Annotated in this window: 55 protein-coding genes and 1 pseudogene (2 of these 56 cut by a window edge); 33 read left to right on the top strand and 23 right to left on the bottom strand. The window is 71.9% G+C overall.

What is annotated here, in order from left to right:
- Nucleotides 1-71, bottom strand: partial view of a M13 family metallopeptidase gene (locus ACH4D5_RS20900; RefSeq protein WP_398304435.1) — the start only. 1897 nt of this gene lie to the left of the window's left edge; only the first 71 of its 1968 coding nucleotides appear in the window; the start codon lies at nt 69-71; its stop codon lies off the left edge, out of view.
- Nucleotides 72-213: 142 nt separating this feature from the next.
- Here ACH4D5_RS20900 and ACH4D5_RS20895 point away from each other — a divergent pair, with 142 nt between their 5' ends.
- Complete coding sequence (locus ACH4D5_RS20895; protein WP_398304432.1) at nt 214-1365, top strand: hypothetical protein; 1152 nt, start codon at nt 214-216, stop codon at nt 1363-1365.
- Nucleotides 1366-1395: 30 nt separating this feature from the next.
- Here ACH4D5_RS20895 and ACH4D5_RS20890 read toward each other — a convergent pair whose 3' ends face one another.
- Nucleotides 1396-1782, bottom strand: a complete 387-nt coding sequence (locus ACH4D5_RS20890; RefSeq protein WP_398304430.1) for a PPOX class F420-dependent oxidoreductase — start codon at nt 1780-1782, stop codon at nt 1396-1398.
- Nucleotides 1783-1838: 56 nt separating this feature from the next.
- On the opposite strand from ACH4D5_RS20890, the gene ACH4D5_RS20885 reads away from it, so the two are divergent.
- Entirely contained in the window at nt 1839-2453 is a 615-nt protein-coding gene (locus ACH4D5_RS20885) for a CGNR zinc finger domain-containing protein (protein WP_398304427.1), read from the top strand.
- Nucleotides 2454-2491: 38 nt separating this feature from the next.
- Nucleotides 2492-3262 (top strand): MerR family DNA-binding transcriptional regulator, encoded by a 771-nt coding sequence (locus tag ACH4D5_RS20880; RefSeq protein WP_398304889.1) that lies wholly within the window; start codon nt 2492-2494, stop codon nt 3260-3262.
- Here ACH4D5_RS20880 and ACH4D5_RS20875 read toward each other — a convergent pair.
- The 3 genes from ACH4D5_RS20875 to ACH4D5_RS20865 are packed head-to-tail and all read right to left on the bottom strand — an operon-like array spanning nt 3205 to nt 5117.
- Nucleotides 3205-3840: a M15 family metallopeptidase gene (locus ACH4D5_RS20875; RefSeq protein ID WP_398304886.1), complete on the bottom strand. Its 636-nt coding sequence runs from the start codon at nt 3838-3840 to the stop codon at nt 3205-3207. The two genes, ACH4D5_RS20880 and ACH4D5_RS20875, sit on opposite strands and share 58 nt — an antisense overlap.
- A 44-nt stretch (nt 3841-3884) precedes the next feature.
- Nucleotides 3885-4214, bottom strand: a complete 330-nt coding sequence (locus ACH4D5_RS20870; protein WP_398304424.1) for a DUF952 domain-containing protein — start codon at nt 4212-4214, stop codon at nt 3885-3887.
- A gap of 39 nt (nt 4215-4253) precedes the next feature.
- A complete protein-coding gene (locus tag ACH4D5_RS20865) occupies nt 4254-5117 on the bottom strand; it encodes an ABC transporter substrate-binding protein (RefSeq protein ID WP_398304421.1) in 864 nt (287 codons plus the stop codon).
- A gap of 271 nt (nt 5118-5388) precedes the next feature.
- On the opposite strand from ACH4D5_RS20865, the gene ACH4D5_RS20860 reads away from it, so the two are divergent.
- Together ACH4D5_RS20860 and ACH4D5_RS20855 are read left to right on the top strand one after the other, a co-directional pair.
- Complete coding sequence (locus ACH4D5_RS20860) at nt 5389-5994, top strand: NADPH-dependent FMN reductase (protein WP_398304884.1); 606 nt, start codon at nt 5389-5391, stop codon at nt 5992-5994.
- A 55-nt stretch (nt 5995-6049) separates the two neighbouring features.
- Entirely contained in the window at nt 6050-6982 is a 933-nt protein-coding gene (locus ACH4D5_RS20855; RefSeq protein WP_398304419.1) for an NADP-dependent oxidoreductase, read from the top strand.
- 85 nt (nt 6983-7067) lie between these two features.
- Here the strand turns inward: ACH4D5_RS20855 and ACH4D5_RS20850 are convergent, their stop codons facing one another.
- From ACH4D5_RS20850 to ACH4D5_RS20835, 4 genes are all read right to left on the bottom strand, one after another.
- Nucleotides 7068-8240 carry a serine hydrolase domain-containing protein gene (locus ACH4D5_RS20850; RefSeq protein WP_398304416.1) on the bottom strand — a complete coding sequence of 391 codons (1173 nt, stop codon included), beginning with the start codon at nt 8238-8240 and terminating at the stop codon, nt 7068-7070.
- Between the two features lie 205 nt (nt 8241-8445).
- Nucleotides 8446-9276, bottom strand: coding sequence for an alpha/beta hydrolase (locus tag ACH4D5_RS20845; protein ID WP_398304413.1), 831 nt, complete (start codon nt 9274-9276; stop codon nt 8446-8448).
- An 8-nt stretch (nt 9277-9284) separates the two neighbouring features.
- Entirely contained in the window at nt 9285-10097 is an 813-nt protein-coding gene (locus tag ACH4D5_RS20840) for a maleylpyruvate isomerase family mycothiol-dependent enzyme (protein WP_398304411.1), read from the bottom strand.
- Nucleotides 10098-10260: 163 nt separating this feature from the next.
- Nucleotides 10261-12030, bottom strand: coding sequence for an ABC transporter ATP-binding protein (locus tag ACH4D5_RS20835; RefSeq protein WP_398304881.1), 1770 nt, complete (start codon nt 12028-12030; stop codon nt 10261-10263).
- Between the two features lie 309 nt (nt 12031-12339).
- Between ACH4D5_RS20835 and ACH4D5_RS20830 the strand changes: the two genes are divergently transcribed.
- Nucleotides 12340-14292, top strand: coding sequence for an ATP-binding protein (locus ACH4D5_RS20830; RefSeq protein WP_398304408.1), 1953 nt, complete (start codon nt 12340-12342; stop codon nt 14290-14292).
- Between the two features lie 46 nt (nt 14293-14338).
- Here the strand turns inward: ACH4D5_RS20830 and ACH4D5_RS20825 are convergent, their stop codons facing one another.
- Nucleotides 14339-15337 (bottom strand): GlxA family transcriptional regulator, encoded by a 999-nt coding sequence (locus ACH4D5_RS20825; protein ID WP_398304405.1) that lies wholly within the window; start codon nt 15335-15337, stop codon nt 14339-14341.
- Between the two features lie 241 nt (nt 15338-15578).
- Here ACH4D5_RS20825 and ACH4D5_RS20820 point away from each other — a divergent pair, with 241 nt between their 5' ends.
- The 3 genes from ACH4D5_RS20820 (at nt 15579) to ACH4D5_RS20810 (ending at nt 18293) form a co-directional block, all read left to right on the top strand.
- The gene (locus tag ACH4D5_RS20820) at nt 15579-16163 is read left to right on the top strand and encodes an isochorismatase family protein (protein WP_398304402.1); all 585 of its coding nucleotides are present in this window, start codon (nt 15579-15581) and stop codon (nt 16161-16163) included.
- 218 nt (nt 16164-16381) lie between these two features.
- On the top strand, nt 16382-16936 hold the full coding sequence (locus tag ACH4D5_RS20815) for a cysteine hydrolase family protein (RefSeq protein ID WP_398304879.1): 555 nt from the start codon (nt 16382-16384) through the stop codon (nt 16934-16936).
- A gap of 223 nt (nt 16937-17159) precedes the next feature.
- The gene (locus ACH4D5_RS20810; RefSeq protein WP_398304400.1) at nt 17160-18293 is read left to right on the top strand and encodes a hypothetical protein; all 1134 of its coding nucleotides are present in this window, start codon (nt 17160-17162) and stop codon (nt 18291-18293) included.
- Nucleotides 18294-18356: 63 nt separating this feature from the next.
- Here the strand turns inward: ACH4D5_RS20810 and murJ are convergent, their stop codons facing one another.
- Together murJ and ACH4D5_RS20800 are read right to left on the bottom strand one after the other, a co-directional pair.
- Entirely contained in the window at nt 18357-19949 is a 1593-nt protein-coding gene (gene murJ / locus ACH4D5_RS20805; protein ID WP_398304397.1) for a murein biosynthesis integral membrane protein MurJ, read from the bottom strand.
- Between the two features lie 137 nt (nt 19950-20086).
- Entirely contained in the window at nt 20087-21280 is a 1194-nt protein-coding gene (locus ACH4D5_RS20800) for an MFS transporter (RefSeq protein ID WP_398304394.1), read from the bottom strand.
- A 73-nt stretch (nt 21281-21353) separates the two neighbouring features.
- On the opposite strand from ACH4D5_RS20800, the gene ACH4D5_RS20795 reads away from it, so the two are divergent.
- Nucleotides 21354-22112, top strand: a complete 759-nt coding sequence (locus ACH4D5_RS20795) for a DeoR/GlpR family DNA-binding transcription regulator (protein ID WP_398304391.1) — start codon at nt 21354-21356, stop codon at nt 22110-22112.
- A 4-nt stretch (nt 22113-22116) separates the two neighbouring features.
- Entirely contained in the window at nt 22117-22791 is a 675-nt protein-coding gene (locus ACH4D5_RS20790) for an HAD family hydrolase (RefSeq protein ID WP_398304388.1), read from the top strand.
- Here ACH4D5_RS20790 and ACH4D5_RS20785 read toward each other — a convergent pair.
- Nucleotides 22781-23389, bottom strand: coding sequence for a TetR/AcrR family transcriptional regulator (locus ACH4D5_RS20785; protein ID WP_398304385.1), 609 nt, complete (start codon nt 23387-23389; stop codon nt 22781-22783). The two genes, ACH4D5_RS20790 and ACH4D5_RS20785, sit on opposite strands and share 11 nt — an antisense overlap.
- Nucleotides 23390-23497: 108 nt before the next feature.
- On the opposite strand from ACH4D5_RS20785, the gene ACH4D5_RS20780 reads away from it, so the two are divergent.
- From ACH4D5_RS20780 to ACH4D5_RS20770, 3 genes are all read left to right on the top strand, one after another.
- Nucleotides 23498-24997 (top strand): cytochrome P450, encoded by a 1500-nt coding sequence (locus ACH4D5_RS20780; protein WP_398304382.1) that lies wholly within the window; start codon nt 23498-23500, stop codon nt 24995-24997.
- 86 nt (nt 24998-25083) lie between these two features.
- A complete protein-coding gene (locus tag ACH4D5_RS20775) occupies nt 25084-25392 on the top strand; it encodes a hypothetical protein (protein ID WP_398304380.1) in 309 nt (102 codons plus the stop codon).
- Nucleotides 25389-26414: a glutathione S-transferase family protein gene (locus tag ACH4D5_RS20770; protein ID WP_398304377.1), complete on the top strand. Its 1026-nt coding sequence runs from the start codon at nt 25389-25391 to the stop codon at nt 26412-26414. Before ACH4D5_RS20775 ends, ACH4D5_RS20770 begins: the two co-directional genes overlap by 4 nt.
- Before the next feature lie 136 nt (nt 26415-26550).
- Here the strand turns inward: ACH4D5_RS20770 and ACH4D5_RS20765 are convergent, their stop codons facing one another.
- Nucleotides 26551-27780 carry a glycosyltransferase gene (locus tag ACH4D5_RS20765; RefSeq protein ID WP_398304374.1) on the bottom strand — a complete coding sequence of 410 codons (1230 nt, stop codon included), beginning with the start codon at nt 27778-27780 and terminating at the stop codon, nt 26551-26553.
- Nucleotides 27781-27980: 200 nt separating this feature from the next.
- Nucleotides 27981-28736 (bottom strand): annotated as a pseudogene (locus tag ACH4D5_RS20760) (MerR family transcriptional regulator); the annotation flags it as partial.
- 196 nt (nt 28737-28932) lie between these two features.
- Here ACH4D5_RS20760 and rpmF point away from each other — a divergent pair.
- Together rpmF and ACH4D5_RS20750 are read left to right on the top strand one after the other, a co-directional pair.
- Nucleotides 28933-29103 carry a 50S ribosomal protein L32 gene (gene rpmF, locus ACH4D5_RS20755; RefSeq protein WP_398304371.1) on the top strand — a complete coding sequence of 57 codons (171 nt, stop codon included), beginning with the start codon at nt 28933-28935 and terminating at the stop codon, nt 29101-29103.
- A gap of 5 nt (nt 29104-29108) precedes the next feature.
- A complete protein-coding gene (locus ACH4D5_RS20750) occupies nt 29109-30314 on the top strand; it encodes a GTP-binding protein (protein ID WP_398304368.1) in 1206 nt (401 codons plus the stop codon).
- Nucleotides 30315-30326: 12 nt separating this feature from the next.
- Here the strand turns inward: ACH4D5_RS20750 and ACH4D5_RS20745 are convergent, their stop codons facing one another.
- Both ACH4D5_RS20745 and ACH4D5_RS20740 read right to left on the bottom strand, forming a co-directional pair.
- A complete protein-coding gene (locus tag ACH4D5_RS20745; protein ID WP_398304365.1) occupies nt 30327-30560 on the bottom strand; it encodes a hypothetical protein in 234 nt (77 codons plus the stop codon).
- 5 nt (nt 30561-30565) lie between these two features.
- The gene (locus ACH4D5_RS20740; RefSeq protein ID WP_398304876.1) at nt 30566-31210 is read right to left on the bottom strand and encodes a TNT domain-containing protein; all 645 of its coding nucleotides are present in this window, start codon (nt 31208-31210) and stop codon (nt 30566-30568) included.
- Between the two features lie 250 nt (nt 31211-31460).
- Here ACH4D5_RS20740 and ACH4D5_RS20735 point away from each other — a divergent pair, with 250 nt between their 5' ends.
- Nucleotides 31461-32699, top strand: a complete 1239-nt coding sequence (locus ACH4D5_RS20735; RefSeq protein ID WP_398304363.1) for a lactonase family protein — start codon at nt 31461-31463, stop codon at nt 32697-32699.
- Nucleotides 32700-32744: 45 nt separating this feature from the next.
- The gene (locus tag ACH4D5_RS20730) at nt 32745-34127 is read left to right on the top strand and encodes a HEAT repeat domain-containing protein (RefSeq protein WP_398304361.1); all 1383 of its coding nucleotides are present in this window, start codon (nt 32745-32747) and stop codon (nt 34125-34127) included.
- A 67-nt stretch (nt 34128-34194) separates the two neighbouring features.
- Here the strand turns inward: ACH4D5_RS20730 and ACH4D5_RS20725 are convergent, their stop codons facing one another.
- Entirely contained in the window at nt 34195-34788 is a 594-nt protein-coding gene (locus tag ACH4D5_RS20725; protein ID WP_398304873.1) for a cysteine hydrolase family protein, read from the bottom strand.
- Nucleotides 34789-34863: 75 nt separating this feature from the next.
- Here ACH4D5_RS20725 and ACH4D5_RS20720 point away from each other — a divergent pair, with 75 nt between their 5' ends.
- On the top strand, nt 34864-35160 hold the full coding sequence (locus ACH4D5_RS20720; protein WP_398304358.1) for a hypothetical protein: 297 nt from the start codon (nt 34864-34866) through the stop codon (nt 35158-35160).
- Here the strand turns inward: ACH4D5_RS20720 and ACH4D5_RS20715 are convergent.
- The 3 genes from ACH4D5_RS20715 to ACH4D5_RS20705 all read right to left on the bottom strand — a co-directional run bounded on the left by ACH4D5_RS20715 (nt 35116) and on the right by ACH4D5_RS20705 (nt 37726).
- Entirely contained in the window at nt 35116-35841 is a 726-nt protein-coding gene (locus tag ACH4D5_RS20715) for a DUF2470 domain-containing protein (RefSeq protein WP_398304355.1), read from the bottom strand. The genes ACH4D5_RS20720 and ACH4D5_RS20715 overlap by 45 nt on opposite strands.
- A gap of 143 nt (nt 35842-35984) precedes the next feature.
- Nucleotides 35985-36641 carry an MBL fold metallo-hydrolase gene (locus ACH4D5_RS20710; RefSeq protein WP_398304352.1) on the bottom strand — a complete coding sequence of 219 codons (657 nt, stop codon included), beginning with the start codon at nt 36639-36641 and terminating at the stop codon, nt 35985-35987.
- Nucleotides 36641-37726, bottom strand: coding sequence for an S-(hydroxymethyl)mycothiol dehydrogenase (locus ACH4D5_RS20705; RefSeq protein WP_398304350.1), 1086 nt, complete (start codon nt 37724-37726; stop codon nt 36641-36643). Before ACH4D5_RS20705 ends, ACH4D5_RS20710 begins: the two co-directional genes overlap by 1 nt.
- 119 nt (nt 37727-37845) lie before the next feature.
- Between ACH4D5_RS20705 and ACH4D5_RS20700 the strand changes: the two genes are divergently transcribed.
- The 4 genes from ACH4D5_RS20700 (at nt 37846) to ACH4D5_RS20685 (ending at nt 41675) form a co-directional block, all read left to right on the top strand.
- A complete protein-coding gene (locus ACH4D5_RS20700; RefSeq protein ID WP_398304348.1) occupies nt 37846-38622 on the top strand; it encodes an ABC transporter permease in 777 nt (258 codons plus the stop codon).
- A 67-nt stretch (nt 38623-38689) separates the two neighbouring features.
- Nucleotides 38690-39181, top strand: coding sequence for a glutathione peroxidase (locus ACH4D5_RS20695; RefSeq protein ID WP_398304345.1), 492 nt, complete (start codon nt 38690-38692; stop codon nt 39179-39181).
- A 162-nt stretch (nt 39182-39343) separates the two neighbouring features.
- Nucleotides 39344-40567 carry a D-alanyl-D-alanine carboxypeptidase family protein gene (locus ACH4D5_RS20690; RefSeq protein ID WP_398304343.1) on the top strand — a complete coding sequence of 408 codons (1224 nt, stop codon included), beginning with the start codon at nt 39344-39346 and terminating at the stop codon, nt 40565-40567.
- Between the two features lie 94 nt (nt 40568-40661).
- Nucleotides 40662-41675, top strand: coding sequence for a Gfo/Idh/MocA family protein (locus ACH4D5_RS20685; protein ID WP_398304340.1), 1014 nt, complete (start codon nt 40662-40664; stop codon nt 41673-41675).
- Nucleotides 41676-41690: 15 nt separating this feature from the next.
- Here ACH4D5_RS20685 and ACH4D5_RS20680 read toward each other — a convergent pair whose 3' ends face one another.
- Nucleotides 41691-42104 (bottom strand): SsgA family sporulation/cell division regulator, encoded by a 414-nt coding sequence (locus tag ACH4D5_RS20680; RefSeq protein ID WP_398304337.1) that lies wholly within the window; start codon nt 42102-42104, stop codon nt 41691-41693.
- Nucleotides 42105-42482: 378 nt separating this feature from the next.
- Here ACH4D5_RS20680 and ACH4D5_RS20675 point away from each other — a divergent pair, with 378 nt between their 5' ends.
- From ACH4D5_RS20675 to ACH4D5_RS20650, 6 genes are all read left to right on the top strand, one after another.
- Complete coding sequence (locus ACH4D5_RS20675; RefSeq protein ID WP_398304335.1) at nt 42483-43706, top strand: hypothetical protein; 1224 nt, start codon at nt 42483-42485, stop codon at nt 43704-43706.
- A 118-nt stretch (nt 43707-43824) separates the two neighbouring features.
- Nucleotides 43825-44409, top strand: a complete 585-nt coding sequence (locus ACH4D5_RS20670; protein WP_398304333.1) for a phosphoribosyltransferase family protein — start codon at nt 43825-43827, stop codon at nt 44407-44409.
- Between the two features lie 459 nt (nt 44410-44868).
- Nucleotides 44869-45396 carry a cupin domain-containing protein gene (locus ACH4D5_RS20665; RefSeq protein ID WP_398304330.1) on the top strand — a complete coding sequence of 176 codons (528 nt, stop codon included), beginning with the start codon at nt 44869-44871 and terminating at the stop codon, nt 45394-45396.
- Nucleotides 45397-45467: 71 nt separating this feature from the next.
- The gene (locus tag ACH4D5_RS20660) at nt 45468-47012 is read left to right on the top strand and encodes an ATP-dependent DNA ligase (protein WP_398304871.1); all 1545 of its coding nucleotides are present in this window, start codon (nt 45468-45470) and stop codon (nt 47010-47012) included.
- A 69-nt stretch (nt 47013-47081) separates the two neighbouring features.
- Nucleotides 47082-47567: a cation:proton antiporter regulatory subunit gene (locus ACH4D5_RS20655; protein ID WP_398304328.1), complete on the top strand. Its 486-nt coding sequence runs from the start codon at nt 47082-47084 to the stop codon at nt 47565-47567.
- Between the two features lie 4 nt (nt 47568-47571).
- A complete protein-coding gene (locus ACH4D5_RS20650) occupies nt 47572-48828 on the top strand; it encodes a cation:proton antiporter (RefSeq protein WP_398304325.1) in 1257 nt (418 codons plus the stop codon).
- A 48-nt stretch (nt 48829-48876) separates the two neighbouring features.
- On the opposite strand, the gene ACH4D5_RS20645 is transcribed toward ACH4D5_RS20650, so the two are convergent.
- On the bottom strand, nt 48877-49722 hold the full coding sequence (locus ACH4D5_RS20645; RefSeq protein ID WP_398304868.1) for an alpha/beta fold hydrolase: 846 nt from the start codon (nt 49720-49722) through the stop codon (nt 48877-48879).
- A gap of 235 nt (nt 49723-49957) precedes the next feature.
- On the opposite strand from ACH4D5_RS20645, the gene ACH4D5_RS20640 reads away from it, so the two are divergent.
- The 4 genes from ACH4D5_RS20640 to ACH4D5_RS20625 form a co-directional block, all read left to right on the top strand.
- Nucleotides 49958-50677, top strand: a complete 720-nt coding sequence (locus ACH4D5_RS20640) for a hypothetical protein (RefSeq protein WP_398304322.1) — start codon at nt 49958-49960, stop codon at nt 50675-50677.
- 121 nt (nt 50678-50798) lie between these two features.
- On the top strand, nt 50799-51392 hold the full coding sequence (locus ACH4D5_RS20635; RefSeq protein ID WP_398304319.1) for a sigma-70 family RNA polymerase sigma factor: 594 nt from the start codon (nt 50799-50801) through the stop codon (nt 51390-51392).
- A 185-nt stretch (nt 51393-51577) separates the two neighbouring features.
- On the top strand, nt 51578-53137 hold the full coding sequence (locus ACH4D5_RS20630; protein WP_398304316.1) for an MFS transporter: 1560 nt from the start codon (nt 51578-51580) through the stop codon (nt 53135-53137).
- A gap of 12 nt (nt 53138-53149) precedes the next feature.
- On the top strand, nt 53150-54084 hold the 5' portion of the coding sequence (locus ACH4D5_RS20625) for an MFS transporter (RefSeq protein ID WP_398304313.1). 610 nt of this gene lie beyond the right edge of the window; the window shows 935 of its 1545 coding nt (coding positions 1-935); it begins with the start codon at nt 53150-53152; the stop codon falls past the right edge of the window.

Genomic DNA, 54084 nt, shown 5'->3' with positions numbered 1-54084 from the left:
TGACCGAAGAGGTCGTCCTGCGGCCGGATCTCGGGGTTCATGCCCGGGCGGGCGTCATCCAGAATGCTCATCCAGGCAGCCTATGCGAGCCGCCGACCGGCCCCGGGCCGTCCGCCGCCGACCGACACGTCAACTCGCGTGCAAAACGTCTCAATAGGAGCGATAAAGTATCGCGTCAACCTCTGTACGCCTGTGACACCCAGGAGCACATCCGTGAGCGTAGCCATCGTCCCGTCCCAGGAAGCCGCTCCCGCCGGAGACGCCGTTCCCGCCGCGGAAGCCGTCGACGCGGCGGCCCTGGTGGCCGAGGACGCCCGTGACTTCGGGGCCTACGCCCGCACCGGCGGCTGGGCCTTCGGCCTCAAGGTCGCCCGCAGCGTGCGGCCGGGCGGGCAGAGCGCCGGCGAGACGCCGAAGGTGTCCGCCAAGGAGTTCGCCGAGCTGGCGGGCTGCTCGGCCGACCGCGTCATGCGCTACTACAAGGCCTGGGACAAGGCCGCCGACGACGGGATGGTGCCGCACTTCGAGGCGCTCTCCCCCGGCATGGAGGTCGAACTGCCGGACGCCGACGTCTGGTTGTCGTACTACACCTCCCGCTCCAGCGCTTTGACGCAGCGCGGTGAGGCGATCACGGAGGCCGCCGAGGCCGAGGGCATCCGCCCCACCAAGGCCCTGGAGGTCGCGGAGAACCCGACCGCGCTGCGCGCCGCGATCCTCGCCGACCCCGGCACCGCGGAGGCGGCACGGAAGGCCCTGATGGACCGCCTCGGCGAGGATCCGGCGCTGCGCACGGAGCTGGTCCGCGACATCGTCCGCGCCGACGACCTGAAGAAGGCCGTGGCGGCCGAGTCCAAGGCCGGCGACCGGGTCGACTACGTCCGCCAGATCGTCGAGAAGGGCCAGGTCAAGACGCCCGCCGGGCAGATGATCGACGCGCCCGCCGAGCTGCGCGAGGAGGCCGAGCGCCACCTCTCCCTCATCGACGAGCTGGACGACGGCGAGGAGTCCGGCGAGTGGGCGCGCGAGGCGTACGACACGGTGCGGGACATGGTGGCGCAGACCGTCCAGAGCGACCCAGAGCTGCGGGTGCAGGAGCGGCGCGCGAAGTTCTACAGCAGCCTGCAGAAGGCCACGAAGGTCTTCGAGGAGCTGACGTTCGACGATGTCGACGCGGCCGAGGAGATCCGCGACATCTACGAGGACGACATGGTCAAGCGCCTCGAAGACCTTCAGCAGGCCATCGGCGCGTGCATCGCGGCCCTCCGGACGGCGACGGCCACGCCGCCCGCTCAGGAGCCGACGCCGTCGCCCGCCACCCAGGCTGACCAGGTCGAGAGCCTGCCGGACGAGTGGGACGCGTCCTGACCCGGCCTTCCGCAGCCGGCGCGCGTGCCGTCAGTGCGTGAGCGTGATCCGGATTCCGACCGTCCCCTTGAGGCCGCGGCGGATCCTGCTGCCGAGGAGCGTGAGGAAGCCGGTCACCCCGTACTTGTGAAGGATGCGGGTGCGGTACGCGGCGGTGACGTCCGGCGGGCAGATCTCGGCGGTGGCGGGCACCTGCTCGCCCGTCGGGTTGCCCCGCCGGTCGCAAGGGCCGACCATGACGTCCGCGCACCTGCGGATCCGCTTCACCTTCCAGGAGTCCACGGGCGTCCAGATGCCGAGGGCGTCGCCGTCCCCGACGACCCACACGGGGGTGGGCACCAGGGTGCCGTCCTTGCGGGCGCTGCTGACCAGCAGGTACTTTCCGGCGCTGAGCCGCGCAGCCAGGGTGTCGACCATGCCGAGAGTCTAGGGCTCCAGGGGGAGGATCTTCCGTAACCTCCTATTCTGGTTACATGGCCCAGTCCCCCGGCATCCCGATGCGCTCCCACAGCGGATCCACCTATCGCTTCGACCCTGGGGCGCTCTGCCTGGAGCTGCTCACCACCGGGGGCCCGGGCGAGTTCCGGCGGTACGAGGTGCTGCACGCGCCCGGCGACCTCACCGCCTGGGCCGAACGCTCACGGCTGACGCCCACGCCCTCCCTGGAGGTGTCCGACGCCGAGGTGGCGGCGGCCCGGCGGCTGCGCGACGCGCTGTTCCGCGTGACCACCGCCCGGGCCCTGCACAATCTTGCAGAGGCGGCCGATCCCGCCGATGTCGCCGACGTCGGCACGATCAATGAAGCGGCGGCCCACGCCCCGCTCGTCCCCGCGATCGGGCCCGGCGGTGAGCGCGGCTGGGCCGGGACCGCCGACGGCACCCGGCTGCTCGCCACCGTCGCGCGCGACGCCGTGGAGCTCCTCACGGGACCGTTCGCCCACCGCATACGCATGTGCTCGCCCGGGAACTGCTCTCTGATCTACGTCGACACCTCACGCCCCGGTCGGCGCCGCTGGTGCTCGATGGAACACTGCGGCAACCGCAACAAGGTACGGACGCTCCGCGCGCGCCGTTCCGAGGACCACTGACGAGCACATCGATGAGCCGACAGAACGCGGGAGAGGGCATGGGAGCGGGAGTGGAGCGGGCCGACGGAGCTCCTGCGCTCCGCCCTGTCGATCTCGCCCGCGCGGCCGGTGTCTCCCCGCAGCAGATCCGCAACTACGCCGACGCGGGCATCCTGCCGCCCGCGCCCCGCTCCCCCACCGGATACCGCAGGTTCCACGCCGGGCACCGGCAGGCCCTGCTCGCCTATCGGGCCCTGGCCCGCGGGCACGGTCCGGGCGCGGCGCGGGAGGTGATGCGGGCCGTGCACGCCGGGGACGTGCCGGAGGCGCTGGCCCTGGTCGACGCCGGGCACGCCCTGCTGCACGAACAGCGGAACGCGCTGCGGACGACAGGGGAAGCACTGGAGGCGGTCGCGGAGGGCGGGCCCGCCGCCCCCGCGCTGCCGCGGGCGCCGCTGCGCATCGGGGAGGTGGCCGCCCACCTCGGCGTGCGCACCTCGGCGCTGCGGGTCTGGGAGGCCGCCGGGCTCCTGACGCCGTCACGCGATCCGGTGACGCACTACCGCTCCTACCTCCCCGCCGACGTACGCGACGCACGCATCGTCCACATGCTGCGGCAGAGCCACTACCTCCTGCCGCAGATCGGCCCCGTCCTCGACGACCTGCGCCGCAGCGGCGGCGTCGGTGCGCTGCGCACGGCCCTCGCGGAGCGCGGGGCCGCGCTGGACCTGCGGGCGCGGGCGATGCTGGAGGGCGCGGCCCACCTGCACCGCTATCTCACGGACGGCCCGTACAGCGCGGCCGGCTCCCCCGAGGCCAGCGCCCAGTAGCGGTCCCCATATGACCAGTGCCACCACTCGGTGGGGTAGTTGACGAGGCCCGCGCCCGTGAGGGCGGCCCCGAGGATCGTGCGGTGGGCGCGCGCCTCGGCGCTGATGTTGTCCGCGCCGGTGTAGCAGGCGCCCGCGCTCTCCTCGGGGTCGGCGTTCATCCGGGTGCCCAGGTCGAGCTCGCGCCCTTCGGCGTCGGCGAGCGTCAGGTCGACGGCCGCGCCCGCGCTGTGCGGGGCGATGTCGGGCGGGGAGACGTAGCGGCTGGTCGCCGCGTGTATCTCGGCGGCCGGCCACCGCGGGTGGAGGGCGCGCAGCTGCTCGGCGTACTCCTCGAAGTAGTCGCGTTGCAGCGACGGCGGCCGGTAGCCCTCCACGAACAGCAGCCGCAGCCCGCTCGGCAGCAGCTCCTCGGCCCGCTGGAGGCGCCGCAGGACGCCTTCGCGCAGCAGCGCGAAATCGTCCCCGTCCCCCGCCTGTTCCCGCACGTCGACCAGGAGGCCCGTGCCTTCCCGCACGTCGACGAGCCGCTCGCCGCACTCGTACACGGGGACGGCGGCGACCCGCGGGTCCGACATGAGGACGATCTCGCCCGCCTCGTCCGCGACGGTGTGCGGGGCGGTCATGAGACGGGCCACGGGGAGACCTCGGTCACCGCGTCCACGGGCAACGGCCCGTAGATGTGCGGGAATTCGACGCCTCCGGGCTCGGGGGCCTCGAAGCGCACCGGCACGGTGAGGCGTTCGCTGTCGATGGTGAGGACGACCAGCTCGTCGGGGCCTTCGTAGCCCCCGTAGAGGAAGTCGGCCACGCCTCGCAGCTGCTCCGGCAGTGAGCAGTGGATGAACCCCTCCTCGCTCAGCGTCTTTCCGCGGGTCGACATCTCGTAGGTCCCGGCTCTCCGGGCGGCGTCCCACAGGGCGCGCTCGGTGATGTGCAGCAGTTTCGTCATGGATCAACGGTACGTGGGGCCTCGCGACGGAGTGCGGAGTCAGGGTCGGGCGGCCTCAAGGGCTTCGGCGACCGCGGTGTGGAAGCGGGCGTGCTGCCGTGCGCTGGGCGGGAGTTCGGGGTTCCAGGGCAGGGTGGGGATGCCCGGCCCCAGGGCGTCGCCGAGCGCGGCCGCGTTGCCGCGTACGTCGGTGAGGACGAGGTCGGGCTCCAGTGCGGCCGCCTCGGTCCAGGTCGTCGTGGACCAGTTGGCGCCCTGCCCCTGCGCCGGGTCCACGAGGCCGACGCCGAGCCCGGCGAGTGCGGCCAGGTCGGGCCAGGCGTACGGCCTCGCCAGGTGGACGGAGTCAGGGCCCGCCGGGGAGAGCGCGAGCACCCGGAGCCGTACGGGCCGGGTAGCCGCTGCGGTCAACCTCTCCTCGGCGGCGGCGAGTTCGGCGTCCGCTTCGGGGTGCGGAGCGGCGCCCAGGCTGCGGGCGAGTGCGGTGAGGCGGTCCCTGATCCCGGCGAGGCTGCGGCCGCTGCCCACGTCGAGCACGACGAGCGGGACCTGCTCCTCCAGGTGCTTGGCGGCCTCCGGGTCGAGGCCGTAGACCTGACCGCCGCCGTAGGTCAGCGCCACGACCAGGTCGGGCCGTGCCGCGAGGAGCGCGTCCAGGTCCAGTGCGGAGCCCGCGCCGAAGTAGGGCAGGTCGCCGAGGGGGAGGCTGCCCGCCTTGGCCGGGTCGGGCAGGGCCGGGTCGTCGTGGGCGGAGCCGAAGACACCGGCGGGCCGTATGCCGTGGTCGTGCAGCGCCGCGCCGGTCGGCACGTAGGCGACCGGGCGGGTGGGGCGGCTCGCGGTCCTCACCAGGTGGCCCCGGTCGTCGGTGAACTCCCAGTCCCGGTCCGTGCGTTGTGCCATGATGTCCGGCCCCTCCCGTCGTCCCGTGCCGTGGCTTGTTCCCGCCGTGGCCGTCCCGGTGCTACCTGCCCGGGCGCACGCCGGAGTACACGGACCGGCTGGGTCTCCGCCGGTCGACCTAGTCCCTGCGCCCTGCCGATCCCCGTCGCACGACAGATGTGGTGACGGGGTGCGCGTTCGTAGCTTCGTCGGTGTCGGAAACAAGCACCGGACGAGCACCGGACATGCACCGGACCAGGAGGCGGACATGAGCGACACCCAGGGGACCACCATGAACGAGCGGGGCGACGCGGGACTCGGCACGGGCGCCGACGAGCGCCTGAAAGTGGCCGTCATCGTCGCGAGCACCCGGGAGGGCCGCTTCGCGCCCACCATCACCGACTGGTTCACCGGACAGGCCGCACACCGGCCCGACCTCGACATCGATGTGATCGACCTGGCCGAGGCGCGTCTCCCCGAAGGCCTTTCCAAGCGTCCCGGCCCGGAGGTCACCGGAATCACGCGGCGCATCGACGCGGCCGACGCGTTCGTCGTCATCACCCCGGAGTACAACCACAGCTACCCCGCCTCGCTGAAGACCGCGATCGACTGGCATTACGAGGAGTGGCGCGCCAAGCCAGTGGGCTTCGTCAGTTACGGCGGGCTTTCGGGCGGTCTGCGCGCCGTCGAGCATCTGCGGCAGGTCTTCGCGGAGCTGCACGCGGTGACGGTGCGCGACACGGTCAGCTTCCACGGCGTGTGGGGCTGCTTCGACGAGTCCGGCGCACCGGTCGACCCGACCGGCCCGGAGACGGCGGCCAAGACGATGCTCGACCAGCTCAGCTGGTGGGGCCGCACTCTGCGTGACGGCAAGACCGCCCGCCCCTACGCCGCCTGAGGCTTTCCCGTCGAAGCAGCCTCGAAGCATGATCGATGGAAAGCATGGTCGAAGCATGGGAGTTGTCATGAGGATGGTCGCGGCAGCGCTCACCGCCTACGGTCCGCCGGAGGTCCTGCGGCCGACGGAGCTACGCGTCCCGGAGCCGGGCCCCGGTCAGGTGCGGATCCGGATCAGGGCGGCCGGGGTGCAGCCGTTCGACCTCGGGGTCCGGGAGGGCTGGGTGGCACCGGGCGCCGGACCGGGGTTCCCGGTCGTCCCCGGCAACGAGTTCGCGGGCGTCGTGGACCGGCTCGGCGCGGACGTCGGCGACTTCGCGCCCGGTGACGAGGTGCTCGGATACTCCCTCCTCGGCGCGTACGCGCAGTACACGACGGTGCCCGCGGAACAGCTGGTGCACAAGCCGACCGCGATGCCGTGGACGGTCGCGGGCGGCTTCTCCGGCAACGGCCAGGGCGCCCATCTGGCCCTCTCCCGGCTGCGCGTGGGCCCCGGGGACACCGTCCTGATCGGTGCGGCGGCCGGTGCTCTCGGCACGTTCTCCGTGCAGCTGGCGCGGGCCTGGGGTGCCACCACCGTCATCGGGACCGCCAGTGACCGCAACCACGACCACCTGCGGGCGCTCGGGGCGATCCCGGTGACGTACGGCGAGGGGCTCGTCGACCGGATCCGGGCCGTCGCGCCCGGCGGGGTCGACGCGGCGCTGGACGCGGCGGGCCCGGAGGGGCTGCGGGCGGCCCTGGCCGTGACCAAAGACCGCGATCGCGTCGTCACCATGGTGGCCATGGAGGAAGCGGCGCGGCTCGGGCTGCCCGACTGGGGCGGCAACCGCTCCGCGGCTCGGCTGGCCGAGCTCACCGCGCTGTACGAGAAGGGGGCGCTGGACGTGCATCTGCGCGCGACGTTCCCGCTGGAGCGGGCGGCGGACGCGCACCGCCTCGTGGCCACCGGGCACGGCCGCGGCAAAGTGGTCCTCACCGTCGGCTGAAGGGACGGCCGACCGGGCCCCCGGCACCGCCGCGGCGCCTCGACCGCAGCACCACTTCGCCGTCCGAGGGCACGGGACCCGGCGCCTACTTCTTCTCACACAGGGCGTCGTCGACGAGTTTGTCGGTGCGGTCGTCCCGGTCCTCCGCGGCCACGTTGGTCGAGCGCATCACCATGACGCCCCTCTTGCCCTTGTCGACGAAGCCGTTGGCGTTCAGGTGGCCGAGGGTCGTCCCGCCGTGGCCCCAGTAGCCGCCTCCGCAGCTCAGCTGGGTCCACAGGATGCCGAGCCCCGCCCTCTCCACCCTCGTCCCGCCGTCCTCCCGAGGGGCCGGCACCGTCTTGAGCATCTGTGCCAGCTGCCGCGGCTGGAGCAGTTTGCCGCCGAGGAGGCTCTGCCAGAAGCGGGCGAGGTCGTTCGGTGTGGTGACGAGATCGCCTGCCGCACCACCCCAGGTCATGCTCAGCTCGGTGCTGTCGACAAGGCGGCCCTTGGGCTTGAACTGCTGGTACGCCTCGGCGTGCGGCTGGGGAAGACCGGTCCGCCTGCCCGCGGAGAAGGTGTGCTCGAGGCCGAGGGGCTTGATGATCCGGGCGCGTACCTCCTCGCTCCAGGGCCGGCCCGTCACCTTCTCGATGATCATGCCAGCCAGTATGTAGCCGGTGTTGGAGTAGCTCCAGCCCTTGCCGGGCTCGAAGAGGGGCGGGTTCCGCAGGGCCAGGTCGACCAGATCGCGCGGCTGGTAGTGGTCGAAGCGGTGCTCCTGGAACTCCTTCTCGTCGGTGAGGGGCAGGCTGTCGTCGTAGTCGGGGAGCCCACTGGTGTGCTGCAGCAGTTGCCGGACGGTGATCCGCTCGCCGTCGTTGCCGTTGGCATCGACCACTCCGGGCAGCCACCGGTGGACGGTGTCGTCGAGCCGCATGCGGCCTTCACCGACCAGTTGCAGCACGACGGTCGACACGAACGTCTTGGTGTTGCTGCCCATCCGGAAGTAGCCCTGCTGCGGCATGCGCCGGTCGGTGCCGAGTTCGGCGGTGCCACTGCGCACGGAGCGCCGCCTCTCTCCGTTCACCAAGGTGGCCTGGGCGCCCACCACTCCGTCCTTGCGGACGATGTCGTCCAGGTCCCGCTGCAGGTCCGCCCGGCCGTGGCCGGAGGAGCCGGGGGCTGTCTCGGCCCAGGCGGTGGAGACCGGTATCGCCAGCGTCGCCGTGACGGCTATCGCGGTTATGGTTCCCAGGGTACGCAGCTGCGTCATGGTGGATCCCTCACCTCGTCGGAAGACGTGCGGTGCACTCAACCCCCATGCCCCACACGGGAGTTGCGGTGACACCGGGCGACCGGGCCATGCGCCCCGCCCCAAGATCATTGACCCACGGGAGGGCGACTGCCGACCATGGAGGAGTCCCCCTGAAGGGGGGTGCGGAGAACCCCACCCCCCTTGTCGATTCCTCAGGCCCGCGTCACACGAGTGCCGCGAGTTCTCCCAGGACGCGGGCCGCCGGCGCGGGGTCGATCAGCCACTTCAGGTGGCTGCCTTCGAGGGTGCGGACGTCGTACGGGTTCTCGGGGGTCAGTGTGTCGCCCTCCCGGATCAGGCGGTCCTGCAGGGCGAGCGGCATGCTCGCGTCGTCGGCGAGACGCACGTACGTCTTGGGGATGCGGCCCCAGGTCGCGGCTTGTGCGCGGTCGGCCGAGGTGCCGACGTCCAGGTTCTCGTCGGGCTGGAACGTGTTGAGGAAGGCCAGGAACTCCTCGTCCGTGCCGTCGGCGAGGAAGGCCGCCTTGAACGCCGCGAGGGCAGCGGGGTCCGCGGTGCGGAAGTTGACGCGCAGCAGGCCGAGTTCGGCCGGGTCCCCCGCCATCGCCAGAGCCAGCGCAGCGGCGTCGACCGTGGCCATCTCCGGCTCGGCGTAGTAGGCGCCGACGTCCAGGGCGACCGGGCACCAGGACGCGACGTAGACGATGCGGTCGATCAGGTCCGGGCGCGCGTTGGCCGCGGCGGTGGCCGTGACGCCGCCGCGGCTGTGCGAGACGAGGATCACCGGCCCGTTCCGCTTGGCCCGCTCCAGTGTCCCGATCAAGTGGGTCACGTTGTCGGCCAGCGTGACGCCCTTGATCGAGCCGGGCACGGCGGCGAGCCCTTCGAGATCCTGCGGTGCCTGGTAGGCGCGCGAGTAGGTCGCCCTGAAGCCGTGGCCGGGAAGGTCGACGGCAACGGAACGGTGTCCGAGGAGGCCGAGTTCGGCCTGGAGCGGCGCGAAGGAGAAGGAGTTCGCGAAGGCGCCGCGCACCGCGCACGTCACCTGCGCAGCCAGTGACCCGAACCGCTGACCCAGTCACCCAACAGGGCTTCGTCGCCGAAGACTTCGATGCCGTCGGCAGGAGTCGGTGTGCGGCGTCGGTACAGGAGGAGCAGGAGGTCCGTGAGCGGGCCGCGTACAGCAGTGGTCGCCTTCTCGTGGGCGCGGCTCCAGGTGACCGGCGCCTCGGTGAGGTCGATCAGCCACTCCCCCGTCCCCTCCGGGGCGTCCGTGGCGTGGAAGTGGACCGTGCGGTCGGGACCCAGCAGGGCGTGCAGCGCGGCCTCCGACTCGTAGGCCTGGGGCAGTGTGCTGAACTCCATCCACTCGTCGAGGCCGTCGAGCGCGACGTCCGCGTCGAGGGCGTACGTTCCGCCGACCGCCGCGGTCGCGTCGAAGCGGTGGATCACCGTTTCGTACGTCATGCGGCGAGCCCAGAAGAGCGGGGTGCCGCCCGGTGCCACGGTCCACACCTCGACCTCCGGTCCCGCCTCCCGCAGTGTGTCCGCGAACCGGGCGGCGCCCTCCGCGAGCCAGGCGGACAGTGCCGGGACGTCGTCATCCGCCTCCGGCGTGACGAGGTTGACCTGCTCGTCCGGGACGGGGCCGGTGGCCCGGGTCCGGACCACCGTCTCGGCCCAGCGGTGCGTGCCGCCCACGTGCCGCAGCAGGTGGGCGAGGGTCCAGCCGGGGCATCCCGGCACGGGCGCGGTGGCGTCCGCGCCGGCGATCGCTGAGGTCAACAGGGCTGTCTGGTCGACGATTCGGTCGGCGTAGCGGTCGTGAACCGCGCGAAGGCTCGGACGCGTCATGTCGACACGGTAGACCACGGGTTGCAGGGTGCTGGGCACGAACCAGGGACTGACGAAGACGGCCGGGAGGCGCCCCCTCGCGCCCGACGGTGAGGGTGGTGTCCGGTCGGGTGTCATGCCGGACCATGGCGGGTGTCACGCCGAATGCTGTTCCTGTCGGGTGTCACGCCGAGCTCGCCAGGAACTGGGTCGCCGCCAGTTCGCCGTACAGTGGGTCGGCCGCCACCAGCTCGGCGTGCGTGCCCACCGCTCGTACCCTCCCCGCGTCCATCACCACGATCCGGTCGGCCAGCGTCACCGTCGACAGGCGGTGCGCCACGACCAGGACCGTGACCTCGCGGGACACCTCGGCCACCACGTCCCGCAGCGCGAGTTCGTTGACCGCGTCGAGCTGTGAGGTCGCCTCGTCGAGCAGCAACAGACGAGGTTTCCTGAGCAGGGCCCTGGCGATCGCCACCCGCTGCCGCTCGCCGCCGGACAGCTTGGAGCCCCGGTGGCCGACCACGGCGTCCAAGCCCTCGGGCAGGCGCTCGACGACGGCGTCGAGCCGGGCGCGCACCAGCACGTCCCGCACGTCGGAGTCGGTGGCGTCGGGCGCGGCGAAGAGGAGGTTCTCGCGCAGGGTGCCCGCGAGGACGGGGGCGTCCTGCTCCACGTACCCGATGGTGCCCCGCAGTTCGGCCAGCGGCCACTCCCGCACGTCCCTGCCGTCGACCAGGATCCGGCCGCCCGTCGCCTCGTAGAACCGCTCGATCAGCCCGAACACGGTCGTCTTGCCCGCGCCCGAAGGACCGACGAACGCCGTCATGCCCGGGTCCGGCACGTCGAAGCTCACGCCGTGGTGGACGTACGGGAGGTCGTCGCGGTAGCGGAAGGTCACGTCGTCGAAGGCCACGGACGCGGGGCCGTCCGACATGTGGCTGCCGGGGTGCTGCTCCGGCTGCTCCGTCAGTTCCGTCAGCTCTGTCGGTTCCGTCTGCTCCGTCTCCAGGCGTTCCGCCTGCACGATCCGTGCGATCGCCGCCGAACCGACCTGGTACTGCGACGCCGCCTCGACCAGGCGCGACACCGGGTCGATCAGGTAGAAGAGGAAGAGCAGGAACGCCACCAGTGTCGAGACGGTGATCTCACCCGACGCGACCCGCGCGCCGCCGATCCCGAGCACCGCGAGGAACGACACCTGCACGGCGAGACCGACCGAACTCCACGCCACCGACTGCCACTTCGCGGACCGCACCCCGTGGCGCCACGCCTCCTGCGCGGCCGCCTCCACCGCAGCCGCCTCACGCTGCTCTGCGCCGGAGGCCTTCACTGTCCGGAAGGCGCCGAACGCCCGCTCCAGAGCGGTCGAGATCGTGCCCACCGCCTCCTGGGCACGCTGTGTCGCCCGGGCGATCTTCGGCATGACCAGGGCCACCGCGCCGCCGATCAGCACGATCACGCCGAGCGTGACGCCGAGCAGCACCTGGTCCATCAGCCCCATCATCACGATCGTCGCGAGGAAGGTGAGGCCACCGGAGGCGGCAGAGACCACCGACTGTGTCGTCACGACCCGCAGCAGTGTCGTGTCCGAGGTGACGCGCGACATCAGGTCCCCCGGCTGGGTGCGCTCCACCTCCGCGAGACGCAGCCGCAACAGCCGCCCGATCAACGTGCGCCGGGCCGCCAGCACGACCGACTCGGCGGTGCGCTCAAGGACGTACGCTCCGACGGACTCGATCGCGGTGCCGAGCACCACCAGCGCGGTCAGGAGCAGCAGGACACCGGCGATGGACTCGTCCCCGCCGAGCCGGTCCACGAGCGACTTGGCCGCCAGCGGCTGCGCGAGCCCGGTGGCCGAGCCGATCAGTGTCAGGAAGGCGCCCAGGGCGACGGCGCCCCGGTGCGGGCGAAAGTGCCGGTAGAGGGCGCGCCAGGTCTCCTTGGCAGGCAGCCGCTCAGGCTTTTCGGCGCCCTTCCTCTTGTCGGCGTTCTTTGTGCTGGTGGTGGGTGTTGGGGTGGGGGCTGCGTCGGTCACGTCTGGCAGGACGCAGCACGGCGTGATCCACCTGACAGCAATGTCACAGGGCGTTCATGGGGTGCGCAAGGACCCCGTACAGGAATGCGATGAGTCGCTGACCCGCATGATTCGGCCCGGCACTTCACTACCCCGGACGCCGAAGGGAAGTTAGCGGGTCAGCGGAGTTCGGTGCAGTGACGATTCTGCACGTACGCGAGTCTGCACGTACGCGAGCGGGAGTGGATGGGTGTGCGAGTGCGGGGTCAGGGAGAGGGCGCCGGGCGGCCGGAGCGGTCCGGTCGAGGAGCCGGGGGCCTGATCGGGCGGTCCGCGGAGCTGGCCGCGCTCCGCAGGATGCTCGCCCAGAGCAGGCTGGTCACCGTGGTGGGCGGCGCCGGCGTCGGCAAGAGCCTCCTCGCCGAGCACGCGGCCGCGGCGGTGGGGAGTTCGATGGCGGACGGCGTGGTGCGGGTGCGGTGGTGGGACGGCGCCCCCCCGCGTCGCCGTACGGTCGCGCAGACGGTGACCGCGGCGATGGACGGCGGGTCGGCGGACGCGTCGGCACCTGTGGCGGAGCTCGTGGCGCGGCTGCGCCCCCTGCGGATGCTGCTGGTGCTCGACGACTTCGACCCGGTACGGGGCGAGTGCGTACGCCTCGTACGGGAGCTCCTCGACGCGGCCCCCGAGCTGCGGGTCCTGGCCACCGGGCGCCATCCGCTGGGCCTCGGCCAGGAGGCGGTGCTGCGGCTCGGACCACTGGAGGCCGCCGATACGGACACGGTCGGGCCCGCCGTGACGCTCTTCCTGGAACGGTTGCACGCCGCCCGGCGCCGCGCCAGTTCCCCGAGCAGGGGTCGCACCCCCGTCCCCGAGGACCGGACCGCCGACGAGTTGCGGCTCGCCCGTGACATCTGCCGGCTGGTGGAGGGCGTGCCATTGGCCGTCGAGTTGGCCGCGGCCCAGGCGGCTCGGCATCCCTTGGCGCGGCTCGCGGGGATGCTGGAGTCCACGCAGGGCTGGCTCGGCGTGGCGGACGCGCCGCTGCGCAGGCACCGGTCGCTGCGCGCCGCGGTGGGCGCCGGGTACGAGCTGTGCGGGACGGTGGAGCGGACCGTGTGGGCCCGGCTCAGCGTGTTCCCTGGCGGCTTCGACGAGGACGCTGCGGTCTACGTGTGCTCGGGCGGCGGGCTCGAGCCCGAGGACGTGCCGGCCGCGCTGGCCCGCCTGGTTCTCGCCTCGGTCCTTGAACCGGTCCGCGATCCCGGTGGCGTTCTCACGCCGCGCTACCGGATGCCCGCAGCGGCCCGCGGTTTCGGCGCCGAGCGGCTGCGGTCGGCGGGCGAGACGGCCGCGGCCGTCAGCCGCCACCTCCACTGGTACGGGCAGATCGCCTCCACCGCCCACCACTTGTGGAGCACCGGAACGCACAAACGGGCCGTCGTACTCGTCCGGGACGAGGAGGCCAACCTGCGTGCCGCGCTCGACCGGGAGCCGAGCGGCGGCGACGAGGCGTCGACGAGCCTCGCGCTCGCCGTCGACCTGTGGTTCTGGTGGGCGGTCTGCGGGCACGCCGAGGAGGGGCGTGTCGTGCTGTGCCGGCTGCTGCCGATGGCCCGGTCGGACACCCGGGTGTGCGGGCAGGCGCTCTGGCTGTCCGGCTGGCTCGCCGCGTGCACCGGCTCTCCGGAGGCCGCCGAACTGCTCGGCCAGGCATGGCGCGTGGCCGTGCTCGCGGGCGACGACGCCACTGTGGGACGGGTCTCGCACGTCCTTGGCGCGCTCGCCCTGGAGGCCGGCAGGACCGAGGAGGCCATCGACCGGCTGCGGGAGGCCGCTGAAACGATTCCCGTGCACGCCGAGCACGGCCCGCCCGCGACGGTCAGCTGGGCGCTGCTGGCCGTGGCGCAGGCCGGCGGCAGACCCGCCGACGCGTGGCGCAGTGTCCGTCGCGCCTCGACGGGTCCGGAGCCGCGTCATGATCTGTGGACGCGTTCCATGACGCAGTACGCGCAGGCTTTCGTCGACCACTCGCGGGGGCGCCGCAGCCGGGCCTGGCGCCGGGCCCGCAAGGCACTCGCCGGAGCCGTCGGTGTGGTCGGAGCGGCCGAGGTCCCGGCCGTCGCCGCCATGGCGGGGCCGCCCGGCGCCGAACTCATCCATCGGCTGATCGCGGACATCGAGGCGGGCGGGCGGTAGCGGGCCTTGCGGACGCGTTCGCCGTCCCACGGGACGAAACGCCCGGTCAGGGCACCTGAGGCACCCGGAACCTGCGCCGGTACTCCGTCGGCGTCGTGTTCAGTCGGCGGCGGAAGGCACGGACGAGGGTGTCGGTCGTGCCGAAGCCGCACAGGGACGCGATGCGGTCCAGTGTGGCGTCGGAGGACTCCAGCTCGTGGCGGGCCTTCTCGACGCGCACCGATTCGATGTACGCGTGCGGGGTCATGCCCAGTTCGTTCTTGAACAGGCGGGTCAGGTGACGGTCGCTGACATGGGCGAAGGCGGCGAGGTCCACGACGGTGAGCGGCTCGGCGATGTGCCCCAGGATGTGGTGGCGCAGGTCCTCGATGCGCCGGGTGGTGGAGACCTGCTCCAGCGGGACGCTGAACTGGCTCTGGCCGCTGGAGCGCTTGAGGTACATCACCAGTTGGCGGGCCACCCGCAGGGCGACGGCCTCGCCGAGGTCGTCGGCGATCAGGGCGAGGGAGAGGTCGAGACAGGCGCTGATCCCCGCGCCGGTCCACACGTTGCCCTCGCGGATGAAGATCGGGTCGGCGTCGACCTCCACCTCCGGGTGGTCGGAGGCCAGTTGGGGCGCGGTCGACCAGTGCGTGGTGGCCCGCTTGCCGTCGAGCAGCCCTGCGGCGGCGAGCAGATGCGCCCCGACACAGACGGAGGTGATCCGGCGCGTCCGCGCGGCGAGCACCTTCACCCAGTCGACCAGGGCGGGGTCGACGAGAGGGTGGACGCGCCCGTCGTCGTCGACGTCCACGGCCCCCGGCACGATGAGGGTGTTGATGCTGCGCTCGGCGGCCTCCGCGAAGGTGAGGTCGGGCAGGACGCGCACACCGGCGCCGGTGGTGACCGGGTCCATGGTCTCGGCGGCGAGGACCACGTCGTAGGCGGCCGCGTCCGAGGTCTCCCGGCGGGCCAGCGCGAACACCTCCGGTGGCCCGGTGATGTCGAGCAGGTCCACATCCTCGAAGATCACGATCACGATGAGCCGTTTCGCGGTTTCCGCCACGCTTCTCTTCCCCCTGGTGTTGCTGCCGCTGTGCCACCCAGCCGTGGGGCTGGGCCAATCAACCGTGGGCTGGGCCAACCAACCGTAAGGCCGCGCCACCAACCCTAGGTCGGTATCTGCATGTTAGACGTCATTGTCGACACCGCCGCTGGCTCATAGCGTTGTGGACACAGCCACCCGGACCGACAAAGGGCCGAGGTCGGGCTGTGTTTCTCCTACGCGATGCAAAGGCGGTACACCCATGTCCAGGACCACGCTGCGCGAGCTGAACGGCTTCGTCCAGGCGCCCGCGAAGCTGGCCGAGTCGACGCTCATCCTGATCGACTTCCAGAACACCTACACCCAGGGCGTGATGGAGCTCGACGGCTGGGAGCAGTCCCTCGACGCCGCCGCGCAGCTGCTGGCCCGGGCCCGCGCTGCCGGCACGAAGGTCGTGCACGTCATCAACGACGGCGGGGAGGGAACCCCGTACGACATCCGGGCGGAGATCGGCCAGATCCACCCCAAGGTCGCCCCTGTCGAGGGTGAGCCGGTCGTCGTCAAGCAGGTCCCGAACGCGTTCGTCGGCACCGACCTGGCGAGTCACCTCAAGGAGGGCCAGGACGTCGTCATCGCGGGGTGGATGACCCACATGTGTGTCGCCTTCACGGCACAGGGCGCGTTCCTGAACGGCAACCGCCCCACGGTCGCCGCCGACGCCACCGCCACCCGCTCGCTGCCCGTCGCCGGCACCGACGTCCCCGCCGACCAGGTGCACCAGGGCGCCCTCGCCACCATCGCCGACCTGTACGGGGTCGTCACCGCCTCCCAGAAGGAGATCGTCTGATGAAGCCGCTGCACTCGAAGCCGCTGCATTCGAAGCCGCTGCATTCGAAGCCGCTGCGTTCGCTCGTCGTCCTGGGTGCCGCCGCCCTGCTCGCGGCCACCGTGACCGCGTGCGGTGGAGAGACCGATGCCGCCGCCCGCACCGACCAGAACGACAAGAAGCCGTCGCCGTCCGCCGAGCAGAACGTCGCGAAGGACACCACGACGCTTCGCACGATCATGAAGCTCGACGAGACGCCCGCGAAGCTGTCCAACGCCGCGCTGGTCCTCGTCGACTACCAGAACGTCTACACCGGCGGCCCGATGGAGCTCACCGGCTGGCGCGATTCGGTGGACAACACCAAGGCGCTGCTGGAGCGGGCCCGCAAGGCCGGCACCCCGGTCATCCACATCGTGGAAAAGGGCTACGACCTCAAGTCGAAGGCCGGACAGATCATTCCGGCTCTCAAGCCGGCCAAGGGCGAGGCCGTCGTCGAGAAGGCCGTCCCCAACGGCTTCCACGACACGAACCTCAACGCGGAGCTCAAGAAGACCGGCCGCAAGAACGTCATCATCGCCGGCTTCATGACCCACATGTGCACCCTCTTCACCACCGAGGGAGCCGTCTACAACGGCTACAACCCGACCGTGGTGGGTGACGCCTCCGCGACCCGGCCGCTGCCGGTCAAGGGCAACCCCAACGGCATCCCCGCCAAGCAGGTGCACGAGTCCGCGCTCGCCACGATCCAGGACCGCTTCGGCGTCGTGGTCCCCCAGCAGAGCGACATCAAGTAGCCGTCCCGGCCACTGTCTTCGGCGGGGAAGGAACTCCGGTTCCTTCCCCGCCGACGGGCGCGGCATCCCGCGCCCTCCTCCAAAGCCCCACACCCCACACCCCTCATCCCCACCCCACCCCTCACCTCCCATCCCCCCAACCCGAAGGTCCCCCCATGAATTCGATCCCCACATCGAAAAGCCACCAGAAACAGATCAGCACAACGCAATGGAGAAAACGAAGATGGCTACCCGCAGAGGGTTCATAGGCGGCGCTACCGGTGTCGGTACGGCGGCCCTGCTCGGCTACTCGGCATCCCCGAGCTCCGCGGCCACCGCGGCGGACAGCACCGTCACAGAGGCCGTGAGCCAGACGACGGCGCGAGCCTCGATGCTCGCCGTCAACGCCGGAATGCGCGACAACTACGCCGTTCTGAAGAAAGAGTTGATCAAACACCTCTCCCCGGTGGTCGTCGTGCAGAACGACGCCAAGGGGGGCCGGTTCACCCTGGTGACCAAGGACGGACAGCAGTCCGCCAATCCCGTGTCGGAGACGTTCGAGCTGGCGAAGTCCATCGCTCACGTCCCGCTCGGCATCTTCTCCGTGATCGCCTCCTATCTGGCGAACAAGGTGCCGAACCTGCCGAACGCCAACCGCATCGACGCCCACGACCTCGTCATGGTGGCGTTCAACAGCAACACGTCCACGGCGTGGATCGAGCCGCTGCAGGCGTACGCCGCCAAGCTCGCCACGGCCCGCCGCCAGCTCGCCTCCGCCGGTCTGCCCGCGGCCCTGACCACCTCGTGCGGCAACATCCTCGACGGTGCCCAGAAGTTCATCAGCGCCTCGGTCTCGGCCAAGAAGTTCGACATGGCGTCCTTCGTGACCTTCTCCGGCAGCGTCTACCCCGACATCCGCACCAACATGGAGCACGCCTCGCAGGCCCAGATCAAGGGCGTGCAGGACATCATGAAGACCTGGCGTGCCAAGGTCGGTGAAGAGGCGTGGGCCGACCTTTACTGCGTGGTCCTTTCGCAGTGGACGACGAGCGTCCTCAACCAGAACACCATCATCATCAAGGACTGCATGAACGCGGCCAAGGTCGCCACCCACCTGATCGACCTGCCCGGCCTGGAGCCGCCGGCGGACCCGGTCTTCACCGCGCTCGACAACCTCGCGCGGATCGTGCAGGACAACATCGCCGCCGAGATGGTCTTCCCCAAGGACACGAAGGTCGCCGACGCCCTGAAGGGCCAGCAGGACCTGCTGTCCGACGAAATCCTCATCCAGCTCGGCAGCAACACGACGACTCCGATGGCCGCGCCCAACTACAACTCGGTCGCCTCGGGCTCAGGGGTGTGCCCGGTCCCGCACTAGCCCGCGAAACCCCACCGGCTCCGGGCGCACGCACCCGGAGCCGGTGGTTCGGTCGGTCGCCGGTCACCGGCGCAGCATGCGCAGCTCCCCTATCCTCAGCAGCCGGGCGAGCGCGAGGTAACCCGCCACCATCGTCACACCGCCGGCCGCCAGACCGAGAGCCGTCGCCGCCGTGCCGGTGAGCGAGGTCTCGCCACCCGCGCGGGCAGCCGCCCAGCCGAGGGCTCCGGCCAGGCCGGAGGCCAGGGTCAACTTGCCGTAGGTGCGGACCAGGCGGCGGCCGTCGAGGTATCCCCCGAGACGGCGGCGCAGCAGCCGCGCGGTGAGCAGCAAGCCCACGGCGTACGAGAGCGTGTAGGCGGCGGCCATGCCGGTGACGGCCCAGCGCGCGGGCAGCAGCAGGTGGCAGGCGGTGGCCAGGGCTATGTTCACGCTCGCCACCCAGACCGCCATCCAGAACGGCGTGCGGGTGTCCTCGTAGGCGTAGAAGCCGCGGAGCAGGAGGTACTGCGCGGAGAAGGGGATGAGGCCCAGGCCGAACGCCTGGAGCATATGGCCGAGCGGTTCGGTGGCCGCGGCGTCGGAGGCGCCGTGGGCGAAGAGCAGTTCGGCGGTCTGCGGCCCGAAGGCGAGGAAGAAGAACCCGGCCGGCACGATCACCGTCCCGGTGACGCGCAGCGCGCGGGACAGCTCACCGCGCAGGTCGGCGGTGCGGCCCTCCGCCGCGGCCTTGCTCATCCGGGGCAGCAGCGCGGTCACCAGGGAGACGGTGACGATGGACTGGGGCAGGAGCCAGATGGTCTGTGCGTACGAGTACGCCGTGTAGCCGGCGCCGGCGTGCGGCAGGCGCTGGTCGGCGGCGTTGGCGTAGTTCGTGACGACGGTCAGCGCGACCTGGTTGGCGAGGACGAGCAGCAGCGTCCAGCGGGCGGCCCTGACGCTCCTGCCTAGGCCGGTGCCGCGCCAGTCGAAGCGTGGCCGCAGGCGCAGGCCGGCGGCGCGCACGAACGGCACGAGTGCGAGGGCCTGCAGGGCGATGCCGCAGGTGGTGCCGATCCCGAGGAGCCTGACCTGGTCGGCGGTGATCCCTTGGACGCTGTCGGGCACGGTCATCAGGCCCAGATAGGCGCCGAACATGGCGACGAGCACCATGTTGTTCAGAACCGGGGTCCACATCATCGCCCCGAACTTCTCGCGGGCGTTCAGGACTTGGCCGAGTATGCCGAAGAGCCCGTAGAAGAAGATCTGCGGCAGCAGGAAGCGCGCGAAGACCACGGTGAGCTGGAAGGCCTCGTGGTTGGCCGGCGTGTCCCGCATGTAGAGCGCGACGATCTGCGGGGCCGCCCACACCGCGAGGGCCGTGCCGACACCGAGGACGCAGACGACCAGCGTGATGAGGCGCTGCTCGAAGGCCGTCCCGCCGTCGGAGTCGTTCGCCCTCGCGCGCACCAGCTGGGGCACCAGGACGGCATTCAGCGCGCCGCCGATCAGCAGGGTGTAGAGGCTGGTGGGGACGGTGTTGGCGGTGTTGTACGTGGTGGCGAGGAGGCCGGTGCCGAGGGCCGCGCCCTGGAGGACCTGCCGGATCAGGCCCGTGGCGCGGGAGACCACGGTCCCGAAGGCCATGAGAAGCGAGGAGCGTGCGAGGGTCACCATGTCGGCGGCACCTCATATCCGAATTCCATGCGCTTGATCGTCGCACGCGCCTCTGACAGCGGACTTCGGGCCCGCAGAAGCATGCGTGGGCCGGGGACCCGCCCGTCCACCGCCAAGTCCCGCCGCGCGCTCCCGCATCACTTCAGGACGGGTTTCGCCGCTTCCTGATCCTGGCGCTGGTCCCGCAGGACGCCCGCCGTGCAGGCCGCGATCGCACAGAAGGCCACCGGCAGGAAGAACGTGAGGTTGAGCGGCATGAGGTGGGTCAGCGGGCCGATGACCGCGGGGCCCGCGAGCATGCCGAGGTAGCCGAGGCCCGCGACGCGGGACACATTGGCCCCCGCCGCGTCGCGATCCGCGTGGCCCGCGGCGCTGAAGAGCTGCGGGATGCACCCGGAGAGCCCGGCGCCGAACACGGTCCAGCCGATGAGGGCCGGCAGGGTCCAGGGTGACAGGGCCGCCACCGTCAGACCGAGCGCGGCCACGGTCGCACCGTGGCGGAGGATCGCCACCGGGCCGAACCGCGCGGCCACCCGGTCGGCGAGCAGGCGGCCGACGGTCATGGCCGTCGCGAAGGCGCCGTAGGCGAGCGCGGCGGTCGCGGCGGGCGCGTCCAGGACGTCGCGCAGCTGCAGCACACTCCAGTCGTTGGCCACGCCCTCGCAGAGCATGAGCATGAAGGCGAGGGCCGCGAGCGCCCAGATCCGCCGGGGAGTTGAGCGGCGGGACGTCGCGGGCTCCTCCGCTTCCGCCGACATGTGCGGGGCCGGGGGCTCGGACCGCAGCAGCGCGGGAGCGGAGAGCGCGGCGGCCGCGAGGCCGAGCAGCGCCACCGCGCCGAGCGTCGCCGCCGGGCTCCAGCCCCGGCTCAAGGTGCCGGCGCCGAGCAGGGCGGCGAGGACGCCGCCGATGGAGAACGTGGCGTGGAAGGCGGACATGACGGGTCGTCGGTAGTGCCGTTCGACCTGTACGGCGTGGGCATTCATGCTGACGTCCAGACAGCCGTTGCCGAAGCCCAGCGCCAGCAGTGCCATGCCCAGCGTCCATACGTCCGTGGCGAGTCCTGGCAGGACCAGGGCCCCGGCGCACAGGGCCGCGCTGACCGGTACGACGGTGCGGGCGCCGAGCCGGTCGGTGAGCGGCCCGACGATCTGCATGCCCACGAATGCGCCCGCTCCGAGCAGCAGCAGGAGCCAGCCGAGCACGGCGTGGCTGATCCCCGCCCGGTCCTCGACGGCGGGGATGTGGACGATCCACATCCCCATGAGGAAGCCGTTCAGCGCGAAGTAGGCGAAGGTGGCCACTCGGCCGGCCCGCAAGGTTCTGTCCATGCCTTCGAACATAACGAACATAAGACATGTTCGGAAGCTTGCTTATCGAACACATTTGATGTTTGACTTGGGCGTGGCCAGTACAGATCGACTGAGGCAGATCACCGATGCCGTGCGCGAGGCGGGACGCATCGGCGTCGCGGAACTCGCCGGACTCACCGGCGCCTCCGAGATGACCATCCGCCGCGACCTCGAGGTCCTCGCCGAACAGGGCGTGCTCGAGCGCTACCGCGGCGGCGCGAGGAGCCTGCTGCTGCGCGGTGAGGAACCGCCTTTCGCGCTGCGGGAGCAGGAGGGCCTCGCGGCCAAGCGGCGCATCGCCGCCGCGGTGGCCGGGCTGATCGCCGACGGGGAGTCCGTCGTCGTCGACAGTGGCACCACCTGCCTGGAGGTCGCCCGCGCGCTGGAGCACCGACGCCTGACCGTGATGCCGCTGTCGCTGCACGCGGTGAACGCCCTCACGGGCGGGCCCGACGTGACGCTGCTGGTGCCCGGCGGCCGGCCCCGCCCGGGCGAGCTGGCCCTCACCGGCCCGCTGACCACGGCGTCCCTGGCCGCCCTGCGCTTCGACACCGCCGTGATCGGATGCTGCGGACTGTCCGCGGCGGACGGCCTGACCGCCTACGACCTGGACGACGCGGCGGTCAAGCGCGCCGCGATCGGTTCTGCCCGCCGGGTGATCGCGGTCGCGGACGCGGCCAAACTCTCCCGTACCGCCCTGGCCTTCGTCGCCCCGGCCACCGCCCTGCACGCCGTCGTCACGGACGACGCGGCGCCGGAAGAGGAGACCGAGGCGCTGGCCGCCGCGGGCGTGACCGTACGAAAGGTGTGACCCCATGAGCCGCAGCCCTCAGCCCACAGCCGCGCCTGCCGCTCGGCAGGCAGCCACCCTCACCACCACCGCCACCGCCCACGACGTCGTGCTCTTCGACATGTTCGGCGTCATCGCGCACCACCAGTCCGAGGACGGCAAGACCCGGCTTGCGCGTATAGCGGGCGGGTCCGAACAGGCCTTCTGGGATGCCTACTGGGCGCTGCGGCAGCCGTACGACCGCGGGGACGTGACCGGCGCCGAGTACTGGGCGCGGGTGGCCGACGCGCTCGGCACCGACTTCGAAGAGGCCCGGATCGCGCGGCTCGTCGAGGCCGACCTGGCCAGCTGGAGCGCCGTCGACGACACCATGGTCGCGCTGATCGAGGAACTCGCGGCGGCCGGCCGGCCGATCGCCCTGCTCTCCAACATTCCGGAGGAGCTGGCCGCCCACTACGAAGAGCGGCATTCGTGGCTCGGGCACTTCCAGGTGCGCGCCTTCTCCTGCCGCATCGGCCACGCCAAGCCTGAATCCGGCGCCTACCAGTGGTGCCTGGACGCGCTGGACACCGAGCCGGGCCGCGTCCTCTTCGTGGACGACCGCGAGGAGAACATCCGTGCCGCCGAGGCCGTCGGCGTGGCAGGCCACCTCTTCACGAGCGCCGCCCGGCTCCGCGAGGTGCTCCGCCTCAGCGCGTGATGGCGCCCAGCAGCGCCTTGGCGCACAGGTCACGCACCTGTTCCCGTGTCAGATCGGGCTCCTCCAGCCACTCCAGGCACACCGCCACCATGAAGGCGAGCCAGCCCCGCACCGCGAGGCGCAGTGCAGGCACGTCCCGTGTGATGTCCGCGGCGCACGGGTCCGCGGCGAGGGCGGCGAGGATCTGCCGCTCCTGGGCCGCGAGGCCCTTGCGGTAGACCTCGCGGACCAGCGGGTCGCCCGCGGCCTCGGCCCGGTGGAAGGCACGGAAGCCCTGCGCGTGGCTCTCCACGTACCCGAGGAACGCGTCGAGGCCGGCGCTGACCTGCTCATGCACCGGCAGCCCCGGCACCGCCGCCGTAAGGCGCAGCATGCGCTCGCTCTCCCGGTGCACCACGGCGGCGAAGAAGTCCCGTTTGGTCGGGAAGTAGTGGTACAGGAGGCCCCGCGAGACGCCTGCGATCTCGGCCACCCGCTCGATCCACACATCGTCGTAGGGCTTCTGCGCGAAGAGCCGCGCCCCGACCGAGAGCAGCTGCTCGCGCCGCTCCTCGGTGCTCAGTCTGCGGCGCGTGCGCTCCTGGGGGTTCGCGGCCATGCAGGCACCTTACTTGACGCGAATTCAATAGCGGTACCACACTGGGAGCTCCTATTGAATCCACGTACAACAGGCCCAACGGGCCCGTCGGACAAGGGAGATGGGCAGATGGCGCAGACGACGCGGTCCGCGGCGGCGGACAGTCCGGACGGGCGGCCCGCGCCCCCTGCTCCCCCGAAGGGGTTCCGCAGCGCCGAGCTCGGCTGGCCCGAGCTGCACCGCATCCCGCACCCGCCGCACCGCCTGCCGCTGCTCGGCGACATCCTCGGTGCCAACGTCCGCACGCCGCTGCAGGATTCGATGAAGCTGGCCCGCAGACTCGGCCCGATATTCCGGCGCAAGGCGTTCGGCAAGGAGTTCGTCTTCGTGTGGGGCGCCGAGCTCGCCGCCGACATGGCCGACGAGTCGAGGTTCGCCAAGCACGTGGGCCTCGGCGTCGCCAACCTCCGTCCGGTGGCGGGCGACGGGCTCTTCACCGCGTACAACCACGAGCCCAACTGGCAGCTCGCGCACGACATTCTCGCGCCGGGGTTCAGCCGCGAGGCGATGGCGGGTTACCACCCGTTGATGCTGGACGTCGCCCGGCAGCTGACCGCCCGCTGGGACGAACGCGAGACGGCGGGCCGGCCGGTGGACGTGCCGGGCGACATGACGAAGCTGACGCTGGAGACGATCGCCCGCACCGGTTTCGGGCACGACTTCGGCTCCTTCAAGCGCTCGGCGCCGCACCCGTTCGTGTCGGCGATGGTGGGCACGCTCTCCTTCGCCCAGCGTCGCAACGTCGTGCCGCCTCTGCTGACCCCGCTGGTGCTGCGCGGCGCCGGGCGGCGCAACGACGCCGACATGGCCTACCTCAACCGCACGGTCGACGCGGTGATCGCGGCCCGTCGGGCCACCCCCGGCTCGGGGTCGGGCGGCCAGGGGGATCTGCTCGACCGCATGCTGGAGGTCGCCCACCCGGAGACCGGCGAGCGGCTCACTCCGGAGAACATCCGCCGCCAGGTCATCACGTTCCTTGTCGCCGGCCACGAGACGACGTCCGGCGCGCTGTCGTTCGCGCTGCACTACCTGTCACGCTCTCCGGAAGTGCTCGCCCGCGCGCGGGCGGAGGTCGACGAGGTCTGGGGCTCCGAGGGGGAACCCGCGTACGAACAGGTGGCCAAGTTGCGGTACGTGCGCCGGGTGCTCGACGAGTCGCTGCGGCTGTGGCCGACCGCTCCGGGGTTCGCCCGCGAGGCCCGCGTCGACACCACGCTCGGCGGCGTCCACCCGATGCGCCGCGGCGCGTGGGCCCTGGTCCTCGCGACGATGCTGCACCGGGATCCCGCGGCGTGGGGCGAGCGTCCCGAGGAGTTCGACCCCGACCGGTTCGCCCCTTCGGCCGTACGCGGACGACCTCCCCACGTCTTCAAGCCGTTCGGCACGGGAGCACGCGCCTGCATCGGACGTCAGTTCGCACTGCACGAGGCGACCTTGGTGCTCGGCCTGCTGTTGCGCCGTTACGACCTGCACGCCGATCCGGGCTACCGGCTGCGCGTCGCCGAGCGGCTCACCCTCATGCCGGACGGCCTCACCCTGCGGCTCACCCGCCGCGCCCGGGCGGCATAGGGGGCCAATTGTCAGACCCGTGCGCGAGAGTGGAGACGGCATCCCCCGATGCCGACCACGCACCCAGCGCAGAGGAGTCGCTCGACATGACCGGCACGACGTCCGAGGAACTGCTCGCCGCACAGGCCTGCTTGCGCCTGCTGCACACGGCGCGCGCCGCGCTCTCCGACTCCGCGTCGGTCTCCCCCGTGGCCGCGGCGACGCTGCTCGCGGGGCCGATCGCGGAGGCCGACGAAGCGCTGCGCCGCGCGGGCCTCGCGGGCAACGAAGCAGGGCTCATCGACCGGATCTACGATCTCGCGCCGCCCCCGCGAGCCGCCGATCCGGAGCCGTCCGCGGAGCGGACCCCGATGCCCCGCACCCGCACCCGCGCAAGGGAAGGGAGCCAGTCATGAGCGCCGAGCAGGGCAACGCCTCGTACGGGCACAAGGAGTTCAAGCGTTCCAAGAGCCACTTCGCCGACCGCATCACGGCGGACGGCGGGGACGGCGGGGACGGCTGGCCGGTCGAGGCGGGCCGCTATCGCCTGGTGGTGAGCCGGGCCTGCCCGTGGGCCGGCCGGGCGCTCGTCGCGCGCCGGCTGCTCGGCCTGGAGAGCGCGCTCTCCCTGGCCGTCACGGATCCGATCCAGGACGACCGCAGCTGGCGGTTCACCCTCGATCCCGACGACCGCGACCCGGTCCTCGGCATCCGCTTCCTCAGCGAGGCGTACGAGGCCCGCGAGAGCGGCTATCCGGGCGGCGTCAGCGTCCCCGCCGTCGTGGACGTCCCGAGCGGCAAGCTCGTCACGAACGACTACCAGCAGATCACGCTGGACTTCGCCACGGAGTGGACCGCCCTGCATCGGGAGGGCGCGCCGGACCTCTACCCCGAGCCGCTGCGCGACGAGATCGACACCGTCATGGAAGGCATCTATCGCGACGTCAACAACGGCGTGTACCGCGCGGGTTTCGCCCCGGACCAGTCCACGTACGAAATGGCGTGCCGCGATGTCTTCCGCCGCCTCGAGCTCACCTCCGAGCACCTGGCGACCCGTCGCTATCTCGTCGGGGACACGATCACGGAAGCGGACATCCGGCTGTTCAGCACGCTGGTGCGGTTCGACGCGGTCTATCACGGCCACTTCAAGTGCAACCGCTGGAAGCTGGCCGAGGACCCGGTCCTGTGGGCGTACGCCAGGGATCTGTTCCAGACCCCCGGGTTCGGCGACACCATCGACTTCGACCACATCAAGCGGCACTACTACGAAGTACACACCGGCATCAATCCGACGGGCATCGTGCCGCTGGGCCCTGACCTCTCCGGGTGGCTGACCCCGCATCACCGGGAGCAGCTGGGCGGCCGCCCGTTCGGCGACGGCACGCCTCCGGGGCCCGTGCCCGCCGGGGAGGAGGTGCCGCCGACGGGGCGCCCCTGATCCCGGCCCGGGCCCGCGAGCCGGCCGCCCGCCCCGGAAGGCGACCGCCACCGGGAAGGTGACCGTTGCGGAGAGGTGACCGTTGCGGGGAGCTTGACCGTTGCAGGGAGGCTGACCCTTGCAAGGAAAGTGATCGTTACGGACAAGGCGCCGGCTGAAGGATCCGCTCGACGGCCTTCACCATCTCCCCGGCGCCGTCCTCCGTCGCCATCACCCCCGCAAGGCGGTCGGCGGCCCGCCCGTACGCGCCTTCGCGTACCGCGCGGCCGAGCGCCTCGGCGAGGCGGGGTGCGGTGAGCTGCCTGAACGGGATCGGATCGGTCGCCGCTCCCAAGGAGGCGAGCCGAGCCGCCCAGAAGGGCTGGTCCGCGGTGACCGGCACGGGGACGGCGGGGACACCCGCACGCAGCGCGGCCGCCGACGTCCCGGCCCCCGCGTGGTGCACCACGGCCGCCACCCGGGGGAACAGCAGCGCATGCGGCACCTCGCCGACGGTGAGGATGTCGTCGCCGGACGCGGCGAGCCCGGCCCGGCCCGCCTGCAGCACGCCTCGCAGCCCGGCCGCGCGCAGCGCCGTCACCGCGATCTCGCTCAGCCGCTCGCCCTCCCCCGCCGCCATGCTGCCGAACCCGATGAACACCGGCGGCGGCCCGGCCCGCAGGAAATCGTCGAGCTCCGACGGGAGCGGGTTCTCGGGATCGTGGTGCGGCCACCAGTTGCCGACGACGTCGAGTCCGGCGCGCCAGTCCGCCGGCCGCGGTACCACGGCCGGGCTGAAGCCGTGCAGCACCGGCAGGCCCGCCCGCTCCTGCCGGGCGCGCATCACGCGGGGCGCGGTGGCGGGCAGGGAGAGACGGGCGCGCAGGTCGCGCACCGCGTCGGCGTAGACCCGGTCGACCATGCGCAGGGAGAAGCCGCCGAGGGCACGGTTCCCGAAGCCGCCGAGCGACCGCGTGCCGCCGATGACGGGCGGGAACTCCCTCGTGGGATGCGTGGGTTGGAGGTACGCCCCCAGCGTCGGCACGCCCATCGCCTCGGCCAGGTGCCAGCCGAGCGGCGCCGTGGTGGTGGAGAGCACCAGCAGGTCCGCGCCCCGCACGGCCGCGTCGACCAGGCCGCCGCCGAGGTCGCGGACGAAGACGGAGGCCGCCCGCATGAGCTCCTTGCGCCCGCCCACGCCCTGCCGGCCGCCGGAGTCGGCGGGCAACTCGCGGAACCTCAGGCCCGCGGCCTCGACGAGCGGCGCGAAGGTGCCGTGCGTGGCGAGTGCGACGTCGTAACCGGCTTCGCGGAGCCGGAAGCCCAGACCGGTGTACGGGGCGACATCGCCGTACGAACCGGCCGCAGCGATCAAAATGCGCGTCATCGGCTTCCTTCGGGAGCAGAGGGGGCAGAGGAGGTGGAGGGGGTGGAAAGGATGGCGGGCGAGAGAGCCGCACCCTCACCCTCAGGTTTAGCGTCAGGGTTTACCGCGGCGCCACGAGCAGCCCGAGACCTGGCGCGGGCCTCACCGTCGGCATCGGCACAAGCGCTGGCGCCAGCGCGGATGTCGCGGCGGCCCGCCCCGGCATTCGCTTCCACCGCTGTACGCAGATACGCGGCGAGCCCCGGTCGCTGCTGGGGCGGTGGCACGACGAGGGCGAAGGCGCGGGGGTCCGTGGCGAAGTCGTCCGCGATGCGCAGGTGCATCTCGGGCGGGCACGGCGTGAACCAGCGGGAGATGTGCTGCCGGTGGGCCTCGGCCAGTTCCCGCGCCCGCGCGCCGTCCGCGGGCTCCCCCGCGTCGAAGGCGGCAAGCAGCCCTTCCCGCCACTGCGCGGCCTCGCTCATGAGCCGCGCCCAGTCCTCCTTGGAGTGGTCGGCGGCACTTTTCATGGCCGCGCGATGGCCCGCGCTGTCCTGCCACTTCAGTTCGGCCTCGGTGGCGTAGCTCAGGTCGAAGGTGATCTCGCCGAACACCTCGAACCGCTCCTGGGGACTGAGACTCACCCCGGTTTGCTGCACCTCCATGGCCCGCTCGGCGACCTCCACCAGACGCTCCAGCTTGTCGATCTGCTCACGCAGCGCCCGGCGCCTGGCCTTGAGCTGGGCGAGGGCGTTGGCCTGGGGGTCGGCCAGGATCTCGGCTATCTCGTCGAGGGCGAAGCCGAGTTCGCGATAGAAGAGGATCTGTTGCAGCCGGGCCAGATCGGCGTCGCTGTAGAGGCGGTAGCCGCTGGGGCTGCGTTCGCCGGGCGTGAGCAGCCCGGCCCGGTCGTAGTGGTGCAGCGTGCGGACGGTGATCCCCGCGAAACCGGCGACCTGACCGACGGTGTAACTCATGGACCTCGCCTTTCGTCGACGCACAGCCTGCAGCCTGACGTGACGTGAGGGTCAACCGAGGGCCGGGCCGGAGTCGGCCGCACCCCGGAAGCCGGGCGAGTTGTTAATGGGTTTCATTTTCATATAGCGTTGCCGTGCGGGCCGCACCCCCGCACCCCCGCACCCCCGCACCCCCGCACCCCACCAGGAGGACCTCATGGCCGTACCGAAGCGGAAGATGTCGCGCAGCAACACCCGGCACCGTCGCGCCCAGTGGAAGGCCACCACCCCGCAGCTGGTGCCCGTCACCGTCGACGGCGTGCCGCACATGGTGCCGCAGCGCCTGGTCAAGGCGTACGAGCGCGGTCTGCTGCGCCCGGAGAGCTGACGCACATGACGCACGCACGACCCGCGACGGCCGGCCAGCTGCCCGTGACCGTCCTGTCCGGCTTCCTCGGCGCGGGCAAGACGACGCTGCTCAACCACGTTCTCGCCAACCGCGCGGGCCTGCGCGTCGCGGTGATCGTGAACGACATGAGCGAGATCAACATCGACGCCGCCCTGGTGCGCGGCGGCGAGGCCGCGCTGTCGCGCACCGAGGAGCGCCTCGTCGAGCTGACCAACGGCTGCATCTGCTGCACGCTCCGCGACGACCTGCTCGAAGAGGTCGGCCGGCTGGCCGCCGAGGGCCGCTTCGACCATCTCCTCATCGAGTCCAGCGGCATCTCGGAGCCGATGCCGGTGGCCGCGACGTTCGCGTTCCCGCGCGACGACGGCGCGACGCTCGGCGACCTCGCCCGCCTCGACACGATGGTGACGGTGGTCGACGCCGCGAACTTCCTCGCGGAACTGTCCGCCGGTGACGGCCTGGTGGAGCGCGGCCTGGATCAGTACGAGGACGACGAGCGCACCGTCAGCGACCTCCTGATGGACCAGGTCGAATTCGCCGACGTCATCGTCCTCAACAAGCTCGATCTGGTCGACGCGGAGAGCGCCGACCGGCTCACGGCCACCCTCGCGCGCCTCAACCCGCTCGCCCGCGTCGTGCCCGCCACCCGGGGGCGGGTGGAGCTCACCCAGGTTCTCGACACCGGCCTGTTCGACCTGGAGCGCGCCCAGCAGGCACCCGGCTGGGTGCGGGAACTGAACGGTGACCACGTGCCGGAGACCGAGGAGTACGGGATCTCCAGCACGGTGTTCCGCGCCCGCCGGCCCTTCCACCCCGGCCGCTTGTGGTCCTTCGTCACGGAGGAGATGGACAGCGGCGGCTTCGGGCGGATTCTGCGCTCCAAGGGGTTCTTCTGGCTGGCGAGCCGGCCCAGGATCACCGGGCTGTGGTCACAGGCGGGCTCCGTCGCCCGCTTCGAGCCCTCGGGGGCGCGCACCACGGACGACACGCAGGGCCAGGAACTCGTCTTCATCGGCGTCGACCTGCGCGCCCCGGAATTGCGGGCAGCTCTGGAACGGTGTCTGCTCGCCGAGGGCGAGGAGGTCCCGTCGTACGATCCGTTCCCCGCGTGGGACGCGCACGGCGTGGACGCCTGCGAGGCCGAGAGCGGACCGGAGGCCGCCCTCGGCCTGCTGCCGACTACCCGGTAGCGCGACGCACGGTCAGATCAACTGGCGTAGCAGGTGGGCGCAGGCCGCCGCCTCGACCGCGTGCCGGGCGAGGGGGTGGTGCGCGCCTCGCTCGTACGTTCCGACCTCCCACGCCCCGTCCTCGATCCTGCGCAGGTAGACGAAGTCTGGGGGCGTGGGGGTCGGTTCGTGGACGCCCTCGATCCAGTAGTAGCCGTCGGCCACGTGGGCGGCGCGCAGAGCCGCCGCGGCTTCTCCGACGTCCACGGGCGTCAGTCGTTCGCGGGCTCGAGGTATCCGTGGTCCAGGAGCCATTTCACGTTGAGGCGCTGGCCCTCGCCCGGGTCCAGGAAGGCCGGGTCCAGCTTGATCTGCTGGCCGCGGCCGGGCTGCTCGAACCAGGGGGCGATGCGACCCTGCCAGACATAGAAGGGCTTGTTGACCTCGTAGACGCGGTAGTCGCAGGCGAACGCGGCGTCGCGGGTGTTGAGGTTCTGCGGAGGCAGCGCGCGCTTCGCGTAGGAGTCCCCGGCGGGCGCGAGGTACCCGCCGTACTCCGAGCCGAAGCGGTCCAGCTCCTCGCCCTTCTCCAGGAGTTCGGGGTGCTTGTCGACGTGGCCGTTGATTGTTTCGAAGCCGTCGTTGGGCGGGTACTTCCAGCTGCCCGTGTCGGCCGGCCCCTCCCAGTACTTCTTCAGGAAGGCCTTCGGCGACAGCTTGCCCGTGCGCTTCCAGTCCTTCAGGAGCGGGCCGACGGGCCGCTGCCACTTCTTGGGGAGCCAGGCGGGGCCGAGGCGGGCGTCACCGCGGAACTCCCCCGTGCACGGCTCGTGCACGGCACCGGCGGCCACCGGGGGTGCCGGTGCGGCGGTGGCGGTCGCGGTGGCCGTGGCGCTCGCGGTGGGTGCGGCCGCCATGGCGCCCGCTGCTCCGAACGCGGCCAGGACGGTGCTGATCCTGATCAGACGGCTGTGGTCCACTCGGCAACTCCTGTACGTCTACGGGCATTCGACAACAATCGCTCGCACACCGTATCGGAGTGATGACTCTCGGCGTACGGCAAACAGGTGCGCGCCCTGCGCCGACGCGGGTGCCTCTTGTCCCTTTCCTCGGACACGGGGCACTGTGTTGGCCACATCCGTCACCACCGACGCACGAGGTGCAGGCATGAACAGCGGAACAGGGTCGGCCACGGGTTCCGGAAGCGGCAGCCCGGGGCGGCGGCGGTTCATCGGCGCACTCGTGGGGGCTGCCGGCGCGGGAGCCTTGTCGTCGGTCTCGGCCTGCGCGTCGTCGGACTCGGCGGGCCCGCAGCGCCCGGACCGCGTACGCCGGGACCCCGCCACCTCGGCCGCCCACCGGCCGCGCCGCGAGGGGCAGTTGTTCCTGGGGACGTACACCTCGCAGGAAGGCGGCGGTTCGGGGATCGGCCTGGCGACGTACGACGACGTGACGGGCCGCGTCACCGGAACCGGGACGCTCACCGGCGTCCCCGACCCCTCATACCTGGCGCTGCACCCTTCGGGCCGTACGCTCTACGCCGTCAACGAGCGGAACAAGGGCGGCGTGACCGCCATCGCGCTCTCCTCATCCGGCAAGCACGACGTCCTCGGCACGCGGGACACCGGCGGCGCGGGCCCCTGCCACCTCTCCGTGCACCCCGGCGGACGCTGGTTGCTCAGCGCGAACTACAACTCCGGCAGTGTGGCCGTGCACCCCATCGGGGCGTCGGGCGCGCTGGGTGAGCGGACGGACCTCGTCACGCACTCCGCGCCGCCGCCGGGGCCCGGGCAGGAGGGTCCGCACGCCCATCAGATCATCACGGCCCCGGACGGCCGCCACATCCTCGCCGTCGACCTCGGCAACGACACGGTCTACACCTACCGTCTCGACGAGAAGGCGGGCACGCTCCGCCGCGTCTCGCACGCGACGTTCCGGCCGGGCGCGGGTCCGCGCCACCTCACCTTCCACCCCTCGGGCCGCTTCGCCTATGTCGCCGCCGAGTTGGACAACACGGTCGTCGTCTGCGCGTACGACCCCGCCACCGGCCGCCTCACCCCGGGCAGCCCGCAGCCGACCGGCACCGGGGAAGGCACCAGCTATCCGGCGCAGATCGTGGTGACGCGCGAGGGCCGTTTCGCCTTCCTCGCCAACCGTGGGCACAACAGCATCACCCGGTACGCGATCGAGCGCGCCGGCGCCCGGCTCCGGCTCCTCGACACGGTTCCCGTCGAGGGTGACTTCCCCCGCCAGCTCGCGTTCTCCCCGTCGCGGCGCCTGCTGTTCACCGCGAACCAGAAGTCGGGCTCGGTGAGCGTCTTCAAGGTCGACGCCCGCAGCGGCACACTCCGCCTCGCGGGCACACCGTTCGCCTCACCGGTCGCGGTGTGCGCGCTGCCTCTCTAACCTCGTACACGCGTGCGGCGTCGGCCGGATCAAGGGGGCGGGTGGATGGACGCGGAGGACGGGCTCGGGGTGCGGCTCGTGTCGGCGGTGCGGGCGGGGGACGCCGACGCGGTACGGGCGTTGCTGGAAGAAGGGGCCGATCCGGACGCGGTGGACGCCGTGGACGCGAGCGGGCTGTCTGCGCTCGGGCTCGCCGTGGCGGCGTACGACGCGCCGGTCGCCGACGTGCTCGTGGAGGGCGGGGCCGATCCCGACCGGGCGCTTCCGGACGGGACCACACCGCTGTGGCGCGCGATCGACGGCGGTTCATACGCGGTCTTCTCGGCCGTCCTCGGCACGGAGCCCCGGCTGCGGCTGCCGGAAGCCACGCGGGAACGGTTCATCGCCCTGGCCCGGGACTGGTACGAGACGGGCGTCGAGGAGGAGCTGCGGCGGAGGACCGGCGCGGTGGGGCCCGCGGTCACGGAGCGGGTCGCGGACGGCGAGTACGACTGGGTCGACCAGGTCTCGCTGGGCGGGCTCGCCGTACGGGCCGGGCACGGCGGCATCCTGACCGCGCTCGAATGGGCCTTCCGCATCCTGACCCCCGTCGACGACCTGGTCGCCCGCGCCGTGCGGCACCCGGACGAGCAGCACGCCGACTGGTCGGCGATCTGCTGGGTCCTCGCCGGGCGCCGCAGCCATGAGACCTGGTCGGCCGTGGTCGCCCACCGTCACCATCGCGACCCGGCGCACCGGCGGTTCGTGGCGGACTACCTGCGGCTGCGTTCGTTCGTCGACCCCGGGCGTCATCACTACGGGAAGAAGGAGACCGAGCTCCTGATCGCCTGGGCCGCCGAAGAGACGGACAGCGCGGTCCTGGCCACCGTCCTGAACGCCCTCACCGAGTACGAGCACCCCGATCAGGAGGCCGTCGGACTCCGTCACGCGGGCCACCCCGATCCCCGCGTACGCCGCGAAGTGCCGTACACCCTCGTCACGAACGACGGGCTGCGTTCACCGGCCGCGCGGGACGCGGTGCTCGTCCTCACCCGCGACCCGGACGTGGAAGTGCGGCTCCGGGCCTGCGAGGTGGGAGCCGACGACGAGGCGCTGTGGCCCGAGGTGACCCGGGCGCTGCTCCCCATGGCCGAGAGCTCGGACGCCGCCGCGCGCCGCGGGGCAGCGGTGGCCCTCGCCGCATCCCGGGACCAGGCGCCCGCCGTCGCGGAGGCCCTGATGTCGCTGCTGGACGAAGACGACCTGCTCGTGCGCCTGGAGGCCGCCTGGGGTCTCGCCCGCCGCGACGACCCGCGGACGGAGGAGGCGTACGAGCGAGTGGGGCCGCTCGGCCCGGGCTTCGAGCACGATCACCGGGCGCTCGAGCTCTGGAACTGGAGGTGGCGGAGGCAGGAGGCGGACTCACCCTCGGGCCCTGCCGCCGACTGACACCACGTCGCACGGTCGGCCCGGGCGGCCGTTCGCCCATGCCCCCGGGCCGCGCCCGTGCTCGCCGCTACGGCTTCATGAAGCTCACATCGGCCGCCCGTGCGACGATCTCGACCTCGTCGCCGAGGGTCCACTCCGCCACGCGCGACACCGTCGCCGCGGGCACCACGTCGCTGATGCCCTCCGCGGCCGGGATGTCGTACGTACCGTGCGCGTCGTGCGGAAGGACGACGCGGAAGCCCAGCTCCAGGGCGGTACTGGCCGTCGCCCTGACGCACATCTCCGACATCACACCGCAGACGGCCAGGTCCCGTACACCGGCGTCGCGCAGCAGTTCTTCGAGCCGGGTGTCCTCGAAGCCGTCGTCGACGGTCTTGCGCACGACGGTCTCGCCCCGGTCGGTGTCGACGGGCAGATGGAGCGCCCAGCCGGGGGTACCCGGCTCGTCGGGGGTGCCGGGCTCTCCGTCGTTCTGCAACTGGATGACGAGCGCGCCGTTCTCACGGGCCTCGGCCAGGAGACCCGTCACCCGGTCCAGGAGCCGCTCCGCGTCGGGCACGGCGTCGTCGCCGGCGACGAAAGCGGACTGCATGTCGACGATGATCAGTGCCTGAACGGGCGGGACGGGCTCGGTGGGCACGAGAGAAGAGGAGGGCTGCATGAGCTTCGGCGGCTTTGTCACCACGCCATCATCCCTGCGGGACGTGGCACCTCAACTGGATTACCGTGCGTGGGTATGAGCACGGACCTGACCGTATTCCTTGTCGGCGCCGCCGTTCTGGTCGCCGCGACCCTCGCCGTCGCGGTCGTGTTGCTCGTACGTCTCGTCCGGACCCGCCGCGCCCTGCGCAGAGCCGGGCTTCCCGTCGAGCGGCAGTGGGTCTTCTGGGGCGCGGTCGCCTATCTCGTACTGCCCACCGATCTGTTGCCCGACCCGGTGCTGCTCGACGACATCGGGGTGCTGGTGCTGGCGCTGCGGTCGATGCGGTCAGCCGCCGACGCCTCCGACGGGCCGCCCGCGCCGCGTGGTTGAGAGGCGGGCCTTCATCAGGAGTGCGTGCATGCACTCCGTGACCTGCGTGACGTCCTCGACGAGTTGGTGGAACGGGAGACGGACGTCCGCCTGGCCGCGGGCGCGTTCGAGGCGCAGCGAGATCCCGTGCCGGTCGATGGCGAGCGGGCGGACGCGCACGACGCCCTGGAGGCTGTCCGGGCTGATGAGGCGGGTGAGCTGCTCGACGGCGTCCGGGTGCGCGTCGGCGAGGTGGGTGAGCAGGCGTGACTCCGCCTCGGCGAGCGGGTCGGGCACCGTCAGGGCCAGTTCGTCGAGCTCGATTCCCTGGCGTTCCCCGGTGGAGTCGTGCAGCACGGCGCACGTCGGCTCGAAGACGAGGTGCTCCCCGTCGTGCGCCAGCGCCCCCGAGAGCCAGAGCCGCGCGCGGATCCGGTCCCTGAGCGGCACCGGCGCCACGTCGGCGAACTCGACCATGGTGGACGGTTCGCCGCGCGGCATGCAGATGAGGGCGGCGGCGAGCGCGCTGTCCTCGGGCGGTGACAGCAGGAGCCTGCCGTCCTCGGTGACGGTGTGCGCGCCCACGAGTTCGTCCCTGCCGATCTCTGTGGTCACCGCGCAGGACCACGCGGTGGCAAGCACGGAACGCGCGCGTGCCGCCGCTGTGGGCACGGTCGTGCTGCTGCTGTGACGGACACCCATTCTCAACCTCCATTAGGTAAGGCTTGCCTAACTTATCGAAGATTGCGGAACAGGGCCAGTACGCCTTATGGCCCCGCGCGGCGATCCACGCGGGGCCATGAGGCAGTCGGCGCCAGTCGGCGGAACTAAGCGTTCCGCACCGTTCAGTGCCCTCTGGCGATCCACTCCTCCAAGTGCGGCGCCTCGGCGCCCACCGTGGTGCTGTCGCCGTGTCCGGTCCGCACCACCGTCTCGGGCGGCAGCGTCAGGAGCCGCTCCTTGATGGACTCCACGATCGTCGGGAAGTCGCTGAAGGAACGGCCCGTCGCACCGGGACCGCCGGCGAACAGCGTGTCGCCGGTGAACACCGTGCCGAGGCCGGGCGCGTACAGGCTCACGGCGCCGTGGCAGTGGCCGGGCGTGTGCAGCACGGTCAAGGTCGTGCCCGCGGCGGCCAGTTCCTGCCCGTCGGACAGCTCACCGTCCGGAGCACGGTCGGGATGGGTTCGCTTCCACAGCTCCGTGTCGGCCGGGTGCAGCAGGATCGGCGCGCCCGTGCGCGCCGCGAGCGCCGGGGCCGCGTCGATGTGGTCGTCGTGGGCGTGCGTGCAGACGATCGCGACCAGCCGCCGCTCCCCCACCGCGGCCGCGATGGCGTCCGCGTCGTGCGCGGCGTCGATGACGACGCACTCGCTGTCGTCGCCCACGATCCACACGTTGTTGTCGACGTCCCAGGTGCCGCCGTCCAGCGAGAAGGTCCCGGACGTCACGAGGTGGTCGACACGCGCGCCGGACGCGCCCGCCGTGGCTTCGGCCGCCATCAGAACATCACCACCGAACGGAGGACGTCGCCGTGGTGCATGCGCTCGAAGGCCTTCTCGACGTCTTCCAGCGCGATGGTCTCCGTGACGAACGCGTCCAGGTCCAGGCGCCCCTGCTGATACAGGTCGATGAGCATCGGGAAGTCACGGGACGGCAGGCAGTCGCCGTACCAGCTCGACTTGAGCGCGCCGCCGCGCCCGAAGACGTCGAGCAGCGGAAGCTCGATCCTCATCTCCGGCGTCGGGACGCCGACCAGGACGACCGTGCCCGCCAGATCGCGGGCGTAGAAGGCCTGCTCGTACGTCTCCGGGCGGCCGACCGCCTCGATGACGACGTCGGCTCCGTTGCCGCCGGTCAGCTCGCGGATCGCCTCGACGGGGTCGACGGAGCGCGAGTTGACCGTGTGCGTGGCGCCGAGGCCCTTCGCCGTCTCCAGCTTCTTGTCGTCGATGTCCACGGCGATGATCCGCGCGGCTCCCGCCAGGCGGGCCCCCACGACGGCGGCGTTGCCGACGCCACCGCAGCCGATGACGGCGACCGAGTCGCCCCGGCCGACCTCGCCGGTGTTGATGGCGGCGCCGATGCCCGCCATCACGCCGCAGCCGAGGAGTCCGGCCGCGGCCGGGGAGGCGGCCGGGTCGACCTTGGTGCACTGCCCGGCGGCGACGAGGGTCTTCTCCGCGAAGGCCCCGATGCCGAGCGCCGGGGAGAGCTCCGTGCCGTCGGTCAGGGTCATCTTCTGCTTCGCGTTGTGCGTGTCGAAGCAGTACTGGGGGCGGCCGCGCAGACACGCCCGGCACTGGCCGCACACCGCGCGCCAGTTGAGAATCACGAAGTCGCCGGGCGCGACCTCGGTGACGCCCTCACCCACCGACTCGACGACACCCGCCGCCTCGTGCCCGAGGAGGAACGGGAAGTCGTCGTTGATACCGCCCTCCCGGTAGTGCAGGTCGGTGTGACAGACCCCGCACGCCTGGACCTTCACCACGGCTTCTCCCGGACCCGGATCCGGGACGATGATCGTCTCGATCCGTACCGGCTCGCCCTTCGCGCGCGCGACCACGCCCTGCACCTGCTGCGCCATGACTTCAGCCCTTCTTTCTCCACACGTCTTTCCCACCACATCGTTACAGGTCGAGCGTCGTGATACAGCAGGTGGAGCAGGTCGCAGGAGAGACGGCCCCCGCGATCTAGGGTGAGCCCGTGCGCAATCTCGCGGCCCAGGCCCTTCTGCCGGTCAATACGGCGCTCGCCGTCGCCCTGCTGGTGCTGCTGCTGGCCGCCGCGACGACGGCGGCCGTCTGCCGGCTCGCACCCGACGGCTCGCGCGGCAGGGCGCGGGAGATCCTGATCGCGGGCGTACGCGCCACCGCGCAACTGGCCGTCGTCTCCCTGGTGATCGCCTGGGTCGTGCACCACGTGGCCGCGCTGTTCGCCTTCCTGCTCCTGATGTTCGCCGTGGCCACCCGCACCGCGGGCCGTCGCATCACCCCGAACGGCACCTGGTGGTGGGCGGCGCTCCCCATCGCGGGCCCCGTCGTCCCCGTGGTGACCGGCCTCACCCTCGCGGGCCTGCTCCCCGTACAGGGCATCGCCATGATTCCCGTGACGGGCATCCTCATCGGCGGGGCGCTCACCGCGACGGTCCTCGCGGGCCGTCGTTCCCTCGACGAACTCCGCACCCGGTTCGGCGAGTTCGAGGCCGGCATCGCCCTGGGCCTGCCCGACCGCGACGCACGCCTCGAGGTCATCGGCCGGGCCGCGTCGGACGCCCTGCTGCCCGGACTCGACCAGACCCGCACGGTCGGTCTCGTCACCCTGCCCGGCGCCTTCGTCGGCATGCTCCTGGGCGGCGCGTCCCCGGCACTCGCCGGAGCCGTGCAGCTCTTCGTCCTGATCGCCCTGATGGCGGTCCAGGCGATCGCCGTGGCACTCACGGTCGAACTGGTCGCGCGCGGCCGACTGCACCGCGAGACGTAGGCGACGGGATCCAACCCCGACAGCATCGGACTCACCCGCTCCGCGCGGTCGGCGTAGGCTCGCCACCATGTCTGTTTACGATGCGGTAGAGATCGAAAGCCTGCAGGGCGGCCCCGCCGACCTGCGCCAGTACGAGGGCAAGGCCGTCCTGGTCGTCAACGTCGCCTCCAAGTGCGGGCTCACCCCGCAGTACGCGGGTCTGGAGCGGCTCCACGAGCAGTACGCGAGCCGGGGCTTCAGCGTGCTCGGCGTGCCCTGCAACCAGTTCATGGGGCAGGAGCCCGGCACGTCCGACGAGATCGCCGAGTTCTGCTCGGCGACGTACGGCGTGACCTTCCCGATGACGGAGAAGGTCGACGTCAACGGCGAGGCGCGGCATCCGCTGTACGGGAAGCTCGTGGGCACGGCTGATGCCGAGGGGCACACCGGCGATGTGCGATGGAACTTCGAAAAGTTCTTGATCGATCCGGCGGGCAACGTCGTGGCCCGCTTCTCGCCCCAGACCGAGCCCGACGCCCCCGAGCTCGTCGCGGCCGTCGAGGAGCACCTGCCGGCCTGACTGACCTCCGGACGACCGGACCGTCGGGTGCGTCCACCCGGCGGTTCGGGTCCTGGCGGGTCGGGTCCCGGCGATTTAGGCGCTCCGGGCGGCGGTCCAGGGATACCTCCAGCCGGGCCAAGCCGATCTGCGGACTCCCGGCGGCGCTCCTACGGTGGCTGAATGGTCATCAGGAACCTTTCGCGCTCCTCCTCCGTACGCGCCGGGGCCCTCTCCCTCGGCGCTCTGGTCCTCCTGTCCTCACCGGTTGCCGCCTCGGACGTCCCGGCCGAACCGGCGCCCCCGCGGCCGCTCCCCGCGTACTCGTCCGCCCTGCTCGACCAGGCCGGTGTCCAGGTCAGGCCCGGCCTCGGCGCGCCCGCGCTGCCCGCCGACGTGTCCGCCCGCGCGTGGCTCGTGGCGGACGCCGGTACGGGAGAGGTGCTCGCGGCGCGGGACGCGCACCGCCCGCTGCCGCCCGCCTCGACGCTCAAGTCCCTCTTCGCCCTGTCGACGCTCTCCCGGCTCGACCCCGAGCTGCGGCACGTCGTCGCGGAGCACGAGCTGGACGGGGTGGGCGAGGGCAGCAGCATGGTGGGCGTGGCGGAGGGCCGCGCCTACCGGGTCGCCGACCTGTGGCGCGGCGTGTTCCTCAGCTCCGGAAACGACGCCGTGCACGTTCTGGCGGGTCTCAACGGCGGCCTGGAGAAGACAGTTCGGGAGATGCGGGCCAAGGCGCGCGAGCTGGGCGCGAACGACACGCACGTGGTGTCGCCCGACGGCTACGACGCCGCCGGGCAGGTCTCGTCGGCGTACGACCTGGCGGTCTTCGGCAGGGCCGGGCTCGCCGACCCGGAGTTCGCCCGCTACTGCTCGACCCGCGTCGCGCACTTTCCCGCGGGAGGCTGGTCGTACCCCATCCAGAACACCAACCGGCTGCTGACCGGCGCCGACGGCGTGGCGCCCTACCCGGGCCTGCTCGGCGTCAAGAACGGTTACACCAGCCACGCGGGCGCCACCCTGATCAGCGCGGCCCAGCGCGACGGGCGCACGCTCGTCGTCTCGGTGATGAACCCGCGAGGGGGCAGCGGGCGCGCCGTGTACGAGGAGGCGAGGGCGCTGCTCGACTGGGGGTTCGCTGCGGCCGGGAAGGTGCGGCCGGTCGGCTCGCTGCAGCCGCCGCCGAAGAAGGTCCGTACGGCGCCGGCCGCCAGCCCCGCGCACGCGGCCGGACAGTCCGCCCTGGCCGTGCAGCCGGGGGACTCCGACTGGCCGGCGGTGCTGCTGGTCGTCGCGGGCTCCGTCGTCCTGCTCGCGGGCTGTGTCGTGGCGGCCCGGCGGCGGACGGTGCGGCGCCGGAGGGCTACGGTGGCCCGACGCACGGACCCCGAACGCGCCGTGGAGTAGGACGGCCTCCCGGGATCCATGGGGTGCGTGGGGTGGGTAGGTGGATCGGGTGCGGCTGGTGTCGTCCAGTACGCGGACGCGGGGAGGGCTCGGGGTGAGCGATCTGCTGGGGGTGGCCGTGCTGGGAGCGGGCCACATGGGCGCCGATCACGTGCGGCGGATCGGCGAGACGGTGGGCGGGGCCCGCGTGGTCGCGGTCGCGGATCCCGACACGGCACGGGCGGAGGCGGCGGTGGCGGGACGCGAGGGAGTGTCCGTGCACCGCGAGGCGTCGGCGGCACTCGGCGCTCCCGGGGTGGAGGCGGTCCTGGTGGCATCGCCGGAGGCTGCGCACGAGGAGGCGCTGCTCGCGGCGTGCGCGCGCGGCCTCCCGGTGCTCTGCGAGAAGCCCCTCACCCCTGATTCCGCCTCGGCCCTGCGAGTCGTGGAGGCGGAGACCCGGCTGGGACGCAGGCTGATACAGGTCGGTTTCATGCGCCGGTACGACGCCGAGTACGCGGCCCTGAAGACGCTCCTCGACTCCGGGCGCCTCGGCCGTCCCCTACTGCTGCACTGCCGTCACCGGAACGTGTCGTCTCCCCCGCACTTCACCTCATCCATGCTGATCAGCAGCTCCGTCTCCCACGAGATCGACGCGGCACGGTGGCTGCTCGGCCAGGAGATCACCGCGGTGACCGTGGTGCGGCCCACGCCGTCGGCAGGCGCCCCGGACGGGCTGCTCGACCCGCAGCTGGTGCTCTTCGAGACGTCGGGGGGCGCCGTCGTCGACGTGGAGGTCTTCGTCAACTGCGGATTCGGTTACGAGGTGGCGTGCGAGGCGGTCTGCGAGCGCGGCAGCGCCCGGCTCGGCGACGCGCACACGATGGTCGTCCGGTCGGCGGGCCGCACGCACGAGGAGATCCCGCAGGACTACGTGGTCCGATTCGCCGACGCGTACGACCGTGAGGTGCGGGCGTGGGTCGCCGCCGCCCGTGACGGCCGGGTCACGGGGCCGAGCGCGTGGGACGGGTACGCGGCCGCGGCCGTCGCGGAGGCGGGCGTCGCGGCGCTGGACACCGGCACGCGGGTGACTGTGGAGATGACCGAGCGGCCCGCGCTGTACCACTGACGTCCAGCGGAGCGCTCAGACCCCGCCGAGCAGGCGCGACAGACCCTCGTCGAAGTCGATTCCCTCGCTCTCGCCGCCCGCGGGCACCACGGCGTACGACTGCACCAGGAAACGGCGCAGCGCGATCTTGTCGAACTGCACCAGCGCGAGACCCTGATGGGAGTGGAACTCCAGGACCGTGCGGGCCCTCCCGCACGGCCAGACATGCACGTCACCGCTGCCCGTCGGCGCCGTGAGGCCCTCCTCGAGGAGCTGCCGGGCGAAGATCCACGTGACCTCCGCGCCATCGAGCGAGGCCTGCGAAGGGAAGGTCATCTGGACGGCCAGCGGATCCTCCGCCGAGTAGCGCAGGACCACGGGCAGGGCACGCTCACGACCCTCGGGGGTGACGAGACGGGCACGGGCGGGCTGTTCGAGGGTGACGGCCATGAGCGGACTCCACTTCTGATGTTTCCAGTGCTCGGTCTTGCGGTTCCGGGCGCCTGTGCCCTTATGACCCCTCAGGGAGGGGCGGTATTACGCCACGATGTCGAATTTTCCATGTGACCTACATCACTCTTCTCTCATTGGCCGGACATCTGGCACCTGGAGTCTCGAACTCGGCGGAGTCGACCAACACGCCCGTCGGGTGCCCGCCACAAGCGAGTACACGCGTGCCTTTGAGGAACATCAGCCACGCGGCCTACGCGTGCCCACTCACCGCCCACGCCTGATCGCCGACGATCTCGGCGCGGAGGCGGGCGCGAGGCCCCTAAGCTCGGTGATCGGCACGGCAGTTGCCGTGAACGGGAGCGGCGGGGGAAAACCATGATGGGTACGGGCCGGCGCCGGCTGTGGCTGACGACGGCCGTGGGCGGGATCGGGCTGAGCCTGTACGCGGGCTGGCTGACCGTCGACGACTTCCGCGACCGATCTGCCGGCGAACGCGACATCGCCGCGGCCTGCGACCACCTGGTTTCGGGGGCACAGGTGATGGATTTGCAGGGCGGCATGATGCGAGCGCAGTCCGACGACGACAACGATTATCGGCTCGACGTGCGGCATCTGCCCAGCGCCTGCACCGTCTACAGGGTGAGTGGCTCGCACAGGCCCGCCGAACTGTTCCGGCTGATCGTCAGGAGCAGTGATGACTCCGAGCCGGTCAACAAGATCGGCGACAAGGGCTCCCCGTTCTTCACTCGCGAAGGGGGACGTCCGAAGCGCGACGTCACCGCGGTCGCCGACCGCAAACCCGAAGAGTGGCCGCTGGGCGACGGCAGGCTGGGCTCGTACACGAACTTCCGCATCACGGTTCGTGCCGAGTGCGGCCCCGGCAGCGGCCGAGCGGCGCCGAAACTGCTGAATGTCACCGCCGTGGCTCTCTACCCGGAAGTCTCCGCCGATGACCGCCGGCGCCTGGCCCACCTCGCTCGCTCGGCCACGCAGCAGCTCACCCAACGGATCAACTGTCGAACCGAACTACCGGCTCTGCCCGAGCAGATGAGCCCGGTCCCATCGAAGCTGCGCCCGGCCGTCTCGGCCGCTGGTTCCTGCCGTTGGGCCGGCCGACTGGCCAAGAAACAGGGACAGGCCCGACTGCCCGACCGCGCCCTCACGGTCCCCGCCCGCAATGCGAACCCCGCCGAAGGATGCCTGCTGGCCGTGGGCCCCAGCCAGGTGCGAGCCATCGCCGAGACCTTGGACGTCGACCAGCGCGAGTACGCCCGGCACGCACTCACAGGCTCGCCCTGGTGGCTGCGCACGATGTCCTACTTCGGTGCCGAGGCAGAATCCGTGGGCTTCCAGGAGAGAAGCGACGACAAGAGGCTCAAGCCGGGAACGGCGGGAGGCGGGGACGGCATATGGTGGGCATCCTCCATCTGCGACGGCAAGCCCGCCCTGCACACCCTTACCGTCGACTTCTTGTACGACAACATCCTCGGCCACAAGGCGCTGAATTCCCTGTTCCGCGCCTACGTCGACGACATCACCACCCGGCGCGGCTGCACTGGCGTCACCTTTCCCGCCGCCAAGAACTTCCACGACGTGTGACGGGGCGGGCGGACCCCGGCCAGGCAACCGCGGCGACGCCGATGCCGATGAGCAGCCACCCGGCGGCCCCGTGGAATCCGGTTGCCTGAGCGCCTGATTCGTCCGCAGGATCTCGATCATGACGTCTTCCGCACGCACCCTCACCCTGGAGCACTTCCGGTGGATCGAGGGCCACGCAGACGTCTGGCGGATCTTCCGTGACTCCGTGGCGCTCGCCACGATTGTCCGCGAGCTGATCTGCCCGTTCAGGGACGACGACGTCACGGTGGTCTGTGGAGTCGAGTCGCGGGGGTTCCTGCTCGGCGCGGCAGCGGCCGTGGAACTGGGCGTCGGTTTCTTGCCAGTGCGTAAGCGGGACGGGCTCTTGCCGGGAGAGAAGGTCACCCGGCGCAGCGAGCCCGACTACCGGGGCACGCGTCAGGAGCTGCGTCTGCAACGGGCTGCGGTAGGCCCCGGGGACCGAGTGTTGCTGGTCGACGACTGGATCGAGACGGGCAGCCAGGCGTCGGCCGTGCGGTCGATGGTTGAGGAGTGCGGCGGGCAGTGGGCCGGCTGCTCCGTCGTCGTCGATCAGACCGCCCCGGCTCAGCGGGCGAACCTGGGTGTCCGCAGCATCGTCACCGCCGCTGAACTTCCGCCCTGGCATGGGCAGTCCCAGCTCGGCGGATGCTTCCAGTCACATCACTGGCCCCGCCGTTGGTGAGCCGCCAGGCGACGGTCCATGCGGCCTGCCCGACGCTCCTGATCCATGGGTCCCACAGCGACGTGTGGGCGGCCGGTCGCGCCCGGGACATGGTGGCCCGCCGGGCCGGCACTGTCCGCCGTGTCAAACCGTCCACCGGGCACGTCGTGCACCACGATGTGCCGGACCACTTCGCTGGCGCGGGCACCGCCTTCCGCCTTCCTCCACCGGTCGTTTTCTTGAGCCAAGGGTTTCCGGCCACCAGGCGGGTACCCAAATGGCGGAATAGCCGGAGGTGGGGGCCCCGGTCTCGATCGAGCCCGCAGTCCTAGGTCGCCGGTCCTCGTCCCCCCAGCCCCCAGTCCTCCTCCCCGCCCCGTCACAAGATCGACCTCCGGCCGGATACCACCCCACGGGCGCCGGGACGAGCATGCAGGTGAAGGTCCGCCGCCCGGTGGGCCCCCGGCACTGGAGTGCGTCATGTCGTACCCGAGCAACTTCTCGTACCCCCCGCCCCGCTACCACGGCAGCAAGGGCGAGGTGAACGCGTCCTTCCGTACGGCCGACACTCCGCCGGACATCTCCTCGCCGGGCGGGGCCACGCACTACCTCGCCACGCATGAGTCGACCGGCGGCGAATTCGGGCTCTACAAGTCGGAGTTGGCTCCGCGGTCCGCGGGGGCCAAGACGCACTTCCACAAGGCCATGTCGGAGTCCTTCTACATCCTCTCCGGCCAGTTGGAGCTCTACAACGGCGAGAAGTGGGTGACGGGCCGTGAGGGCGACTTCCTGTACGTCCCCGTCGGCGGTCTGCACGCCTTCAAGAACGTCACCGACGAGCCCACGTCCATGTTGATGCTGTTCTCGCCCGGCGCCCCGCGCGAGGAGTACTTCGAGCAGGTCGCGGAAGTGGCGCGGCGGGGCGCCGAGGAGCTCAAGGAGTTCCGTATCCGGCACGACAGCTATTTCACCGAGGACATCGAGGACTTCGAGCCCGGAGCGGAGTGACGCCGCCTGTCCGGGCGGGCGGCGCCGCGTCCGGCCATGCGCCACGCCCCGCCGCGATGCAGGATGGCCTCATGCTGCTCGCCCGGCTCGCACACGTGTCCAAGGAAGTGGCCGCCACCTCGGCGCGGTCCCGGAAGATCGCCCTGCTCGCCGAGTTGTTCCGGGCCGCGGAGCCGGACGACGTGCCGATCGCCATCCCCTATCTGTCGGGCCGACTGCCCCAGGGCCGGCTCGGCATCGGCTGGAGCACGCTCAAGCACACGGTGCCGCCCGCCGCCGAGGCGACGCTCACGGTACGCGGGGTGGACGCGGCGCTCACCGCGATCGGTTCGGTGGCGGGCGCCGGGTCGCAGGCCGAACGCAAGCGTCTCGTCGGCGAGTTGATGAGCGCCGCGACCGCCGACGAGCAGCGGTTCCTGCTCGGGCTGCTGACCGGCGAGGTCCGGCAGGGGGCGCTGGACGCGGTGGCGGTCGAGGGGCTCGCGCTCGCCACGGGGACCCCGGCGGACGCCGTGCGGCGTTCGGTGATGCTCGCCGGTTCCGTGGCCCCGGTCGCCCAGGCGCTGCTGGCGGACGGGGCGGCGGCCCTGGACGAGTTCCGGCTGACCGTGGGCCGCCCGGTCCTGCCGATGCTCGCGCACAGCGCCGCCTCGGTCGCCGAGGGCATCGACAAGCTGGGGGCGTGCGCGGTCGAGGAGAAGCTGGACGGCATCCGCGTGCAGGTCCACAGGGAAGGCGACGTCGTACGCGTCTACACCCGCACCCTGGACGACATCACCGCCCGGCTCCCCGAGCTGACCTCCGCGGCTCTCGGTCTTGAGGGGTCGCACTTCATCCTGGACGGCGAGGTCATCGCGCTGGACGCCGACGGGCGGCCGCGGCCGTTCCAGGAGATCGCGGGGCGCGTCGGTTCACGGGTCGACGTGTCGACGGCGGCGGCCGGGCTGCCGCTCTCCCCCGTCTTCTTCGACGCCCTGTCCGTGGCCGGTCGTGACCTGCTCGACCTGCCGTTCACCGAGCGCCACGCGGAACTGGCGGCGCTGGTGCCCGAGCCGATGCGGGTGCGGCGCACTCTCGTGGCGGACCCGGCCGACGAGCGGCAGCGCGGCGAGGCCCAGGAGTTCTTCGAGGCGACGCTGGGGCGCGGCCACGAAGGGGTCGTGCTGAAAGGGCTCGACGCCCCCTACAACGCGGGCCGCCGGGGTGCCTCCTGGCTGAAGGTCAAACCCGTTCACACCCTCGACCTGGTCGTCCTGGCCGCCGAGTGGGGCCACGGCCGCCGCACCGGCAAGCTCTCCAACCTGCACCTGGGCGCACGCCGGCCCGACGGCACGTTCGCCATGCTGGGCAAGACGTTCAAGGGGATGACGGACGCGATGCTCGCCTGGCAGACCGAGCGCCTCCAGGAGCTGGCGGTCGAGGAGAACGGTTACGTCGTGACGGTGCGGCCCGAACTGGTCGTGGAGATCGCCTACGACGGGCTCCAGAAGTCCACCCGCTACCCGGCCGGCGTCACGCTCCGCTTCGCCCGGGTCGTGCGCTACCGCGAGGACAAGTCTCCCGACGAGGCGGACTCGGTCGAGACGGTCCTGCGGAGCGGCCCCGCCCCGGCGTGATTTTGCCAATCCTTGGCCCCGATAGGGTGACAGCCGGGGGAGATCATCCATCACGCAAGGGGAAAAGCTGTGCCCGCCTCACGACTCAGCCGTACGCCGCTCCCAGGCATCGGCATCCGGTACGACCTCACGACCCGGGAACAGCGGCGTCTGTCGGTGGTCGCGCACCGGGACGGTGCGCGGACGCTGAGCGCCTACCGGTCCGACGACCCCGACGAGTGCGCGCTGTCGCTGCGGCTGAGTTCGGGCGAGGCCGACGCGCTGATCGACGCCCTGATGCCCTCCCACCACAGTCCGACCCTGCTGCACACCACCGACCTGGGCCTGGTCGCCGAGCGCGTGCTGCTGTCGGCCACCTCGCACTGGAACGGGCGGCTGCTCGGCGAGACCCGGATGCGGACCGAGACCGGCGTCTCGATCGTGGCCGTGCTGCGGCGGGCCGAGGCCATTCCCTCGCCGGCGCCCGACTTCCGGCTGGCCGGCGGGGACACCCTGATCGTCATCGGGACGCGCGAGGGCGTGGAGACCGCCGCGACGATACTCGGACGGGAGTGATCGCGTGCACTCCGCTGTCTTTCTGATCGAATTCGGCGCGATCATCCTCGCCCTGGGGCTGCTCGGCCGGTTCGCGGGGCGTTTCCGGTTCTCGCCGATCCCGCTGTACCTGCTGGCCGGGCTCGCGTTCGGCGAGGGCGGCCTGCTGCCGCTCGGCGCGAGCGAGGAGTTCGTCGCGATCGGCGCCGAGATCGGCGTCATCCTGCTGCTCCTGATGCTCGGCCTCGAATACACGGCCAACGACCTCGTCAGCAATCTCAAGACGCAGTACCCGGCCGGTCTGGTCGACTGCACGCTGAACGCCCTGCCGGGTGCCGTCGCCGCGCTGCTCATGGGCTGGGGTCCGGTCGCCGCCGTCGTGCTCGCCGGTGTCACCTGGATCTCCTCGTCCGGTGTCATCGCGAAGGTCCTGGGGGACCTCGGCCGGCTCGGCAACCGCGAGACCCCGGTCATCCTCAGCGTCCTGGTCCTCGAAGACCTGGCGATGGCCGTCTATCTGCCCATCATCACCGCCCTGCTGGCCGGTGTCGGGCTGGCCGCGGGCAGTCTCACGCTCGCCATCGCGCTCGGCGCCGCGGGGATCGTCCTCTTCATCGCGGTGCGGTACGGGCGGCTCATCTCCCGGTTCGTCTCCAGCGACGACCCGGAGAAGCTGCTCCTCGTGGTGCTCGGCCTGACCATCCTCGTGGCGGGCATCGCGCAGCAGCTCCAGGTGTCCGCCGCCGTCGGCGCGTTCCTGGTCGGCATCGCGCTGTCCGGCGAGGTCGCCGAGGGCGCGCACACGCTGCTCGCGCCGTTGCGGGACCTCTTCGCGGCCGTCTTCTTCGTCTTCTTCGGGCTGCACACCGACCCGACGAGCATTCCGCCGGTGCTGCTGCCCGCGCTCGCGCTCGCCGTCGTCACCGCTCTGACGAAGATCGCCACCGGGTACTGGGCGGCCCGCCGCGCGGGCATCTCGGTCAAGGGCCGCTGGCGGGCCGGTGGTGCGCTGGTGGCGCGGGGCGAGTTCTCCATCGTCATCGCGGGGCTCGCGGTCACCGCGGGCATCGAGCCGTCGCTCGGACCGCTGGCGACGGCGTACGTACTGATCCTGGTGATCGTCGGCCCCCTGACCGCCCGGTACACGCAGCCCATCGCGGGATACGTCGGCGGGGTCCTGGCACGCCGCCGCGAAACCGAAGACGGCGGCACCCCCGAGGTGCCGGTGCCCCGGGACACGGTCGAGGTCCTGGACGGACAGGACGTGGCCGACCGGCCGTAGGCACCGCAGGCACCCTGGGGGCGACCGCCTACGCGCGAGGCGGCGCCGCTAGCCGAGGCATCTGGGCCGGAAGTCCGGGTCGGCCGGACCCTTCCGGCCCAGTGCGTCGAGGACCCACTGGGCGGCGACCGGGTCCTTCGTCACCTGGTCGTGCAGGAACGGGTCCAGCGGACAGCGGTCCTGCAGGACGACATTGGTGACGTACTCCTTCGGCCCGTTCAGCAGGGCGCTCGTGTACGGGATGACGATCTCGTCGTACCGCGTGGTGAGGACCGTGTAGTCGGGCCCCGCCGGTGTCTCGGTGCCCTCGTTGAGCCTCGTGAGCAGCTCGGAGCCCGCCATCTGGTCGAGGCAGGCGGGGCACGCGAGGTCGCCGAGCGGCTTGGTCAGCGGGTTGGTCGTGCCGTGGTTGGACGGGACGAGGCCGATCAGGTCGTCGACCTTGTCCGCGCCGCCGAGGAACTTCACGTAGTAACGGGGCATCATGCCGCCCTGGCTGTGCCCGACGAGGTCCACCTTCGCCGCGCCCGTGGCGCCGCGCACGGCCTCCACGAAGTCCTTCAGCTCGGCGGCCGACCGCGGGACCGGAGCGGTCGCCAGCTTTCCGTAGTTGAACGCGAAGACGCAGTAGCCCGCCTTCTTCAGCTTCGGCGAGAGCGTGGCCCAGTTCTCCGCCATCAGCTTGAACGTGCCGTTGACCAGGACGACCGGCTCGGGATGTGCCGGGTCCGGCTTGCAGGACCAGTCGTTGGCGCCGCGGGGCGGGATGCCCAGGACCGAAGCCGGCGCGGAGGCGGCGGGTGACGCGTGGGCGGGGGCGGCGAGGCCCACGACTCCGAGGGCGAGGGCGGCCGCGGCGGTCAGCAGGGACCGGACGGCGGGGCGCAGGTGCATCGGCATTCCCATCGTGAGGTGGTACGCGGTGATCTCTTGAGGTGGCACGCGGTGAACGTGCCAAGTGGCGCATGGACGAACGCAGTTCGGCAATGCCGACCACTGGACGAGATCATTTTCGTTGCGTACACATCACGTCAAGGGGTTTTGGCGGTTGCGCGCGCTATACGGGCACTTCGGGCATCTCTTGGACTCGCCGCCCCGCACCGGGCCGCCGCCTGGCACGATGCTCCCCATGACCTCAGGGCCCGGGTTCCGCCTCGCACGAGCCGCGATGTTCGCGGCCGTGTGCGTGGTGGCGACGGCCCTCGGCCACACGGTCATGTCCGGTGCCGCGCTGCCCTGGTGGGCGGTGGGTTACGCGTTCGCCGCCACGGTGGCCGCCGCGTGGTGGCTCACCGGGCGTGAGCGCGGCGCGGTGCCCGTCACCGGCGCCACGGTCGCGGCCCAGCTGTGCCTGCACGAACTGTTCGGCCTGGCACAGCGGATGGCTGCCCCGACGGACGGGAGCGGGCCGCCGGGCGCGGCGCGGGCCCACCCCGACGACGGCATGAACCACCTCAACCACGCGATGCCGACGACCGTGCCGCCGTCCGGTGCCGGCTCGTCCGGCGCCGCCATGTACGGGGCCGCGATGCCGGACGAGGGCATCTCCCACTGGGTCATGTCCGTGTTCGGGCACAGCGGCCTCGGCATGTTCCTCGCCCACGTCGTCGCCGCGCTGATCTGCGCCCTGTGGCTGTGGCGCGGTGAGGCCGCGGCCTTCCGTACCGGACGCGCTCTCGCCGCGGCCGTCTTCGTACCGCTGCGGCTCGTTCTCGCGATCCTCGTCGCGTCCCTGCCGCCGGCGCCGCCGCACGTCGGTGCTCTCGTACCCGTGCCGCGGCTGCGCGGGGTCCTTCTCCAGTACGTCGTCTCCCGCAGAGGTCCGCCGGTCCTTCCGGCCAGTTCCTGACACCGCCCGCACCCCTCGGTGCCGGGCGGATCTTCGGCGTCCGCGCACGCGGGGCGGGTCCACTCCCCCGCCGTGCGTCCACGCCGCTTCCCGAACTCCCTTCACCGAAGGACCTTTTGCGATGACCCATACCCTTGTGCGGTCCCGGACCGACGCGGACCGGAGCCGTGACGACCAAATCACCCAGTGGGCGCTGGCGGCGCGCGACGGCGACGCCCGGGCATTCGAAGAGTTCGTGCAGGCCACACGCCGCGACGTCTGGCGCTTCGTCGCCCACCTCAGCGGCGACCTGCACGCCGCCGACGACCTGACCCAGGAGACGTACCTGCGGGCCCTCACCGCGCTGCCCGGCTACGCCGCCCGGTCCAGTGCCCGCACCTGGCTCCTCGCCATCGCACGCCGGGCCGTCGCCGACCGTTTCCGCACGGCGGCATCCCGGCCGCGGATCGCCGACACCGGCGACTGGCAGGCGGCCGCGGAGCGGGCCCAGCCGCGCGGCCTGCCCGGCTTCGAGGAGGGCGTGGCCCTGCTCGACCTCCTGGAGACGCTCGACGCGCCGCGCCGCGAGGCATTCGTCCTCACCCAGCTCGCCGGGCTGCCGTACGCGGACGCGGCGGCCGCCGTCGGCTGCCCGATCGGTACGGTCCGCTCGCGCGTGGCCCGCGCGCGGGAGCGCGTGAGCGAGCTGCTGCTCGCGGCGGACCACGCCGCATAGCGGTCCGCCACGCGCTGGTCGCCGCTCGGCGGTTCCGCACCACCGTGCCGGACCTCCCCGTGGAGGTCCGGCACGGTGCGCGACGAGCCTCCCCGTGCAGGTCCGGCACGGTGCCGCGACGATCCCGGTCGCGGGCTCCGAGCAGGGCGTTTAGCGTGGTTCGGGGGCGTTTGGAGGCCATCGCCATGGACCGTGAAGCCGTGCCCGCGTCGGAACCCGCCCCGGTGCCAGGCTCCGCACGCGACACCGGACCGTCCGCCTCCGTGCCACACGGGGGAGCCTCCGTGCCACACAGCGGAGGCGGCCGGCACGAGCACCGCTGGCTGATCCTCGCGGTGGTCGGCATCGCGCAGCTCATGGTCGTCCTCGACGCGACGATCGTGAACATCGCGCTGCCCTCGGCCCAGCGGGACCTGGGGTTCACCGACGGCAACCGCCAGTGGGTCGTCACCGCGTACGCGCTCGCCTTCGGCTCCCTGCTGCTGCTCGGCGGGCGCATCGCCGACCTGGTGGGGCGCAAGATCGTCTTCCTCGCCGGTCTGGCCGGCTTCGCGGTGGCGTCGGCGCTCGGCGGCGCCGCGACGAGCTTCTCGATGCTGGTGGCGGCCCGGGCGCTGCAGGGCGTGTTCGGCGCGCTGCTCGCGCCCGCCGCCCTGTCGCTGCTCACGACCACGTTCACCGATCCCCGCGAGCGCGCCAAGGCGTTCGGCATCTACGGCGCGATCGCCGGCGCGGGCGGCGCGGTGGGGCTGCTGCTCGGCGGCGTACTCACCGAGTATCTGGACTGGCGCTGGTGCCTGTACGTGAACCTCGCGTTCGCCGCGGTCGCCATGGTGGGCGGCGCGCGGCTGCTGCACGCGGGCGCGCCGCCGGACCGGCCCAAGCTCGACGTGCCCGGCACGCTGCTGGTGTCGGCCGGCCTCTTCTGCATCGTCTACGGCTTCTCCAACGCGGAGACACACGCCTGGAGTGACGCGCTCACCTGGGGCTTCCTCGTCGTCGGCGCCGTGCTCCTGGCGGTGTTCGCCTGGTGGCAGACGCGCGCGGCCCATCCGCTGCTGCCCCTGCGGGTCGTCCTCGACCGGGACCGCGGGGCGTCGTTCCTCGCGATGTTCATCTCGGGCGCCGGCATGTTCGGGGTGTTCCTGTTCCTCACGTACTACTTGCAGCAGATCCTGGAGTACACGCCCGTCAAGACCGGGCTGGCCTTCCTGCCCATGGTCGCGGTGATGGTGGTGGCCTCCGTGGTGACCACCAACAACCTGCTGCCGCGGATGGGCGCGAAACCGATCGTGCCGCTCGGCATGGGGCTCTCGGCCGCCGGCATGGCCTGGCTGACCGCCCTCGACGTCAGCAGCGGATACGCCGCCCATGTGCTGCCGCCGCTGCTGGTCGCCGGCCTCGGCCTCGGTCTCATCTTCGCCCCGGCGATGAGCATGGCGACCGCCGGTGTCGCGGCGCACGACGCGGGCGTCGCCTCCGCCATGGTCAACACCAGTCAGCAGGTGGGCGGTTCCATCGGCACGGCCCTGCTCAACACGCTCGCCACGACCGCGGCGTCCAACTACCTTGTGGGCAGGAAGCCGACACCGCAGGTGGAGGAGCAGGCGGCGATGCAGTCGTACTCGACCGCGTACTGGTGGTCGGCGCTTTTCTTCGCGATCGGCCTCGTGGTCACCGTCGTCCTGTATCGCAAGGGGCCGCCCGCGCCGACGGAGACAGGCAGTGGCGCGGTCCACATGTAGGGCGGTGACGCGATGACTTCGGGCCCGGCTCCTGCTCCGGCTCCGGGCGCGGCCCCGGACTCCGGCGGTGGTGACGGTGGCGGAGTCGTGCTCGCCTCCGCCCGCGGCCGCTGGGTCCTCGGCTGCGCGGTGCTCGCCTCGGGCATGGCCCTGCTCGACGGCACCGTCGTCAACGTCGCCCTGCCGACGCTCGGCCGGGACCTCGACGCGTCGATCTCCGCCCTCCAGTGGGTCGTCAACGCCTACATGCTCACGCTCTCGGCTCTGCTGCTGCTCGGCGGAGCGCTCGGCGACCGCGTCGGGCGGCGGCGCACGCTCGTCATCGGGGTGGTGTGGTTCGCGGCGGCGTCCGCGCTGTGCGGCCTCGCGCAGGATGCCGGGACACTGATCGCGGCGCGCGCCCTGCAAGGCGTCGGCGGGGCACTCCTGACACCCGGTTCGCTGGCGCTCGTCCGCGCCTCGTACCGCCCGGAGGACCAGGCCCGCGCGGTGGGCGCGTGGTCGGGACTCGGTGGTGTGGCGGGAGCGGTCGGCCCGTTCCTCGGCGGCTGGCTGATCGACGGGCCCGGCTGGCGGTGGATCTTCCTGATCAACGTGCCGCTGGCCGCGCTGGTGCTGTTCGCGGCGCGGCACGTGCCGGAGAGCCGCGACGAGGCGGCCTCCCGGCGGCCGTTCGACGTGACCGGCGCGTGCCTGGCCGCGCTGTTCCTCGCCGGCGTCAGCTTCTCGCTGATCGGCGCGTCCGGTGACACATCGGCGGGCGGGGTGGTCCCGCCGGGGGTGCTGGGTCTCCTGGCGGGCGGCGTCTTCGTCCTGGTCGAGCACCGCAAGCGGAATCCGATGCTGCCCCTCGAACTGTTCCGCTCCCGCCTGTTCACCGCGGCCAACGTCATGACGTTGTGCCTGTACGCGGCCATCGGCGGGATCCTGTTCATGCTGCCGGTGCA

The organism is Streptomyces sp. NPDC018029 (genome assembly GCF_044327655.1).
Lineage (GTDB): Bacteria > Actinomycetota > Actinomycetes > Streptomycetales > Streptomycetaceae > Streptomyces.
Note: the sequence above shows the minus strand (reverse complement) of the source record. Positions and strands in the feature narration are given on the sequence as shown.

What these genes read in the sequence shown, in the direction of transcription:
- ACH4D5_RS20890 (WP_398304430.1), bottom strand. Translation starts at nt 1,782, where the DNA reads ATGGTCGACACCCTGGCTGCGCGGCTCAGCGCCGGAAAGTACCTGCTG.
- ACH4D5_RS20885 (WP_398304427.1), top strand. Translation starts at nt 1,839, where the DNA reads ATGGCCCAGTCCCCCGGCATCCCGATGCGCTCCCACAGCGGATCCACC.
- ACH4D5_RS20880 (WP_398304889.1), top strand. Translation starts at nt 2,492, where the DNA reads ATGGGAGCGGGAGTGGAGCGGGCCGACGGAGCTCCTGCGCTCCGCCCT.
- ACH4D5_RS20875 (WP_398304886.1), bottom strand. Translation starts at nt 3,840, where the DNA reads ATGTCGGACCCGCGGGTCGCCGCCGTCCCCGTGTACGAGTGCGGCGAG.
- ACH4D5_RS20870 (WP_398304424.1), bottom strand. Translation starts at nt 4,214, where the DNA reads ATGACGAAACTGCTGCACATCACCGAGCGCGCCCTGTGGGACGCCGCC.
- ACH4D5_RS20865 (WP_398304421.1), bottom strand. Translation starts at nt 5,117, where the DNA reads ATGGCACAACGCACGGACCGGGACTGGGAGTTCACCGACGACCGGGGC.
- ACH4D5_RS20860 (WP_398304884.1), top strand. Translation starts at nt 5,389, where the DNA reads ATGAACGAGCGGGGCGACGCGGGACTCGGCACGGGCGCCGACGAGCGC.
- ACH4D5_RS20855 (WP_398304419.1), top strand. Translation starts at nt 6,050, where the DNA reads ATGGGAGTTGTCATGAGGATGGTCGCGGCAGCGCTCACCGCCTACGGT.
- ACH4D5_RS20850 (WP_398304416.1), bottom strand. Translation starts at nt 8,240, where the DNA reads ATGACGCAGCTGCGTACCCTGGGAACCATAACCGCGATAGCCGTCACG.
- ACH4D5_RS20840 (WP_398304411.1), bottom strand. Translation starts at nt 10,097, where the DNA reads ATGACGCGTCCGAGCCTTCGCGCGGTTCACGACCGCTACGCCGACCGA.
- ACH4D5_RS20830 (WP_398304408.1), top strand. Translation starts at nt 12,340, where the DNA reads ATGGGTGTGCGAGTGCGGGGTCAGGGAGAGGGCGCCGGGCGGCCGGAG.
- ACH4D5_RS20820 (WP_398304402.1), top strand. Translation starts at nt 15,579, where the DNA reads ATGTCCAGGACCACGCTGCGCGAGCTGAACGGCTTCGTCCAGGCGCCC.
- ACH4D5_RS20815 (WP_398304879.1), top strand. Translation starts at nt 16,382, where the DNA reads ATGAAGCTCGACGAGACGCCCGCGAAGCTGTCCAACGCCGCGCTGGTC.
- ACH4D5_RS20810 (WP_398304400.1), top strand. Translation starts at nt 17,160, where the DNA reads ATGGCTACCCGCAGAGGGTTCATAGGCGGCGCTACCGGTGTCGGTACG.
- murJ (WP_398304397.1), bottom strand. Translation starts at nt 19,949, where the DNA reads ATGGTGACCCTCGCACGCTCCTCGCTTCTCATGGCCTTCGGGACCGTG.
- ACH4D5_RS20800 (WP_398304394.1), bottom strand. Translation starts at nt 21,280, where the DNA reads ATGGACAGAACCTTGCGGGCCGGCCGAGTGGCCACCTTCGCCTACTTC.
- ACH4D5_RS20790 (WP_398304388.1), top strand. Translation starts at nt 22,117, where the DNA reads ATGAGCCGCAGCCCTCAGCCCACAGCCGCGCCTGCCGCTCGGCAGGCA.
- ACH4D5_RS20785 (WP_398304385.1), bottom strand. Translation starts at nt 23,389, where the DNA reads ATGGCCGCGAACCCCCAGGAGCGCACGCGCCGCAGACTGAGCACCGAG.
- ACH4D5_RS20780 (WP_398304382.1), top strand. Translation starts at nt 23,498, where the DNA reads ATGGCGCAGACGACGCGGTCCGCGGCGGCGGACAGTCCGGACGGGCGG.
- ACH4D5_RS20775 (WP_398304380.1), top strand. Translation starts at nt 25,084, where the DNA reads ATGACCGGCACGACGTCCGAGGAACTGCTCGCCGCACAGGCCTGCTTG.
- ACH4D5_RS20770 (WP_398304377.1), top strand. Translation starts at nt 25,389, where the DNA reads ATGAGCGCCGAGCAGGGCAACGCCTCGTACGGGCACAAGGAGTTCAAG.
- ACH4D5_RS20765 (WP_398304374.1), bottom strand. Translation starts at nt 27,780, where the DNA reads ATGACGCGCATTTTGATCGCTGCGGCCGGTTCGTACGGCGATGTCGCC.
- rpmF (WP_398304371.1), top strand. Translation starts at nt 28,933, where the DNA reads ATGGCCGTACCGAAGCGGAAGATGTCGCGCAGCAACACCCGGCACCGT.
- ACH4D5_RS20750 (WP_398304368.1), top strand. Translation starts at nt 29,109, where the DNA reads ATGACGCACGCACGACCCGCGACGGCCGGCCAGCTGCCCGTGACCGTC.
- ACH4D5_RS20740 (WP_398304876.1), bottom strand. Translation starts at nt 31,210, where the DNA reads ATGGCGGCCGCACCCACCGCGAGCGCCACGGCCACCGCGACCGCCACC.
- ACH4D5_RS20735 (WP_398304363.1), top strand. Translation starts at nt 31,461, where the DNA reads ATGAACAGCGGAACAGGGTCGGCCACGGGTTCCGGAAGCGGCAGCCCG.
- ACH4D5_RS20730 (WP_398304361.1), top strand. Translation starts at nt 32,745, where the DNA reads ATGGACGCGGAGGACGGGCTCGGGGTGCGGCTCGTGTCGGCGGTGCGG.
- ACH4D5_RS20725 (WP_398304873.1), bottom strand. Translation starts at nt 34,788, where the DNA reads ATGCAGCCCTCCTCTTCTCTCGTGCCCACCGAGCCCGTCCCGCCCGTT.
- ACH4D5_RS20720 (WP_398304358.1), top strand. Translation starts at nt 34,864, where the DNA reads ATGAGCACGGACCTGACCGTATTCCTTGTCGGCGCCGCCGTTCTGGTC.
- ACH4D5_RS20715 (WP_398304355.1), bottom strand. Translation starts at nt 35,841, where the DNA reads ATGGGTGTCCGTCACAGCAGCAGCACGACCGTGCCCACAGCGGCGGCA.
- ACH4D5_RS20710 (WP_398304352.1), bottom strand. Translation starts at nt 36,641, where the DNA reads ATGGCGGCCGAAGCCACGGCGGGCGCGTCCGGCGCGCGTGTCGACCAC.
- ACH4D5_RS20705 (WP_398304350.1), bottom strand. Translation starts at nt 37,726, where the DNA reads ATGGCGCAGCAGGTGCAGGGCGTGGTCGCGCGCGCGAAGGGCGAGCCG.
- ACH4D5_RS20695 (WP_398304345.1), top strand. Translation starts at nt 38,690, where the DNA reads ATGTCTGTTTACGATGCGGTAGAGATCGAAAGCCTGCAGGGCGGCCCC.
- ACH4D5_RS20690 (WP_398304343.1), top strand. Translation starts at nt 39,344, where the DNA reads ATGGTCATCAGGAACCTTTCGCGCTCCTCCTCCGTACGCGCCGGGGCC.
- ACH4D5_RS20680 (WP_398304337.1), bottom strand. Translation starts at nt 42,104, where the DNA reads ATGGCCGTCACCCTCGAACAGCCCGCCCGTGCCCGTCTCGTCACCCCC.
- ACH4D5_RS20675 (WP_398304335.1), top strand. Translation starts at nt 42,483, where the DNA reads ATGATGGGTACGGGCCGGCGCCGGCTGTGGCTGACGACGGCCGTGGGC.
- ACH4D5_RS20670 (WP_398304333.1), top strand. Translation starts at nt 43,825, where the DNA reads ATGACGTCTTCCGCACGCACCCTCACCCTGGAGCACTTCCGGTGGATC.
- ACH4D5_RS20665 (WP_398304330.1), top strand. Translation starts at nt 44,869, where the DNA reads ATGTCGTACCCGAGCAACTTCTCGTACCCCCCGCCCCGCTACCACGGC.
- ACH4D5_RS20660 (WP_398304871.1), top strand. Translation starts at nt 45,468, where the DNA reads ATGCTGCTCGCCCGGCTCGCACACGTGTCCAAGGAAGTGGCCGCCACC.
- ACH4D5_RS20645 (WP_398304868.1), bottom strand. Translation starts at nt 49,722, where the DNA reads ATGCACCTGCGCCCCGCCGTCCGGTCCCTGCTGACCGCCGCGGCCGCC.
- ACH4D5_RS20640 (WP_398304322.1), top strand. Translation starts at nt 49,958, where the DNA reads ATGACCTCAGGGCCCGGGTTCCGCCTCGCACGAGCCGCGATGTTCGCG.
- ACH4D5_RS20635 (WP_398304319.1), top strand. Translation starts at nt 50,799, where the DNA reads ATGACCCATACCCTTGTGCGGTCCCGGACCGACGCGGACCGGAGCCGT.
- ACH4D5_RS20630 (WP_398304316.1), top strand. Translation starts at nt 51,578, where the DNA reads ATGGACCGTGAAGCCGTGCCCGCGTCGGAACCCGCCCCGGTGCCAGGC.